The organism is Symbioplanes lichenis (assembly GCF_030709675.1).
Classification (GTDB): Bacteria; Actinomycetota; Actinomycetes; order Mycobacteriales; family Micromonosporaceae; genus Actinoplanes; species Actinoplanes lichenis.
Genome location: NZ_JAUZQD010000013.1, coordinates 1 through 55,168 on the forward strand (window position 1 = coordinate 1; position 55,168 = coordinate 55,168).

Consider the following 55,168-nt stretch of genomic DNA (forward strand, 5'->3'; position numbering starts at 1 on the left):
CATCTTCAGTGTGCGAACCCTGCGTGAGCAGCGCCGCCAGCGGATCCTTGAGGCCGAGGAGACCATCCGGTACGCCGATGAGCTGCGCGTCGCGGCCCAGCGCGCCGAGCGTGGGGCGCAGCGGTGGCTGGAGCACTGGCAGGACAGTGAGCAGAAGGTCAGCGCGACGTGGCAAGCCTGGCTCGACGCCCAAGCCCGCCTCGACCGCGCCCACACCGCCGCCGCCTTCCGCACCCCCTGGACCGCACCCACCCCCACCGAATACGCCGCCCGGGAACGCTGGCTGCACCAAACCGTCAGCGCCGCCGCCGAGCGCGGTGAACTGCCGGCGACTGCACTGGCCGACCACAATTGGGACGCCCGGCTGCACCCCGTCGAGCAAGAACTGGTCGTCCTGCGCACCTCGGCGGCGCACCTGCTGGCCGAACACCGCCGCGCCGTCGCCGCCGAACAAGCCGCCTGGCACGACGCGCAACTGGCCCGCCGTACCAGTGAGAATTTGCGCTTGGAAGCCGCAGCCGCAACCCTGCGCGCAATCCCGGCCCGCAAAACAGTCGCCGCTCGCCCCGAGCGTCGCACTGCCCGCGCTGCTGTCGCCGTCCGCACCGCCTGACTGCTATAGCCTGAAGTCCTCGCAGGCCGTCCGCCGGACGGAGGGTGGGCCCATGGGCGGAGTCGCCATCGTGACCGGTGCGTCGTCGGGGATCGGCGCCGTCACCAGCCGGCTGCTGCACGAGCGGGGGTTCCGCGTCTACGCGGTGAGTCGCCGGATGGACCGGATGGCACCGCTCGCCGCGCTCGGCGTCGTGACGGTCAGAGCCGACGTCACCGAGGAGGCCGACCTGGTGGCGCTGGTCGATCGGGTGACCAGGGAGTCGCACCGGATCGATGTGCTGGTCAACAACGCCGGGTACGGGTCCTTCGGCGCGCTGGAGGATGTGCCGCCGGCCGAGGCGAGGCGGCAGTTCGAGGTCAATGTGTTCGGCGCGGCTCGGCTGTGTCAGCTGGTCCTGCCTCACCTGCGCGCGCAGGGCGGCGGGCGCATCATCAATGTCTCCTCGATCGGCGCGCGGATGTATCAGCCGCTGGGGGCCTGGTACCACGCGACCAAGTACGCCTTGGAGGGGCTCAGCGACTGCCTGCGCATCGAAGTCGCCCCGCTGGGCATCGACGTCGTGATCATCGAGCCCGGCGGCGTCGACACCGAGTTCCCCCAGCGGGCCGGCGAGCAGCTGCTGCGCGTCTCCGGCCACGGCGCCTACGCCGGCTACGCCCGCCGGTACGCGGCGACGCTGACCTCGGAGGCCCGGGGCATCTCGGCGCCGTCGGTCGTGGCGCGCGCGATCGTGCGGGCGGCGACCGTGCGGCGGCCCAAGCCACGGTACGCCGTCGGGCGCGGCGCGAGAGCCGTGACAGTGGCGCGTTGGCTGTTGCCCGACCGTGCGTACGACCGGCTGCTGGTGGGCGTGTTCTCGGCGTTGGCCGGCGCTTCCGCCCGTACCGGAAAAGGGTGATTTCTCTTACCGGACGCTTACACAAGCTTCCTAGGGTCGTCGGCATGACTGACCGTCGTCAGATGTCGCATCTGCTTCGCCGGCTGACGTTCGGGCCCACGGCGGCCGAAGTGGACGCCGCGGTACGCGCCGGGTTCGACGCCACGCTGGCCTCCCTGCTGCGTCCGGCCGCCGCGGTGACCGGCCCGGACCTGGGCGCCGACCCCGTGACCGAACTCGCCGCCGGCGCGACCCGCGAGCAACGGCAGCAGGCCCGCAAACAGCAACGCGACCAGGTCGCCGTGGCGGTCCGCTGGTGGATGGCGCGGCTGGCCGAAGGCGGTGCGGCGGAGAAGCTGACGTTCTTCTGGCACGGGCACTGGGCCACCAGCGTCCGCAAGGTGCGCTCGGCGCAGCTGATGCTGGGCCAGCTGGCGACGGTGCGGCGCTACGGGGCCGGGGACACCGGGCCGCTGGTGCGGGCGATGCTGCGCGATCCGGCGCTGATCATCTGGCTGGACGGGCAAAAGAACACGCGCAAGGCGCCCAACGAGAACCTCGCCCGGGAGGTTATGGAGCTGTTCACGCTCGGCCTCGGCGCCTACTCCGAGGCCGACGTGAAGGCCGCGGCCCGGGTGCTGACCGGCTGGCAGGTCGACCGGGCCACCGGCACTGCCCGCCTGATGCCGAAGCGGCACGACGACCAGCCGGTCACGCTGCTGGGCCGCACCACGACGTTCGACATCGACTCGTACGCCGATGCTCTGGTCCAGCACCCGGCGCACGTGCCGTTCCTGGCGGGGCGGCTGTGGGCCCGCTACGCCTCGGACACGGCGCCGGTGCCGTCGTCGGTCGCCGCGGCGGGGCGGAACACGACCACGCTGATCGAGGCGATGAGCCGGGCGCCGGAGTTCACGGCCACCGCCGGAACGCTGGTCAAACAGCCGGTCGAGTGGCTGCTCGGCGCGACCCGCCAGCTCGGCGTCCGCATCGGCGACCTGGAGACGGCTCAGCAGCAGCGCCTGGTGGGCACGCTGCGGGCACTCGGGCAGGTGCCGCTCTCACCGCCGTCGGTCGGCGGCTGGCCGGCGGGCACCGCCTGGCTCACCACCGCCTCGACGCTGACCCGGCTCAAGGCGGGCCGGCAGCTCGCCGCGCTCGCCCCGGCCGCCACCGACCGTCTCACCGGCGCCGACCGCGTCGACGCCCTGGCCGAGATGCTGATCGTGGACGCCTGGACCGATCGGACGCGCAAGGCGCTCAGCGGGGTCGAGGACCCGCGCCGGCTGCTCGCCCTGGGCCTGGCCAGCCCCGAATACGCGGTTCACTGAGAGGGGTACGACATGGACGCGATCACCCGGCGCAAGTTCCTCGTCACCAGCGGCGTCACCGGCGCTGCCGCCCTCGCCGCGGGGGCCACCGCCTTCGGGCTGCGGGACATCCTCGCCACCGCCGGCGAGCGCGATCCCGGGGCGAAGACCCTGGTGCTGGTCACCCTCTACGGGGGCAACGACGGGCTCAACACCCTGATCCCGTACGGGGACCCGGCCTACGCGGCGGCGCGGCCCGGCATGACGTACGAGCCGGAGGCGCTGCTGCCGCTCGACGACGGCTTCGCGCTGAATCCGGGTCTGCCCGGGTTGCACAAGCTCTACCACGCCGGCGGGCTCGCGGTCGTCCGTGGCGTCGGCTACCCGAAGCCCAACCGCAGCCACTTCCAGTCGATGGACATCTGGCAGAGCGCCCAGCCGGATCGTCCCGGCACCACGGGCTGGCTCGGCCGCTGGCTGGACACCGCGGGCGGGGACCCGCGCCTGGCCGTGTCGTTCGAGCCGGTGCTGCCGCCGCTGCTGGCCGGCGCCACCTCGGCCGGGGCGACCGTCCCCGGCGGCACATTGTCCCTGCCGGGCGGGGTGGACCCGGCCGTGGTCGCCGGGCTCGGCACCGCTGCCCCCGGAGAGTCACCGGCCCAGGCCCGGGCCGCCACCTGTTTCGCCGACCTGATGCGCATCCAGGACCTCATGAAGGAGATCCGCGAGGGTGCGCCCGACGACGACACCGACGACGGCGAGGCCCCGGCCACGGCCACCGGCGGTGCCGCACCGCCTCTGGACCGGCAACTCGCACTCGTGGCCCGGTCCATCGAGGCCGGCGCGGCGACCCGCGTCTATTCCGTGTCGATGGGCGGCTTCGACCTGCACGCCGACGGCAAGGAGGCACAGCAAGCCCAGCTGGAACGGCTCGACAAGCCCCTCGCGGCCTTCGCCGAGCGGATGGCGGGCCAGGGCGTCGTGGTCGCGGTCTACTCCGAGTTCGGTCGCCGCGTGCACGCCAACGCCTCCGACGGCACCGACCACGGCACCGCCTCCGACGTCCTCCTGCTCGGCGACGGCGTCCACGGCGGCCTGCACGGCGAGGCACCGAGCCTGACCGACCTCGACGACGGCGACCTCAAGTACACAGTCGACTTCCGTGACGTCTATGCCGCTCTGCTGGCCGACGTGCTCGGCGCCGACCCGCAACGCACTCTCGACGGCTGGAAGGGGCGCCTCACCGGCGTGCTGACCTGACTCCCCGCGCGCACTTTGTCCCGGCCGGTGTCGTCAGTCGCGCTGATAGACGTCCGGCACGCCGTCGGCGTCCGCGTCGACGCTCTCCTGCTCGCACAACCGCCGGTAGTGCCGGTTGCGCGCCCGCAGCACGACCGCGGCCAGCAGCGCGGCGATCACCGAGCCGGCCAGCACACCGATCTTGGCCTGGCCGTCGCCGGTCGAGCCCACGCCGTACGCGAGCTCACCGATCAGCAGCGACACGGTGAAGCCGATCCCGCCGAGCAGCGCCAGGCCGACCACGTCCCACCAGCTCAGCCCCTCGGCGAGCCGGGCCCGGGTGAAGCGCTGCACGAGCCAGGTGGAGCCGGTGATCCCGATCGCCTTGCCCAGCACCAGCCCGGCGATGACGCCCAGCGACACGGCGCTGGTCAGCCCGGCGCCGAGCCCGCCGGTGTCAGCGACCGTGACGCCGGCGGCGAAGAACGCGAACACCGGCACGGCGAATCCGGCGGAGATCGGCCGCAGCCGGTGCTCGAAGTGCTCGGCCGGGCCGTGCTCACCGGCGCCGGCGCGGACCGGGACGGTGAAGGCCAGCAGGACTCCGGCGACCGTGGCGTGGATGCCGGAGGCGTGCACCAGCGCCCAGGCAGCGAAGGCCAGCGGCAGCAACAGCCACCAGCGCGAGATGCCGCGCTGCACGAGGAACCCGAAGGCGGCGACGGCAACCAGGGCCAGCACCAACGGGAGCAGGTGCAGCGAGGAGGAGTAGAAGATCGCGATGACGGTGATGGCCAGCAGATCGTCGACCACGGCCAGAGTCAGCAGGAACGTGCGCAGCGCGGCGGGCAGATGGGTGCTGATGATGCCCAGCACGGCCAGGGCGAAGGCGATGTCGGTGGCGGTGGGAATCGCCCAGCCGGCCAGGGCGCCGGCGTCCGACCGCGACGCGATCAGGGCGAAGATGACCGCCGGGACGGCCATGCCGCCGACCGCCGCCGCCACCGGAAGCGCGGCGTTCACGAACGCGGCGGCGAGGTTCCGGGCTCCTCCTCGTCGCCGGGTTCGATCGGGTACGCGCCCCCGCCGCCCGACCCCACGCGGTGCTCACGCTGCTTCGTGGTCTTCTCGGGGTCGGCCGCGTCGGTCCGGGTGTCGCCCCGGGTCCGGCCGGACGGTGCGTTTCGGCCATGTTCCACGTCATCTGTGCTCATCGGGGTCGCATACCCGGTATGGGACCCGTCAAGCCGGGCTGAATGCGCGCTGGGAGCCCCGAGTGCGAGCTCCCAGCGCGCCGCCGGGCGTCACCGGCAGGACGTGGCTCCCTTCGCGTACGCCAGGCCGAAGCCGGCCGCCGAGGAATCCATGAACGCCACCTCGCGGCCGGACGCTGCTGTGGCGTACATCTGGGCGCCCGGGCTGCACGACGCCGGGCCGAGGTACTTGCCCGTGAAGGTGTACTGCTTCAGTTTCGGGTTGAGCGAGTTGTCGGGGTAGCCGCCGGTGGCGAGCCAGGCCTCCACCGGCGCCTCCTCGGTGATGGTGAGGGTGGTGTCGGACAGGGCGACGGTGTCCGCGCGGACCGCCTGCGGCGAGTTCTCCTCGAAGAGCAGATGACTGGTACGCGTCGCGAAGTCGAAGAGGCGTACGGAATCGTGGTAGGCGCCCTGGCTCCACTCGCCGTCGACGATCGTGCCGTAGTCGCGGTCGGTCATCCAGGCGACGCCGGTGCGGGACAGGTCGGGGTAGCTCATTCGCTCGGCGCCCTTGTCGCCGCCGGCATAGGTCGTGTGGCCGGTGGCGACGTCGTGCACCTCGGCGCCCAGCGACCACCACGTGCCGTCGGCGTCGGGCTGCTGGTAGATCTCGTAGCGGACGTAGGAGATCTTGCCGTTCTCAACGCTCGGGGCCGTCGCGCTGCCGAACCAGTCCGGGTGGGTCAGGGTCCGTACGGCCGGGGAATTGCCGCGCAGGTAGTGGATGACGTCGAGGTAGCCCTGCGCCGCGTCGTACTGGCTCCACGCGACGATGTCGCCGTCGAAGCCGAGGCCGTCGATGCGGTCGGGGGAGCGGTAGAGCTCCTTGACCTTGCCGCCGCCGATCGGGGCGGAGAGGATGCGGTTGGTCTCGTAGGTCGGCGACGCCGGGTCCAGCGCGATCGACAGCCACACGACCCGTTTGCCGTCGGTGTGCGCGAAACTGTGGACGCTGCCGTCCTGCGGCGAGATCCGGTACGGGGTGCCCGTGCCGTTGGTGCGGCCGACCCAGATCGACGTCGGCTCGGTGCGGTTGGCGTCCGAGCGGGGCACGGCGAACCAGCCGCCGGCCACGCTCGCCTTCATGTCGGCGTATATGCCGGTGTTGAGCCGGTCGATGAGCACGTCGGTGCCCTGGCCGTACAGGGTGGCCTTCCATTTGGCGGTGATGCCGCGCGAGTCGAATGCCGTGCGTACCACCGTCAGGTCCTTGGTGGTGAGGTGGAAGGACTTGGCGGCGGCGAGCACCGCTTCGCGCGCGTCGACGAAGTCCGACATGGGCGTGAGGTAGTCGGTGAGGGCGCGGTAGACGATCTTGTCGGCGGTCGTCTTGCCGAGCTTCTGGCGCAGGTCCCAGAGGGCCCCGGACACGATCGTCGAATTCAGGTGTACGCCGCCGTCGTCCATCGCCGGGGTGTCCATGAGGTGCTGGAAGTCCGCCGTGGTGGCGCCGTCGTCGAGGTCGCGCAGCGCGCAGTCGGCCGGGGCCAGCGTGCGGCACAGGTCGCCGCCGAGCAGACTGGCCCGCGGGTCGGACATCGGTGTGCCGGACGCGTCGACGTCGATGGCGTTGCCGAAGTAGTCGGCGAGGGCCTCGTTGAGCGCGCCCGACTGTCCGGCGTAGACGAGGTTGGCGGTGTGTTCCACCACGCCGTGTGTCATCTCGTGACCCACGACGTCCGGGTCGGCGGACAGCGGCAGGTATTCGTCGTCGCCGCTGCCGTAGACCATGCGGGTGCCGTCCCAGTAGGCGTTGACCCACGGGTTGCCGCCGTAGGTGATGCCCACGACCGAGTCGATCGGCATGCCGGCGTCGTCGAGGCTGTTGCGCTTGAAGTTCTTCTTGTACCAGTCGACGACCTGCGCGGCGTCCCAGGCGGCGTCCACCGCGCCGGCGGCGGTCAGGTCGGCGCCGAGCGTGGTCGTCGGCGACGCGAAGGGGGCCAGGCCCTCGGGCCAGTCGGTGCCCATCAGGTCGTAGTAGTCCCAGCCCCGGGCATCCCAGGTCGTGACCGGCACCGTCCGGGTCTGGTCCTTCATCAGGTACGAGCCGGTGTCCGACTGCACGAGCGGGAGCGACACGGTGGCGCCGTGCAGCGTGGTGCCCTTGCCGGTGATCGTCGTCGTACCGGTGCCGGGCTTCGTGCCGGACCGGGCGCCGGAGGCAGTGCCGGCGGCGGTCCGCTGCCCGGCGGCGAAGGACTTGATCCGGCTCACGCTCAGCAGGGTCACCCCGGTCGTCGCGCCCACGTACACGTCGCGGAGCACGGGCTGGCCCGAGAGGACGTCCTTGCCCTGGACGAGTACGCGCCGCGCGAGCACACCGGTGCCGGTCGGCATGACCACGAGCCCCTGGTCGGTGCCGGCGAGGTCGGGTTTGCGGGCGACGACCGCCGCGCCGGGGTGCAGGCTCCTGCGTACCTCGTCGACCGCCCGGGAAACGGCGACGGACGTGGGGATCGGGGTGGCGGTCGTGTCGACGTCCAGGTTGGTGAAGTAGGTGCCGGACGTGCCGGTCACCGTACGCTTGCCGGCCGCCTTTTCCGTCCGTACGACGTACTGGGCGCCGAACACCGGCAGTCCCTTGTACTTCTGATCGAGCCGGACCGTCTCCCGCTCGCCAAGGGTCTCGACGCTCGCCGTGGTGAGCGTGCCGACCGGGTCGCCGATCTTGTAGCGGTCCTGGTGACCCGAGAGGTGCGCCTTGGCCGCCTTGTCCGGGGCGAGCGTGGCGTCGACCGGGTCGGCCACGTCGTCCACGAGCGCGGGCGTGTCCGTCGCCGGGGCCACAGTGGCCGGAAGGGGTTCCTCCGACGGGGGCGCCGCGGTCGCGACCCGGGCGGTGGCGCCCAGGACGGCGGCCGTCGCCAGCACGGCGATCGCGGGTAGGGCCTTGGTTCTGCGCACAGGCTGCTCCTGCCAGGTGGGGTTACCGAACCGGTTCACCAACCTCACCCCGGCGCCGCTCGCCGCCACAAGGACGACTCTGTGCACTTGCACAAGTGCGCATCCGGGCTTCTTACAGAGCCGTAATCATCGATTCATCGAAGCGGGCGATGCTCGGACCGAAGGCGGGCAGGAGCGTATGGACGACATCGCGATACCCTGGTCGGCAACCGGGCTCGATCCGCTGGCCGGCCGCGTGCTGGAACACCTCGTGACCGTACGGTCGGCCGGCCGCGACGAAGTGGCGGCCGCGGCCGGGGTGTCACCGGCGGAGGCCGGGCGGGCGCTGCGGCGCCTCACGGACTCGGCCCTGGCCTCGCGGATCGGCGGCGCGGTGCCGCGGTGGGCGGCCGCACCGCCGCGCCCGTCGCTCGGCGCCCTGCTCGCCCGGCGCCGCGCCGAACTGGCCCAGGTCGAGGATCTCGTGGAACGGCTCTACGAGACCCACGAGGCGATGTCCGGGCCGCGCGCCGGCGACATGGTGGAGGTGCTCACGAGCGAGGACGAGGTGCCCGCGCGCTACCGCCAACTGCTGGCCGACAGTACGTACGAAGTGTTGCACCTCGCGAAACCGCCCTACGTGACCGGTGCTCCGGCGTCCGGCCCGGCGGTCACGGTCACGCCCGGCGTGCACATGCGATCGGTGTACGAGACGGGCGGCTTCACCGACGCGGTGTCCCTCACGACGGCGCTGCGCGGGGCGGGCCAGGGCGGAGAACTGCGACTGACGTCACAAATCCCGGTGAAGCTGGTGATCGTCGACCGGGCGGCCGCCCTGCTGCCCCTCCGGGGCGACCGCCCGTCCTCCGGCTCCCTGGTGGTGCACTCGCCCGCGCTGGTGACGGCCCTGGTCGCCCTGTTCGAGAGCGTGTGGGAGCGCGCCGAGCCGGTGGCGCTGACCCGGCGGCACGACCTGGCGGACGCCGACCGCACCCTGTCCGCCTCGGGACGCGACCTGCGGATGCGCGAGATCCTGCGCATGATGGCGGTCGGGATGAAGGACGAGACGATCGCCCGGATCCTGGACGTCAGCCGCCGTACGGTGCAGCAGCACATCAGCGACGCGGGTGCGCTGCTCGGGGCCCGGACGCGTTTCCAGATCGCCGTGCTGGTCACGAAACGGGGGTGGCTGAGCGGCGAGGACGACAGTGCGCTGCCGCCGTCGCTTCAGCTGAACAGGGCGGCGGGAATGTCGGCGTAGAACAGGGCGGGATCGCGGGACAGCGAGGCCTTGACGTTGGCGGTGGGGGAGTCGGCGATCACCTCGAGCCGGCCGGCTTCCAGCCCGTCCAGGGCCTGGGCCACCACCTCGTGCGGCGGCAGCTTGGGGATGTCGTACGCGGCCATCATGTCCGTGTCGGCGATGGCCAGGGCCAGGGCGGTCACCTGGGTCTTCTGCTCGGCCAGCTCCAGCCGGATGCCGTTGGTCAGCGACCACTCGGCGGCCTTCGACGCGGCGTAGCCGTTGCTCGAAGGGGCGAACGCGTACCAGCTCAGCGCCGAGATCACGTTGAGGATCGCGCCGCCGGCCAGCCGGGGCGCGAAGGCGCGGGTGACGTTGAGCGTGCCCCAGAAGTTGGTCTCGAACTCGCGGCGGATGTTCTCCGTGGACGGGCCGAGCAGCGGCGCGTCGGTGGAGATGCCGGCATTGTTGACGAGGATGTCGAGGTCGCCCACCTCGGCCGCCGCGGCGTCGATGGACGCCTGGTCGGTGAGGTCCAGCGGCAGCGCGACCACGCCGGGAATGTCGATGAGTTCGGGGCGCCGGGCGGTGGCGTAGACGGTCGCGGCGCCCCGGGCGACGAGGGCCTCCGCGAAGGCCTTGCCGAGACCGCGGTTGGCGCCGGTTACGAGGGCTTTTGCTCCATTGATCAGCATGCCCCCAACGGTAAGACCTGACGTTGACGTCAAAGGCAAGGGCTGTGAGCCGGATCATCCCCTCACGCCGGCTTGCGTCCCCACGCCGTGACCATCGCCGAGGTGGCGAACTGCCCGGGGTCGGTGCCGACGTAGCGTCCTCCAGCCCGGCCGCGCGCAGCCGCCGGGGCAGAGTCCGGCCGTACGCCACGTCGGCCCCGCGACGAGCCCGCCTACACGCTCAGCGGGACGGGGAAGGTCACTCCGGTCAGGGATTCGGAGACGGTCCACAGGCGTTGCTGGAGGGTCACGTCGTACGACTGCGGGCTGGACGTGACGAGGCGGGGGTGGCCCTTGACCTCGTTGCGGCCGCCGGGGCCGTAGTACTGACCGCCGAGGGCGGCGGGGTCGGTGGCGGCGCGCAGGGTCGGGAGGGCGCCCATCGCCGGGGTCTGGGTGAGCAGGGGTGCGAGCCAGGTGATCGGCAGCCGCAGGGCCGCGGGGGTGTTGCGGGCGAGCTCGGTGCTGGAGACGCCGGGGTGCGCGGCCAGCGCGACGGTGGTGCCGTGCGAGGCGAGCCGGCGCTGCAGCTCGTAGGTGAACATCAGGTTGGCCAGCTTGGACTGACCGTAGGCGCCGACCCGGCTGTACGAGCGCTGCCACTGCAGGTCGTCGAAGTGGATCGCGGCCCGGATGCGGTGGCCGGTGCTGCTGACCGTCACCACGCGCGAGCCGGGAAGGGGCAGCATCCGGTCGAGCAGCAGGCCGGTGAGCGCGAAGTGGCCGAGGTGGTTGGTGCCGAACTGCATCTCGAAGCCGTCGGCGGTGGCCTGCCGCGGGGTGTACATGACGCCGGCGTTGTTGATCAGCAGGTCGATCCGGTCGAAGCGGGACCGCAGCGCCGCCGCCGCGGTGCGGACGGAGTCGAGGGAGGTCAGGTCGAGGGCCTGCACGGTGACGTCGCCGGTCATGCGGGCCGCGGCTTGCTCGCCCTTGGCGACGTTGCGCACGGCGAGCACCACGGCGGCGCCGCGCTTGGCGAGGGCTCTGGCGGTCTCGTAGCCCAGCCCGGTGTTGGCCCCGGTCACCACGGCCACGCGGCCGCTCTGGTCGGGGATGTCGGCCGTCGTCCATTGCGCGGTCATGCCGGTCTCCTCTGGTTAACGTACCGAAGGTATCTTCTGCCGTCGACGATAAAGTACCTCCGGTACGCTGTCAACGTACCGGGGGTACTTAAGTTAGGCTGATGATCGTGACCTTCAAGCGTGCGCGAACCGAAGAGCAGCGGGAAGTCCGGCGCCGGGCGATCCTCGACGTGGCGTCGGCGATGCTCGACGAGATGCCCGTGGCTGCGGTCACCCTCAACGAGCTCAGCCGCCGGGTCGGCCTGGCCAAGCCGAACGTGCTGCGCTACTTCGAGTCGCGGGAAGCGGTGCTGCTGGAGCTACTGGACCACTTCCTCGGCGAGTGGCTGGCGGAGCTGGGCGACGCGCTGGTCTCCGGCGTCGACGCGGACCTGCCCATGGCCGGGCGGGCGGCGGCGGTGGCCGACATCCTCGGGCGCTCTCTCGCCGGCCGGACGACCATGTGCGACCTCTTCGGTGCGCAGGGCAGCGTGCTGGAACACAATGTGTCCGTCGAGGTCGTGGCCCGTTACAAGCGCGCCTCGCTCGGCCACTTGACCACCATGACCACGCTGATCAGCAACTATCTGCCGGAGCTGGGCGCGAACGCGACACTGTTCAGCCTGCAGACCATGGTCCTGGCCGGGGCACTGTCGGCGTACAGCACGCCGCCGCCCAGCCTGGCGGCGGCGTACCGGGCGGAGCCGGATCTGGCGCTCTTCCACCTGGAGCTGAGCGACGCCCTGAAGCTGTCACTGACCGCCACCCTGCTGGGTGTCCTTCCCCGCTCCTGACCGCGACCCGTCGCAACGCGCGGCGGGCCGGGTCAGCTCCTGACCGCGACCCGTCGCAACGCGCGGCGGGCCGGGTCAGCTCGTGAGCGCGATCTGTCGCAGCGCGCGGCGGGCCGGATCAGGCGGCCGACAGCTCGCGGACCACGGCGACGGTGGTGGGGCTGAACCGCAGCAGGTGCTGACTCACCGAGCCGAGCAGCATGCCCCGGAACGCACCCCGGCTGCGGCTGCCGGCCACCAGCAACTGCGCCCCCTGAGCGGCCCGCACCAGCACCTCCGCCGGATGCCCGGCGGCCGTCTCGCCGGTGATGCGCAGGCCGGGGCGCTTCCGGCGCCAGCTGTCCACCAGCTCGTCGAGATACCGGCTGTCGGGCCGGGCGTCGGGTGGCCGGGCGGCTATCAGGTGCAGCGGCACATCGCGCCGGGCGGCCTGCTCGACCGCGAACTCGAGAGCCACTTCGGCGCCGTCCGAGCCGTCCACCCCGGCGACGACCGGTCCTCGGGGATCCTGGTCGGCCCGCACGACGACGACCGGGCAGTGGGCGTGGGCGCTGACCGCGACGCTCACCGAGCCGAGCAGATTGACGACGGGCGCGTGGCCGCGGCTGCCGAGCACGACGAGCCCGGCGGTCCGCGACAGCCGGATCAGGGTCGCCGCCGCGCCGGCCGTGACGGTCGTGAGGGTGACGTCCACGCCGGGGTGGCTGTCGCGGGCGGCGTCGACGACCTCGGTCAGCATCGCGGCGATCCGGCCTTCCGTCTCGCTGTCGGGCCAGACGACGCCGCCGGGGGCCAGGGACGCGGCGGGGGTCCAGGCCGGCCACTCGTAGGCGTACAGGAACTCCACCGGAGTGGCGCCGCGGCCCGCGGCCTCGTCGAGAGCCCAGCGCGCGGCGGCCCGGGCCTCGGCGGAGCCGTCGTAGCCGACGATGATTCTTCTGGTGGTCATGGTGCAACCTCCTTGCATCGATCCCCCGCGGGACAGGGTCGTGGTTCCGGCCGGGACCCGGGGTTCCGGCCGGAGATCGGTGGAGGGAGCCGGCCCACGGGCGCTACATGAGCCAGGGGTTGCGCTGGACGAGAGGCAGGCGGGACCACCACCGGCCGAAGCCCCAGGTGTGCCCGGCGTAGGTCAGCGCCGTGACGATCGCGCCGGCGGCGTACATGTAGTGGTAGTCGGTGATCGGGTTGGTGGAGCCGCTGGGCTCGCCGGTGCTGGTGTGCTGGGCGAGCGGGTATTCGGCGAACCACATCAGCGCCATCATCACGGTGGCGGCGACCGCCGCGACGCGCAGGCCGATGCCGAGGATCAGGGCGACGCCGATGCCGAGCAGGCCGAGCATGAACAGCCAGTCGGCGAGGGCGTTGCCGGCGATGTCGTGGAAGGTGCCCTGGAAGGGTCCGATGTCGACGTGCGACAGGAAGCCCTCGGTGGGGGAGCCGCCGTTGATCCAGGAGCGCTCGCCGGGGGTCGAGTAGTGCCAGCCGAAGGTCTTGTCGAGGAACGCCCAGAGGAACACGAAGCCGAGCGAGACGCGGAACACGGCCAGCGCCTTGGCGGCGGTCGTGGTGAGCATGCGGCCCGGGGCCTCGGCCTGCTCAAGGTGTGCCGCGTGGCCGCGGCCGATGGTCGTCATGATGTCCTCCTCGATCGATGTCCTGTCCTGACGATCCCTCCTCGTGCGTCATGGTCACCCGGGCTGGAACACCCGAGCCGGTAGGCCGAAAGTCCCGGGACTTCGGATTCGGTGCCCATTTCCCGGGCCGGCCGCTGCCTTCGTCAGGCGAAGACGGGGGCGCGGCCGGCGTCGATCCACTGGCGCCAGGCGGCCAGGCCGAGCGCGCGGTCCGCGCCGATGCCGCGGATCTGCAGCGGTGTCCCGTCGCGGCGGACCACGTACGCCGTGCGGCGCAGGGATGCCGGATCGAGCTGGACGCCGACGAAGTCCGCCGCCGTCAGGATGCCGCACTCCCGCAGGTGCTGGACGGACAGCGGCTCGACGCCCGACGGCCGGCTGATCGCGATCACCGCGCGGGCCAGGCGCCCGTCGCGGTCGTAGGACAGCAGCCGGTCCTGGTCGAGCCGCCGGATCAGGGCGAACTTGAGCCGGCCGGCGCCGAGGTGGGCGAGCAGGGTGGCGCGGGCGCGGCTCACGTCCCGGCCCTCGTGCAGCCCGTCGCGCCAGACCAGCCCGACCGTGGTCAGGTCGATGTCGGTGGCCAGGGCGGCCGCGGCCACGGCGGCGTCGCCGGGCCACGCGGCGGCGTCGTGCGGGGAGGTCTTCGCCCAGTCGCCGGCCCCGCGCAGCGTGAAGCCCAGCGCCGCGCAGACCTCCGGGTCCGGCGCGCCGATCACGACCACTTCGTCGAGGCCGTCGCGGTGCACCTGGGCCAGCACCACGCACCGGGCGCCCGGGCTGGTCAGGGCGATCATCGTGCCGCCGCGGGCGCGGGCGCCGGCCAGCGCCTCGGTGACCGTGCGCTCGGCGTCGGCCGTACTCGTCGCGAAGCCGCGCCGCACCTCGACCAGATCCACGCCCATACCCGCATCATCGGCCGGAACGGGCCGGTCGTGAGGCGGGATGGTCAGGGGGTGACGCGGAGTCCGTCCAGCAGCAGGTCGAGCAGGCGAGCGGCCCGCGCCGCGTGCTCGTGCGGGTGGGCCACGGTGAAGATGCCGATCAGGGCGGCCGCGATGTCCTCGGCCGTGATGTCGGTCCGCAGCTCGCCCGTCGCGCGGCCGGCGTCGAGGAAGCCGGTGATCGCCGCGAGCAGCTCGGTGCGGGTGTCGGCGTGGGCGATCTCGCCCGACTCGACCATCGCGAGCAGCGTGTCGAGCATGCCGTTCTTGGTGGCGATCCAGGTCCCGAACAGGTCCGCCCAGCGGCGCAGCGCGGCGGGCGGGGGCAGCTCGGCGAGCAACTCCCGGGCACCGGCGGTCAGACGGGTGACCTGGTCCTGGTAGACCGCGTCGACCAGCGACTCGCGGGTGGGGAAGTGCCGGTAGAGGGTGGCGATGCCGACGCCGGCCGCGTGGGCGATCGCGCGCATCGACGGCTCGCCGCCGGTCTCGGCGAACAGCCGGGTCGCCACGCCCAGCAACTGGTCACGGTTGCGGGCCGCGTCCGCCCTGGGCCGGCGGCCTGCTGCGGAAGTCAAAACGGATCACGCTCCGTTTTGTGCTACGGTCGGGTCCATGAAACGGAGCATAGTCCGTTTCGATGCTCGAAGGAGAGAACGCATGAGCCGAGCCGTGCAGTTCGTGGAGTCGTTCGGCGGCCCCGAGAAGCTGGTCGTACGGGAGGTGCCCGAGCCGCAGGCCGGCCCGGGGCAGCTCCGCGTCCGCGTCACCGCGGCCGGGCTGAACCCCATGGACTGGTTCATGACCTCGGACGCGGAGACCGCCGCCCGCTTCGGGCTGAGCCTGCCGTGCGGGTTCGGCACCGACTACGCCGGCGTCGTGGACCGGATCGGCGCCGGCGTGACCGGGTTCGCGCCCGGCGACCGGGTGTTCGGGGGCGCCGTGTCCCGGGCGGTCGCCGACCACGTGATCGTCGACGGGGCGGGGTCCATCGCGGCGGGCGGGGCTGTGCACCGTACCCCCGAAGGTGTCCCGGACCGCATCGCCGCCACCCTGACGATCGCCGGGAGCACCGCCGCGGCCGCCGTCGCCGTTGTCCTGCCCGGTCCGGGCGACACCGTGCTGGTCGGTGGAGCGGGAGGGGGAGTCGGCGTCTTCGCCGTGCAGCTCGCCCGGCTCGCCGGCGCGCGGGTGATCGGCACCGGCTCGGCGGCGTCGGCCGACGCCCTGCGCGCCTTGGGGGCCGACCCGGTCACCTACGGCGACGGCCTCGCCGACCGGGTCCGGGCGCTGGCGCCGGAGGGTGTCACGGCCGCCCTGGACCTGCATGGGACAGACACGGTCCAGGTGGCCCGCGAGCTGGGCGTGCCGGACAAGCGCATCTCCACCATCGCCGCCCAGGTCGAGGGCATCACCGCGGCCAACGGCGCCCAGGCCGCGCCCGGCGCCCTCGACGAGATCGCCGCCCTGATCGCGGCGGGCCGGCTCCGGGTGCCCGTCGCGGCGACCTACCCGGTCGAGCAGATCCGCGCCGCGGCCGAGCGGCAGGCCGGACGGCACGTGCACGGCAAGATCGTCATTGATCTCTAGGGCCGGGCCGCGGCGGTGCACGCTGTCGCGCCCTGGCAAGCCTCCATCCGCTCGAGGGTGGCCCGCAGGGCCTGGACGCGCTCGGCCGGCAGAGCGGTGGCGATGTTGTGCATCTCGTCCGGGTCGCTCGTGCGGTCGTAGTACTCCATGGTCCCGTCGAGGTACTGCACGAAGGTCGAGTCCGCCGCCCGTACAGCGGTGTAGGCCGGCGGCGTGCCGTCCTTGGCGCTCTGCTGGTCGGGGTCCGTCGCGGCGGTGGCCGGGCCGTGGTGCTCGATCAAGGCGAGCTGCCGCCAGTCGCCCGCCGGCCGGCCGGTCCGGAGCAGCGGCACGAGGCTGGACCCGTCGGCCGTGCCCGATCCGGTGACGCCGGCGAGTTCCTCGAAGGTGGGGCGCAGATCGATGTTCTCCGCGAGCTGGGCGACTCGGGCACCCTGGCGGACGCCCGGGCCCGCGACCACCAGCGGTACGTGCACATCGGTGCTGAAGGCGGTCTGCTTGCCGGCGTTCAGCCCGTGGTCCCCGAGGTGGAAGCCGTTGTCCGAACTGAACACGACGACGGTGTCGCCGGCGAGCCCGGTCTTCGTCAGCGTGTCGCGCAGAGTGCCGATCATGCGGTCGATGGACTGCACCGACTGGGCCCGCTTGCGATAGATGCCGTCGAGGTTGTTGATTTCCGCGGGCGTCAGCGGATCGTTGGCGGCCAGGTAGGGCGGTGCGTTCTCGGGATGCTGGTTGAAGGCCGTTGTCCGGGGCACCGTCAGGCCGGGGAAGAGGTCCTTGTCCTGCGGCGCCGGGGTGAACGGTCCTGCGTCCGGCGGAAGAGGTGGAAGCCGCCGTCCCGGCCGGAGTTGGTGAAGACGCCGGTGTTGTGCGGGTACCGCCCGGTGAAGATCGACGAGCGCGACGGGCAGCACAGCGAGTCGGTCACCGTGTAATTGGTGAACGTGGTGCCGTCCTGGGCGAGTGCCCGCACGTTCGGCATGTGCGGCAGCAGGTTCATCGACAGGTCGTCGGCGAGCACGAAGACGACGTTCACCGGGCGGGTCGGGGGTGAGCACGCGGCCAGAGAGGCGAGAAGCGTCGCCGCCACTGGGATCACCCATGCTCTGCGTAGCCTGAGATTCCGCATGACGGTGGACGCTAGGTGGCCCGGATGTGCCGTCGGTCAGGGCTTCGTGCGAATCACGTAAGCGTGACAGCGCCGGCCGGACGTTCGCGAAGAAAGTCCGGGGGCACAGACATTCACCACGCTCGCTCCGGTTCCTACCGTGGCTTGCGTGGATCTTGGGACACACATCAGCATCGGGTTCGAGAACAGTACGTCCGTCGACCTCTACTACGAGGATCACGGCCACGGGCAGCCAGTAGTGCTCCTGCACGGCTATCCGCTCGACGGCAGCTCGTGGGAGCGGCAGAGCGCCGCCCTCCTCCAAGCGGGCTATCGCGTCATCACCTATGACCGGCGCGGGTTCGGGCGGTCGAGCAAGCCGGCGGCCGGCTACTACTACGACACGTTCGCCGCGGATCTGGACGCGGTGCTGCGGGCCTTGGACCTGTCGGACGTGGTGCTGGCCGGCTTCAGCATGGGCACCGGCGAGATTCCGCGTTACCTGAGCCGCTACGGTTCGGGGCGGATCGCCAAGGTGGCCTTCCTCGCCTCGCAAGAACCCTTTCTGCTGCGTACGGACGACAACCCCGGCGGGGTCCCGCAAGAGGTGTGGGACGGCCTCGTCGCCGCGGTCACCACCGACCGGTACTCCCGTACGTGTTCGACCGCTTCTGGCGCGCGGACAAGTCGCGTACCCGGACCACCGGCGGCAGCGGGCTGGGTCTCGCCATCGTCCGCAAGCTCGCCGAGGCCCACGGCGGCACCGTCACCGCGACCAGCCGGCTCGGTCACGGCAGCACCTTCACCCTGCGCCTGCCCGTCTGACACCCCCTGTTCCCCCACCGTGAGCGGCCCGGCCACTCGCGGCGATGACCCCTGCCAAGGAGGCGGTCACCCATGGCTGCGACGACGAATCGCCTGCCCGCTCTGGACGGATTGCGGCTGCTCTGCGCTGGGACCGCAGCCCGCGCGAGTTCGCCGCCGCCCGGGTCGCCCGGCTCTTCCCCGCCTTCTGGGTGTGCGTGCTGATCACGACGGCCGTCATGACCCTCTTCCCGCTCACCGAGGGCATCCCGTTGCCGCACGGGCTGACCGGCGCCGACATCGCCGTCAACCTCACCATGCTGGCGGAACCACTGAAGGTGCCGTACGTCGACACCGTCTACTGGACTCTCTGGTACGAACTCCGCTTCTACGCCCTGTTCGCCGTCCTGGTGCTGGCCGGGCTCACCCGCCGCCGCGTCGTCGTCCTGAGCGCCGGCTGGCTGGCCGCCGCCGTCGCCGTCCCGGCCGGCACGCCGCTCGCCGAGCTGGTCATGCCCCAGTTCGCGCCGTACTTCGTCGCCGGCCTGACGCTGCATCTCATGCGCCGCCACGGGCCGTCCCCGGCGTTGTGGGCGTTGCTCGCCGCGTCCTGGGGACTCGGCCTGGTCCGCGTCCGGGAGCGGGTGCTCTTCGCCAACCCGGGCTTCCCGGTGCCGGTCTGGCCCGCCTGGCTGATCATCACGCTCGCCTTCCTCGGGCTGCTGGCCATCGCGCTCGGCCGCACCGACCGCTGGACCGGGCGGTGGCTCGTCGTCGCCGGCGCCGTCTCCTACCCGTTCTATCTCCTGCATCCCCGCATCGGCTTCACCCTGATCCGGTACGCCTACGATCGCACCGGGCTGCCGGTGCCCGTCCTGGTCGTGGCCGCGATCGTGGTCCTGCTGGCCGTGGCCTGGCTGGTCCATCGGGTGGTCGAACGGCCGGTCGCCCCCGCGTTGCGCCGCTGGATCGCCACGGGCTCGCCCCGAGCCCAGAGTGACGTGGGTCACTACGTAGGACTGCGACGGGTCGTGGCGGGCGGCAACAAGGGGATGTGATGTCCGAACCAGGCGCGCCACCCGCCGCCGACCAGACACCGTCCGACGCGGCGCTGCGCGACGCGATCCTCGCGGGTGACCGGGTCGCCTTCACCGAGCTGTACGAGCAGCACGGCGAGAAGGTGTGGAACTACGCCTACCGGCTGACCGGCTCGTGGACCGAGGCCGACGAGCTGCTCTCCGTCGTCTTCCTCACCGCGTGGCGGCGACGGCAGGACCTGCGGCTGGTGCACGGCAGTGCCCTGCCCTGGCTCTATGTCGTGACCGGCAACGTCTGCCGCAGCGAGCGGCGCCGGGCGGCCCGGCTCTTCAAGGCCCTGCCCCGGCTGCTCACCCGGGAAGCCCCCGACCACGCCGAGCGGGTGGTGGAACGCGACGCCGCCTCCCTCCGCCTGACCCGGGTGCTGGCCGCCGTCGACCAGCTGCCCCATGCCCTGCGCGAGGCCGTCCAGCTGTGCCTGCTCGGCGGCACCCCGGCCGAGGACGCCGCCCAGATCCTCGGCATCACCGTCCACAGCGTCCAGTCCCGGCTCAGCCGGGCCCGGGCGCGCCTGCAGCGAAGCGTTCCGGAGGAATGACGATGTTCGATCTCAACGACCTGCCCCCGCCGCGCGACCTGCCCCCGGGCGTCCGGGCCGAGGCCCGCCGGCGGCTGGCCGAGGGCATCCACGACCGGCCCGCGCGCCCCGCCCGGACGGGCCTGGTCATCGCCGTGGCGGCCGCCGCGGTCGCCGGCACGGCCGTGGGCATCCCGATGCTGACCAGCGGCGGCTCGCCGAGCGCCGGTCCCGGCGGCGTCCCGGTGCCCAGCAGCCCCGTGATCGAGGAGGACGCGCCCGAGGCGCCCTCCGTGACCCTGCCGCTCTACGACCTGCGCGACGTCGTGACCCCCACGGACACCCAGCGCTGCGCGGCGGACGGCTGGAAGCCGATGTTCACCGCCTCGGCCGGCGGCGTCACCCTCGTCACCCTGCGCTCCGGCGACAAGCGGCGCTTCTGCGAGCTGACCCCGGAGACGGTGGCGCTGTCCGCCCCGGCCGCCCGGCCCGCGTCCGGCGTGAAGATCACCTATGTGTCGGCCACCGGCACCGTCGCGGGCGTCGTCGCCGACGGCGAGAAGAGCCTGTCCGTCAGGGACCCGAACCTGGCCGAAGCGTACGGCTCCGAGGCCCCGGCGGAGATCCGCGACGGCGTGTTCGTCGTGCCCAACGGGGTCACGGCCCGCCCGGACGACCTGACGTTGCTGCTCGGCGCCGACCTCACTCCCGTCGAGCCCGGCGCACTGCCCGCTGCCGTGACGCCGCGCAAGGATCGCCCGCAGCCCACGCGTACGGGCCTGGCCTCCTGCACCTCCCCGGCCGGCGGCCCGCCGCTGGTCGACGCGCACGCCTGGCAGGCCGCCGCCCCCGTCACGCTCACCGCCACCGAGTTGGTGCAGACCGCCCGCTACGCCGGACTGCTCGCCTTCTGCCTGATCGACGACGCGCAAGGCACCGCCCGGCTGATGGTGACCGACGGGCGCGCCCCGGCGACCCCGCTGGCGCTGGAGGCCGGCGCCAACCCGTACGTGATCACCTACGGCGCCTTCTACGACTTCCGGACCGACGCGCAGGGCCAGCGGGGGAGCGGCACGCAGCTGGTCGCCGGCCTGGCCACCGACGACCGCGTCGCCCGGGTCATCCTCAAGGGCGGCGACCAGCCGATCACCGCCCCGGTCACCGACGGCATGTTCGTCCTGCCGGGAGTCGCCGGCCCGCATCAGTACACCCTCACCCTGAACGCCGCGGACGGCACCACCGTGGCCACCGTGCCGATCGGAGGCTGAGCTCCCCGGGCCGGCCTGGAAGGTGGGCCAGGCCGGCCCAGGATAAGCGCGCCGGATCCTGCGAGATTGGTTGACGTCACCGACGGAGCAGGAAGAGGTTCCACCATGAAGGCAGTGCGTTTCCACGAGTTCGGCGGTCCCGAGGTCCTGCGGTACGAGGACGTCGAGCAGCCCGCACCGGGCGCCGGCGAGGTTCGGATCCGGGTCGCGGCGACCTCGTTCAACGGTGTCGACGCGAACATCCGGGCGGGGTTCATGCAGGGGCCGATCCCGGTCGAGCTGCCGCACACCCCCGGCATCGACGTCGCCGGCACGGTCGACGCGCTCGGCGAGGGCGTGAGCGACGTCGCGGTCGGCGACCGGGTCATCGGTTTCCTGCCGATGACCGGGACCGGGGCGGCGGCGGAGTATGTGATCGCGCCGGCGGACATCCTGACCGGGGCGCCCAAGAACATCGCGCTGGCCGACGCGGCGGCGCTGCCGCTGGTGGGTCTGACCGCGTGGCAGGCGTTGTTCGAGCACGGCAAGCTGACCGAGGGCCAGCGAGTGTTGATCAACGGGGCCGGCGGGGCGGTCGGCGGCTATGCGGTGCAGCTGGCCAAGGAGGTCCGGGCGCACGTGATCGCCACGGCCAGCCCGCGCAGTGCCGAGCGGGCCAAGGCGGCGGGCGCCGACGAGGTGGTCGACCCGGCCGCCGGTGACGTGGAACCGGTCGATCTGGTGCTCAACCTCGCGCCGGTCACCCCGGAGCAGCTGGCCGCGCTGGTCCCGCTGATCCGTGACGGCGGGACCCTGGTGAACACCACGGTGTGGATGCCCGCGCCGTCGGACGAGGCGCGGGGCGTACGCGGCATCAATCTTTTTGTCCGCAGTGACGCCGACCAGCTCGCCGACCTGGCCGCGCGGGTCGGCACCGGCGAGTTGCGGGTCGAGGTCGCCGAGCGGGTGGCCCTGGCCGACCTGCCGGCCCTGCACGCCCGGGCCGCCGCGGGTGAGCTGCCCAGCGGCAAGACCGTCATCACCCTCTGATCCCGTCTCTCCCGAAGGACCCGCAGCGATGATTCCCGACGACGACCCGAACCGCTCGCTCACCGTGGCGAACCCCGACGACCCGGAGACGACGTACGTCTCGCTGGTCGGCAACACGTACGCCATGCTCGTCACCGGCGAGCAGACCAACGGGCGGTACTGCCTGATCGACATGCGCGTGCCCGACGGCGGCGGCCCGCCCCCGCACCGCCACGACTTCGAGGAGATGTTCACGATCCTCGAGGGCGAGATCGAGTTCATGTTCCGCGGCGAGAAGCACACCGTGCGGGCCGGCTCGACCGTCAACATCCCGGCCAACGCCCCGCACAACTTCCGCAACGTCTCCGGGGCGCCGGCCCGCATGCTGTGCATGTGCACGCCCGCCGGGCAGGACGAGTACTTCCTGCGCATCGGCGACGTGATCGCCGGCCCGGACGCGCCGCCGCCCGCGCTGACCCCGGACGAGCTCGGCGAGCGCCGCCGCCGCGCGGCCGAGCTGGCCGACACGTACCGCAGCGAGTTCCTGTAGAACGGGCCGCGCCGAGGACGTCGTCCGGCAGGGCGTCAGCGGCGGCGGGGGGCCACCGGGGCGGACAGGCCGGCGCTGAACAGGCGGTGGTCCACGTCGTTGAGAGAGAGTTTGAGCGCGCCGAGAGCCACCGAGTCCGCGCCCAGGGTGGAGGCTCGCACTTCCGGCATGCGCAGGCAGAGGCGCTCGAGTTCGCGGCGGAGCGGGTCGAGGACCAGGTCGGCCGAGCGGGAGAACCCGCCTCCGAAGACGACGACCTGCGGATCGAGGGTCAGGACCAGGGCGGCGGTGCCGACGGCGAGATCCTTGACATAGCGGCTGACCGCTTGGCGGGCGGCCTTGTGTCCCTCCCGGGCGGCGTTGAAGACCCAGGCGGCGGCGTCGCCGGGGCCGACGCTGTCCGGGACGCCGGGGCAGTTCTGCAGGTGGGCCGGGGCGTTGAGCCAGCGGACGTTCTTCAGCGCGCCGATCTCACCGGCGGCACCGCCGAAGCCGCGGCGCAGGACCCCGTCGATGATGAGACCGGCGCCGGTGCGCATGCCGCCGAGCACATAGACGATGTCGTCGGCGTCGCTGGCCGCGCCCTTCCAGCGCTCGGCCAGGGCGGCCAGCTTGCAGTCGTTCTCGACGACGACGGGGCAGGCGAAGCGCCGGTCGAGATGGGCGACCAGGTCGACGGTGCCCCAGCCCGGCAGCGGGGTGAAGAAGCTGGTCCGCCCGGTGGCGTCGACGGCGCCGGTGACGGCGAGCTCCGCCGCCGACGAGCTGGAGCCGGCCCTGCGCGCGGTCGCGGCGGGCGAGATGTTCCTCTCCCCGCCGGTGACCCGCCGGGCGGTCACCGAGCTGCGCCGGCTGCGCCCCGACCCGCCCGGCGGGGACACCGAGGCCCGGCTGGAGCAGCTCAGCGACCGTGAGCGGGACGTGCTGCGGCTGCTGGCCCAGGGCCTGTCCAACACCGGCATCAGCGAGCGCCTGGTCCTCTCGGAGAGCACCGTGAAGACCCATGTCAGCCGCATCCTGCTCAAGCTCTCCTGCGAGAACAGGGTGCAGGCCGCGCTGTTCGCCCACCAGGCGGGGCTGCTCGGCTGAATCGCGTCGCTTTCAGCGGCCCGAGCGGGCCGCGGCCAGGGTGTCGCGGAGGGTGTAGTAGGCGGGCTTGCGCTCGAAGTTGTCGCCCATCACCGTCGCGGCGCCCTCGGCGGGGAAGAACACCGGCACCCACGAGTACTTGTCGGTGAAGCCCCAGATCGTGAAGGAGTGGCAGCCCTCGACGGCCAGGCAGGCGTCCAGGACGGTCTTGTAGTACGCGGCCTGCGTCCGCAGCTGCTCGGCGGTCGGCACCCCGCCCTCGGGCAGATCCATGCGGACGTCCAGCTCGGTGATCGCGGTTTGCAGGCCAAGGTCGTCGAACCGCTGGAGTACGGACCCGAGCTGGTCAGGCGCCCCGTACCGCAGGCTCAGGTGCGCCTGGGACGCGAAGCCGTGCAGCGGCACTCCGTCGGCGAGCAGTTGCCGGGCCAGAGCCTCGTACGCGTCGACCTTGACGCCGGGCCAGTCCACCCCGTAGTCGTTGAGGAACAGCAGCGCCTTGGGGTCGGCCCGGTGGGCCCAGCGGAAGGCGTCGGCCACGATGCCGGGGCCGAGCTCCCGGATGAAAATGTTCTCCTGGCGGTAGTCGCCGGTCTCGGTGAAGATCTCGTTGGCCACGTCCCACTGCTGGATCCGGCCGCGGTAGTGGCCGACCACGGTGGTGATGTGGTCCTTGAGGATCGCCCGCAGCTGCTCCTTGGTGAAATTCCCCTGTTCGAGCCAAGCCGGGTTCTGGCTGTGCCACAGCAGCGTGTGGCCGCGGACGACCTGACCGTGCTGCCGTGCGAACCGGACGATCGCGTCGGCCGGTCCAAAGTTGTACTTGCCGCGCTCGGGATGGATGAACTCCCACTTCATCTGGTTCTCCGGGGAGACCGAGCTGAATTCACGAGCCAGGATCTTCCGGTACGGCCGGTCGTACGTGAACGGGTCGGGATAGTCCTGCTCGAGGTGGTGACCGCCGCCCGCCGCCGCCGACCCGATGCGCAGGTCACGCGGCGCCGCCCAGCGCAGCGGCAGTCCCGCCCGGCCGGGATGACGGTCCACGGCGGACAGGCCTCCGGAGGTCTTCGGACCGGCCTGGGCCGGCTGGATGCCCGGGCCGATCAGCGCCGAGGCGGCGAGGACGGCCACGGTGACCCGATATGCCTTGCGCACGATCACTCCTTCGAGGGCGCCGGACCCCGCCGAAAGTTTCGGACAGTGACCGGAATTTCTCGTACGGTAGGCACGTCGAGCGGCCATCGTCAATGCGTCGAGGCGTCCGTCGTTCCGGAAGTTTCGGTCCTCCTCCTGTCCGATCACGGTGCCGACGTCGAAGAAATGCGGGCGGAAGCCGGCCGGGGCGCAGATGCCGGGCGTGACGCCCTGCGTGTCCTCGAACCAGGACTTCTACCGCTCAGAGCACGAAGCCCGCGACGAGCTCCCGCAGCTCCCGGCCGGTCCGGGCGAGGCCGTCGGCGCTGCTGCGGGCCTCGGACACCGCGGTCGCGGTGGCTCCGGCGGCCGACGCCACCCCGGCGATGTTCGCGGCGATGTCCGAGCTGCTGATGGCCACCTCGGCCACGTTGCGGCCCATCTCACTGGTGGTCGCGGTCTGCTCCTCGACCGCGGCCGCGATCAGAGTCTGCAGGTGGCTGATCCGGCCCACCACGCCGCCGATCCGATCGATCGCGTCCACCGCCTCGCCGGTGTCGCCCTGGATCTGGCCGACGAGCCGGGCGATCTCGGTGGTGGCCTTCGCGGTCTCCTGGGCGAGATCCTTCACCTCGCCGGCGACCACGGCGAAGCCCTTGCCCATCTCGCCCGCCCGGGCCGCCTCGATCGTCGCGTTCAGGGCCAGCAGGTTGGTCTGCTCGGCGATCGAGGTGATCAGGGCCACCACCTTGCTGATCTCGCCGGAGGACTCACCGAGCTTGCCCACCGTACGGTTGGTCTGCTCGACGGCCGCGACCGCCTCGCCGGACACCCGGGCGGCCTCGCCGGCGCTCCGCGCGATCTCGTCGATGGCCTGCTTCATCTCGGCGCTGCCGGCCTCCAGCGTGCGTACGTTGCCGGAGACGTGCCCGGCGGACTCGGAGACCGCCCCGGCCCGGACGTCCGTGTCGGCGCTGGACGAGGCCATCTGCGCGGAGACGGCCGACAAGCCGGTCGCGGCGTCCGACAACACGCCGGCGTGCCCGGCGATCGCCGAGACGGTGTCCCGCAACGACGCCGCGGTCATGTCCAGCGCGTCGCCGAGCGTGCCCAGCTCGTCGCGGCGGCGCAGCCCGGCCCGCACGGTGAGGTCCCGCCCGGCCAGCCGGTTCAGCCCGGTCACCACGACCGCCAGCGGGCGCACCACCGACCGGGTCACGAGCGTGCCCATCAGCACGGCCAGCACCACCGCCACGAGCAGGGCGCCCAGCAGGATCCGCACCACGTTGTCGCGTACCCCCTCGACCTCGGCACCGAGCGCCGCCACCCGGGCGTCGACGGACTTCACAAGCGCGTCCGTGATCTCCAGTACCGTGCTGTACGCGTCGGCCGCGTCACCGCCGTTGACGCTGTCCATCACCTTGGCGCGGGCAGCGGGAGTGTCCGCCGCCAGCCAGCCCATCAACGTGTCGTCCCACGTGAAGAAGTCGTCCCAGGCGGGCGCGAGCCGGTCGAACTGGCTCTTCTCCGCGGCGGTCATCACGTCGGTGCGGGTGGTCGCCAGGTTCGCGTAGACGCGAGTCCTGGCTTTCAGCTCGCCCTCGCGGTTGTAACCGTCCGCGCCGGTGGCTTTCGCGGCCCCGTAGGCGCCGGCATCCGCGATCACCAGCCCCTGCCAGCCGGAGACGTCCGCGGCGTCGTAGGCCGTGGTCTGAATGTCGTCCCGCAGCTCCTGCAGGGCGCTGAGCCGCTGCTGGGCGCCCGACTGTTCCCGCAGGCCCCACCAGCCCACGCCGGCCGAGGTGACGATCAACGTGGTGAGAACGAGGTACGAAACGCCGAGCCTCCGGCCGACGCTCATATCGCCGATACGCAAAACAACACTCCCGGGGAAAAGGCATGCCCGACGGCATCCGGGGCTCTCTTCGGCGACGTTTCCGGATCGGTAAGACGTATTCGCACCGCGGCCGCGTGACCTGCGTCGCGTCGGCGGGCTGACCCGGCTCGTGGTCGACGACGCGCCGGCTGCACATGGGTGACGGCCCGCGAGAAATGCCCCGCCAGGGCGCCGGTGCGCTGGACGGCTTGGGGCTGGGTCGAGCGAATCTTCGACCGTTCCCCGTTCGCGGTGGCGACCAACGTCGCGGGCGGTCATCTTCGCCTACGACACCGGGCTGGTCCGGCCGCGGCACTGAAGACATCGAGTTGAGTCAATTGACGGGCCGTAATCCATTGGTAACAATGAATCCTTCTGGGAGCGCTCCCAAGCCTTGGAGGATCCTCCGTGAGTCCACATCTGGGTAGGCGGGTGACAGTGCTGACCGCAGCCGCCGCGACGGCCACGCTGGCACTGACGTCCTTGACGGTTCAGCCGGCGTCGGCCGAGCCGGTGCAGCACATCACCAACGGCGACTTCGCCGACGGGACGTCGGGCTGGTACTCCTACGGCACCACGGCGACCGGGGTGGACGACGGGCAGCTGTGCGCCACCGTGCCGGCGGGGCTGCCGAACCCCTGGGACGCCGGTATCGGGCAGAACGACGTCGCGTTGCAGGCCGGCGCCGCGTACACGCTCGCCTTCGACGCCACCGCCGCCCCGGGCGCCACCGTGCGGGCCGCCGTCCAGCTCGGGGCCGAGCCGTACACGTCGTACCTCAGTCGTGATGTCGCTTTGACCCCCGCCACGCAGCACCTGGAGTACACGTTCACCGCCCCCGAGGACACCACGGCGGGCCAGGTCGCCTTCCAGGTCGGCGGGGGCGCCGCGGAGTACCGGCTGTGCCTGGACAACGTGTCGCTGGTCGGCGGCGATCCGGAGCCGCCGTACGTGCCGGACACCGGCCCCCGGGTCCGGGTCAACCAGGTCGGTTATCTGCCGGACGGGCCGAAGAACGCGACCCTGGTCACCGCGGCCACCGAGGCGCTGGACTGGCGGCTCGAGAACGCCGCGGGGGCCGTGGTCGCCTCGGGCCGCACCACGCCGCGCGGGGTCGACGCCGCCTCGGGCCAGAACGTGCACACCATCGCCTTCTCCGGCTTCACCATCGCGGGCAGCGGTTACACGCTCGTCGCCGACGGGCAGACCAGCCACCCGTTCGACATCTCCCGCACCGTCTACGAGCGGCTGCGGCCGGACGCGCTGCAGTTCTTCTATATCCAGCGCAGCGGCGTCGCGATCGACGGAAACCTGGTCGGCGAGGAGTACGCCCGGCCGGCCGGTCACCTCGGCGTGGCCCCGAACAAGGGCGACACCAGTGTGCCGTGCCGGGCCGCCTCCTGCGACTACCGGCTCGACGTGCGCGGCGGCTGGTACGACGCCGGGGACCAGGGCAAGTACGTGGTCAACGGCGGCATCGCGGTGCAGCAGCTGATGAGCAGCTTCGAGCGTACGAAGACCGCGGTCACCGCCGCGCACGGGGCCGGGCTGGCCGACGGCACGCTCCGGGTGCCCGAGCGGGGCAACGCTGTTCCCGACATCCTCGACGAGGCGCGCTGGGAGCTCGAGTTCCTGATGCGCATGCAGGTGCCGGCGGGCCGGCCGCTGGCCGGGATGGCCCACCACAAGATGCACGACGCCAACTGGACCGCCCTGCCGACGCAGCCCGAGGACGACGCCGAGCAGCGCGAGCTGCAGCCGCCCTCGACGGCGGCCACGCTCAACCTCGCGGCCACGACCGCCCAGTGCGCGCGGCTGTTCGCCCCGTACGACGCGGCGTTCTCGGCCACGTGCCTCACGGCGGCCCGGACCGCGTACGCCGCGGCCAAGGCCAATCCCGCGAAGCTCGCGCAGGATCTGGGCGGCGGCGGTGGCGCCTACGGCGACGACGACGTCTCCGACGAGTTCTACTGGGCCGCGGCCGAGCTCTACCTGACCACCGGTGAGGCGGCCTATCTGACGGACGTGACCGCCTCCCGGCACCACACCGGCGACGTGTTCGCGGCCACCGGGTTCAGCTGGGGCAGCACCGCGGCGCTGGGCCGCCTCGACCTGGCCACGGTGCCGAGCGCGCTGCCGGCCGCCGACCGGCAGCGGGTACGCCAGTCGGTGCTCACCGCCGCGGACAGCTATCTCGCGACCATCGAGGCTCAGGCGTACGGGCTGCCGATGCCGGGCACCGCGGCCGCCTACTTCTGGGGTGCCAACAGCAACATCCTCAACAACATCCAGGTCCTCGCGACCGCGTTCGACCTGACGGGGGCCGCGAAGTACCGCGACGGCGCGGTGCAGGGCGCGGACCACATCTTCGGCCGCAACGCGCTGAACCAGTCCTATGTCACCGGCTGGGGCGAGAAGGCGTCGCAGAACCAGCACACCCGGATCTATGCGCACCAGAAGGACGCTTCGCTGCCGCACCCACCGGCCGGATCGCTGGCCGGCGGCGCCAACGCCGGGCTGGACGACCCGTTCGCCAAGGCGCTGCTCACCGGCTGCAAGCCGATGTTCTGCTACGTCGACGACATCGAGTCGTACGCGACCAACGAGGTCGCGATCAACTGGAATTCCGCCCTCGCCTGGGTGGCGTCCTTCCTCGCCGACCAGGGACGGGCCGAGCCGGCCCCGGCCGTCTCCTGCCGAGTGAGCTACACGAACTACGGCGACTGGGCTGATGGCAAGGGATTCACCGCGCAGCTGGCCGTCACCAACACCGGCACCACGGTCGTCGACGGCTGGGCCGTGCGCTTCGCCTTCACCGGCGGCCAGCGCCTGCGCGAGGCGTGGTCGGCCGAGGCGGCGCAGTCCGGCGCCACGGTGACGGCCCGCAACACCACCACCAACCGTCGCCTGCAGCCCGGGGCGACGGCGTACCTGGGCTTCAACGCCACCACACCGGGCGGGCCGAACCCGGCACCGGAGTTGATCACCCTCAACGGGGCTGCCTGCGGCTTCCCCTGACGGCGAAAGCCGGCCGGAGCGCGGCGGGTCAGGCGCAGAGCACCTCGGTCAGCCCGGTCACGTCGAGCACCTGCTGCACGATGCCGCGTCCGTTGACGACGGTCAGGCGGCGACCGGCGGAGGCGGCGGCCTCGTAGCCGGCGACCAGGGCGGCCACGACGTGCGAGTCGATGAAGGTGGTCCGCTCGAGGTCGACGACGATCCGCTCGACGCCGGGCCGGTGGGCGGCGTCGAGCAGCGTGCGGGACAGGGTGTCGCCGATGCTCATGTCGAGGTCACCGGTCAGGACCACCCGCAGGAGCCCGGGTGGATCCTGGCGCTGGGTGATGGTGAAAGCGGATTCGGCCACAGGCAGTGTCTAGCACAGGGGTGAGACATCGGGCTCACGGCTGGGGGAAGGCGGCCCAGACATGCTTGGTGTCGCCGTCGACGTGCCAGCACACCTCCTTGGCGAGGGAAAGGGCTATCCGCAGTCCGCGGCCGCCGGCCCGGATGTCGGGCTGCGGCTCCGGTGCCATCGGTACGTCCCGCGGGGCGCGATCGCTCACGTCGAGGATGTAGCAGTCGTCGGCCTGCAGCAGGCGGACCCGGATGGGCGGCAGTCCGTGGCGCAGGGCGTTGCCGGCCAGCTCGGTCATGACCAGGCCCATGATCTCGGCCTGATCGCGCGACGAGCCGAAGTGCCGCAGCAACCCGTCGCGGATCAGTCGCAGATCGTGGTCGGACGCGAGGTCCCAGGCGAGCAGCTCCCGGGGGTGCCCGGGAGGCGCAAGCATCCGCAGGGGCCCCATGGGGCCTCTTGTTGCCCGGCGCGCCCGGGCGGAAACCTGCCCTGTGGATGAACATGACAGCAATTCATGTAAGCAGAGAGTCACTCTCCGGAAGGAGCAGGGAGAGTGGTGCCGAGCCGGACCGGCGTACCGAAGTTCGGGCTGCCGTCGGCGTTCCAGGTGAACTTCTGCGCCCGGGTGGACCGGTTCATGTCGCAGCCGCCGCTCGCCGAGCTGTTGGCGTGATAGACCAGCCAGTCCTCCGTGCCGTCGGGGGACTTGAAGAACCCGTTGTGGCCCGGGGCGTAGACGCTGTTCGCGTCGCTGCGCTGGAACACCGGGGTCGCCCGCTTGGTCCAGTGCGCCGGGTTCATCGGGTCGCTGCCGGTGAGGGTGAGCAGCCCGAGCTTGTAGTCCGGACCCCAGCAGGCCGACGCCGAGTAGACGACCATGACCTTGCCGTCGTGGTAGAGCGGCTCGGGTCCCTCGTTGACCGGGGCGGTCTGGCGTTCCCAGGCGTACGTCGGGGAGCTGAGCCGCACCCGGGAGCCGGTCAGGGTCCAGGGGTTGGTCAGCCGCTGGATGAAGTTGGACTGCCCCGCGCCGTCGCCGCCGTAGGTGCCCATCAGGTACAGGCGGCCGCCCACGGTCAGGACACTGGCGTCGAGCTGCCAGTCGGTGCCGAGGTCGGCCTTGAAGCTGTACGGGCCCATCGGGTCGGTGCCGGCCGACTCGAGCACGTGCAGCCGCTGCGTGGGGTTGTAGTCGGCGACGTTCTGCCCGGCCACGTAGTAGAGGTACCAGCGCCGGCCGTTGGGGCCGTCGAGCAGATGGAACTCCGGCGCCCACATGTTGCAGCAGCCGTTGGCCCGCCCGGCCAGGTTGAACACCACGGTGTCCGCGGCCGCGTCCAGCCCCGCGAGGGTGGGGGAGCGGCGCATCGTGATGGTCGAGTTCCACGTCGTGGTGGCCAGGTAGTAGGCGCCGTTGTGGTACTGCAGCCACGGGTCGGGCCCGTTGCGTTTGATCGGGTTGGTGAAGGTGCCGGCGGCGCTCGTCGTCATGCCCAGCAGGGCGACCACGCCGGCGGCCAGCAAGCTGCGAAGTCTCATCCCGGCACCCCCGTCAGAAGTCTCATCCCGGCACCCCCGTCAGTAGACGAACGGCCAGCCGGCCGAGTCGTAGCCGAGCAGGTTGATGCCGAGGTACGACGCCCCGCTGTCGGCGTAGTAGTGGTAGACCAGCACCTCCGCGTCGGTGTCGGCGAACGCCGCCTGGTGTCCCGGCCCGTGGATGCTGCCGTGCCCGGCCAGCACCTGGGTGCCCCCGCCGGAGGTCAGGGCCGTGCCGTTGCGGTCGACGAACGGCCCGGTCGGGCTGGTGGAACGGCCCACCATGATCCGGTACGTACTGGAGGCGCCCCGGCAGCACAGGTCGAACGAGACCCACAGGTAGTAGTAGCTGCCGTGCTTGACCATGTACGGCGCCTCGATCGCCCCGCCGTTGCGCCCGGCGATCAGGCGGATCGACGAGTCCGAGCGCAGCCCGGTCGACGGGTTGAGCGCGATCTGCTGGATCCCCGACCAGAAGGAGCCGAAGGTGAGCCACCAGCGGCCGCTCGTGTCCACGATCAGGTTCGGGTCGATCGCGTTGTAGTTGCTGGCCGAGCTCGACTCGATGACCAGCCCGCGATGGGTCCAGCTGCCGGAGGCGCCGGTCGGGCTGGTGGCCAGGAAGATCGCCGAGCGGTTGACCCCGAACGTCGAGGCCGAGTAATACATGAAGTACTGCCCGTTGCGGTACGAGATGTCCGGCGCCCACAGACTCGCGCTGCCGCCGGTGTAAGGAGTCGTCCACGACGCCCCGTTGGGGAAGGCCACGCCCGCCGCTCGGAAGGCGGTGCGGTCGGTGGACGTACTCAAGGGAATGTTGTTGCCGGTCTGGGCCACGATGTAGGTGCCGGCCGGAGTCTTGACCACCGAGGGGTCGTGGGTGCCGGTGGCGCCCGTGACGACGCCCGGGCCGGGATAGGACGCCGGGGGCACGGTCGGGGTGGCCGCGGCGGCCGGAAGGGCGGCCGGCGACTCGGCGGCCTGGGCGGTGAACGTCACGGCGGAAGCCGCCAGGACGACGCCGATGACCGGCAGGGCAAGGATCGCCCGCCGGGTGAGCCGATGCTGGGACACGATGCTCCTCACTTCTCCGCCGGAGGGGGCGGCAGGCCCGTGGTGTGTTAACGCTCACAACGTCGCTGCGTTCCCCACCATGACCCGTCGGGCCGCGTCCTGTCAATTGATGAGCATAAATATGTTGCCGCCCGCCCGGCACTCCCGGACGGGGGCTCGGGAATGCCGGGCGAGGCTCAACCGCCCGCCCGCGGACCTCATGGCCAAGGGCCGGCCGCTCGCACGGCGGAGCGACCGATTCGCGATGAGCCGGCGCGATCGTGTGGGTTCCGTCAGGCGGTGCCGGACCGGCGCCAGGCGACGACCAGGAAGGCGACCAGGGCCACGAGGGGGATCACGCAGACCGCCCAGCTCAACCCCAGCGGCGGCCCCGGTTGCGTGAGGACTTGGACCGGCTGCGTCCGCCCCTCGCCCGTACCCTGCGGACCGTCGACCCGGAAGCCGAACGTGTAGCTGCCCGGCTCATCCAGGGCCACCACGTCGAGGCCCCACACGTCGAGCTTGCGGGGATGCCGGGCCAGCACCCCGTCGGCGAGGTCGTCGTCCAGCCCGGGGCCGGTCATCAGCAGCCGGCCCGACTTCCCGGCGATGCCGCCGTCCGGGATGAACGTGACGTCCATCGACTGCATCGCCCGCAGCGGCCAGGCCGAGAAGCCGACGGTCACCTCGTACGGGCCGGCCTGCACCCGCTCGGTGTGCACGACGTTCACCGGTTCGTACGCCAGGGCCGGGGCCGCCGGGAGCAGGACGAGCGCACCGGCGGCCACGGCGGCGGCGAGCTTGCGGCGGATCGGCATCACGCCACCCTTCGTACGACGGAGGAGTTGAGCATTCCGGCGAAGCGCCACGCGACGAAGCCGGCGGCCGCGCCGAGAGTCAGCCCGGCGAGCGCATCGGCGAGCAGGGCGCCGGGGGCGGTCACCGGGCCGTTGCCGACCAGGGGCACCTGGAGGTCGAGGCTGACGGCCGTGATCAAGCCACCGGCCGCCCCGGCCAGTGGGGCTGCCCAGCGCCGAGCGCCGATCAGGACACCGGCGACGGCCAGCGCGGCGACCAGCAGGAACATCGGGACGACGCTCGGCATCTCCGGCGGCAGGCCCTCGAGGCCGTCGCGCAACGGCAGGCGGCTGCTCTCGGCGTAGGCGTGCGAGGCCCAGGGTGCCCAGAACCACAGGATGATCTGCAGGACACCGAGGACGCCCGCGGCCACCACCGCGAAGAGCGGCCGGACCACCCCGGCGGCGAGCACCAGGCTCAGCGTGCAGCAGAAGGCAGCCAGGGCGACACCGGCGTTGAACGGCAGCGGGGCGTCCTCGAGCGCGTCGAACATCAGCGGGCTGAAGGTGATCAGAATCGGCAGGGCGAGGGCGAGCCCGATCCGGCCCCAGCGCCGGGCGTGGGCGTGTCCGAAGACGATGATCGAGCCGACCATCGTGACGGTGATCGAGCTGAAGAGCGCCATGTGCGGCGGGGAGCCGAGCGTGGCGTCGAAGCCGTAGACGGTGTGCCACCACAGGTCCATGAGCCCGTAGAGCAGGAACATCGCGGCGCCGGCCCCGGCGATCAGGTATCCCAGCGGGGCGTCGAAGCCCAGCACGCGTACGGTGCGGCCGCCCTCCCCGGGATCGACGGCGCGACCGGCGCGCTGGGCGGCGGTGGCGCGCAGCACCATCGTCAGCGCGGCCACGCCGGCGATGGCACTGCCCGCGTAGAGCATCAGGTGCGACAGGGTGAAGAACGTGTCGGGACCGACGTCGACGTGCCACTGCACGTCCCAGACGATGCCGAAGAGCGACGTCGTCGTGCCCAGGAGCACGGCCGACGCGCCGAGCACGCCGGCGGATGGACGGGGCATGGTGGTTCCCTTCAATCGGTGACGGTGATCGGGACAGTCACGGTTTCGGTGCCGGGTGCGCTGATGCGCAGCTGCCAGCCGCCCGCGGCCATCAGCGGGACGCCGGGCAGCAGGAACCGGCCGCCGCCCTGTGGCACGCCGGTGAGCACCGGCGACGCGTGGCCCATCGTGGGCAGCACGGCTTGGGCCTGCAGGGACGAGTGGCCCGGGGCGGTCACGATGAGGTCCCGCAGGCCGACCCGGGCGGAGTCCGGCGTGACCTCGACAGGGCGTTCGACCAGTGGGGCCGGGCTTGCCGGCCGGACGTCGACGGCCAGCGGCACGGTGACGATCCGGTAGTCCTTCTCGGCCTGCAGCCACATCAGGTAGCGCCCGGGCAGCGGAAACGCGAAGGTGAAGCCGATCCCGGGCCCGTAGGCGGCGACCGTCTCGTCCGGCAGTGTCAGCCCGAGCGCGCCCGGCATCGGGACCATCCCCGCGTGATCCATCCCGGTCATGCCGGGCATGGGGAACATCACGCTGCCGTCGTCCATGGCGTGCGCGTGCATCCACACCGGAGCGCCGGGCGCGCCGCTCTCGCTTAGCGGACCGACCACCACGAGGTGGCCGAGCATGCCGAGCCAGGGCTGCAGGTCGGCCTCATCGCCGATGCGCGCTCGCAGCGTCACGGGACTGGCCGCCACGGGGTCGGCCATCGCCAGCTGGACGCCGACGCCGTCGATGGCGGCGCTTCCGCGTACAGGCAGGGGGTCAAGGGTTGGGGCTTTGGATCCTGTCGCGGTGAAGCCGCCGAGCGCGCGTAGCATCTGCACCCCGCCGCCGCGCCGGGCCACCTCGGCGGTCACCGCGTAGCGGCCGGGGTTGTCCGGCGTGATCGTCAGCTGGAAGCGGCCGGGCGCGGTGCGGATCGGATGCGCGTGCCACAGGCGCCCCGACGGCGACACGACCATGAGGTGCAGGAACGCGCTGTCGTGCACCACCATGTCGTCGGCCGGCAGCCCGGTCGCGGCGTCCGACAGTTCAAGATCCACCTCCGCCCGTACGCCCACAGCGAGGCGTTCCTGCCGCACGGTCAGCATCAGCGGGGGCCGCGAGAAGTCCTGAACCCGGGGCAGGCGCGCATAGGGATCGGTGGCGTTGGCGACCGTGGGATCCAGATCGTCCCCGGCCCTCGGCGGCGCCGGCAGTGACGCCGACAGCAACGCGGCCACGACAGCGACCGCGACGCCTCCGACCGCGGCGCCGCCCGGCACCACAGCCCACCAGGTGTGCCGGGCCGTCAGCGCCACGACCAGTGCCACCGCCAGGAAGACGCCGGCCGTGACGAATCCGCCGTAGACGGTTCGCTCGATCGGGCTCAGGGCGACGGCGTGCACCACGAACGGGATGCGGGCCACTTGGTGCCCGTCGTCGAGGGCCAGCTCCCAGGGGCCCGGCCCGTCGACGTGCAGGGCGGCGCTGACCGGGCCGGGCGCGGCGGGCAAGGTGAGTGTGGCCGTGCTGTCGCCGCCCCCGGCGACCGGTGTGGCGCGCAGGCGCAGCTGCCCGGCCGGCTCGCCGGCGTGCGTGATCACGTCGACGTGCAGCGGGCCGGGCACGCTGGTCACCCGGCGCAGCGTCACGGTGAGCTCCCGGTCGCCCAGGCTCTGCGCCACCGTCACGTCGGCGCCGGCTGTCGCCCCGTCGGCGTACGCGGGGGTGGCGGCGCCCAGCACCACCACCAGAGCGGCGAGGAGGAGCCGGATCAATCTCATGCCCGGCAAGGTAGAAATCGGGCCTCGCCGCTGTCGTCACTCCCGCGAGGGATGCGCCGTAGCTCCCTCGAGCGATCCGACGCCGTCACCCGTTGCCGCCGGTCCGGCTGCCCCACCCGTCGACGCGTGCGCCGTGCCCAGCAGGCTCACCCGGGCCTTGTGCACCGGGCTGGTCATCGCGCCGTGATGCCGCTCAGCGGGCCTTCCGGCCGGGGAACCCACGTGTGGCCGGTCGGCGGCCGGCGCGACCGGTCACCGCCCGCGTCGGTACGTTCTCCCTCGCCGGCGCGTTCTCCCGCGTCGGCGCGGTCTGCCTCGCCGGGCCGGGCCGGTAGCCTCGGGCCGCCTGGGCGACCTGCTCGTCGGCGTCGCGGGTGAGCGCCTCCCGAATCTCCGGCGGGGTGCGATCGGAGGTGGCCAGCGCGAGGCGCACCTCGGCCGAGCGGTCCTCCAGCAGCGCGCGCAGGTCGGGCTCGTCGAGCTCGACCGCGCGCACCAGCGTGGCCCGCACCTCGGGCGCGTAGTCGGTGGCGAGGCGATGCCGCTGCTCGGGGCTGGTCCACTCGTTGCGGGCGAGGCCCTTGCGCACGCGTACGGTGCGGTCCTCCAGCAGCGCCTCGATGATCTCGGGGTGGGCCGTGCGGGCCGCCAGCCGCTCGCGCACCTCCGGCGAGGCGTCGCTGACCAGCTCCGTGGCGTAATCGGCTTCCAGGGAAGGCAGCTCGGCGAGCAGGCCACGCAGCTCCTTGTCCTGGGCCTTGAGCATCACGCCGCGAACGCGGTTGTCGCAGGCCGGGTTCGTGGCGACCGCCCAGCGCACGTGCCGGTCGGTATCACCCAGCAGCCGCAACAGCGTGCCCTGCGAGGCGTCCGGGTTGCGCGCGACGGCCTGCCGGACCTCCCGGTTCCGGTCGCGCGCGAGCGCCCGCAGCACCTGCGCCGACGCCCCGGACCGGGCGGCCAGCGCGGCCCGCACCTCGGCCGACGGGTCGGTGACCAGGTCGAAGAGCGTCTCGTGCGGGGTCCTGCGAGCGCGCGCGAGGGCGACCCGCTGCTCGATACTGCCGGTCACGCTCTGAGCTGCCATGGCGAGAAGTCTCCCACGGACCGTGACGGCCCCTCCCGGCGCCGGGAGGGGCCGTCACGGCGGGCGGGGTCGTCACTGCCGGTGGGGCCCCTCCCGGAATGGGCGGGGAGCGGCCACCATGCCGGCGGCCGCTCCCCGCGTCGGTGCGGTCAGCGGTGGGCCTTGAGCCAGCCCTCGATCTCGGTGACGACCCGCTGGTCCGGCTCGGCGAAGGCCGGCTGGTACTTCGTGGTGATGTTCATGGTGTGGGCCATCCCCGGGTAGATGACGAGCTTGTGGTCCTTGTTGCCGGCCGCGGCGAGGGCGGCGTCGGCGACGATGGCGGCGCGGGCCGGGGTCTGGATGTCGTTCTCGCCGTTGAGCAGCAGCGCGGGGCCCCGGAACTTCGGCAGGGCCTGGGACACGGTCGGGAAGCGGGCGATGTCCTTCGCGTAGCTGATCGTGTAGTCGTCGAGGTCCGGCAGGTCCGGGTAGGCGTCGATGTGCGTGATGGCGCGCAGCACCGGCCCGGCCTCGGCGTCGATCGCGATGCGCCCGTCGGAGTTGCGATCGGTGGCGGCGCGCACCTTTCGGCCGTCGAGCAGCACCGGGCGGAACTGCGCGGCCACCTCCTTCGGCTGCCCGAGCAGGCCGTGCGTCGCCTCACTGGCCGTCAGCTGCCCGTCACCGTTCACGTCGAACTCGTCGTGCAGCTGCACCAGCAGCCGGCCGTAGATCTGGAACGTCAGCAGCTCCTCGATCGGCAGGCCGACGACGCCCATCTCGATCACGCCGGCGGGCTTCGGGATGCCGAACGCCCGCGGATCGGCGGCGAGATTGGCGGCCACGTTGGTGCCCTCGCTGTGCCCGAGCAGGAAGATCTTCGACGGGTCGACACGGGCGTCGGCGGCCCCGAAGCGCACGGCCGCGGCGGCGTCCTGCTGAATCCGCGCGTACGGATTCTTGGGCAGCAGTTGCGCCGGATCGGTGCTCTCCACCGGGCCGATGCCGGTCACCCCGCGCTTGTTGAAGCGCAGCGTGGCGAACCCTTGCCGGCTGGCGGCCTGCGCGAGCGGGACGAACGTGGACCCCGCGCCGCCGGGCAGCGTCTGGTCCATGTCGTTGTGCCCGCTGCCGTGCAGGAAGACGACCAGCGGCAGCCGCCCCCGGGCGCTGCTCGGATAGGTCAGCTCGGCGTCGGTGACCCAGCCCCGGCCGAAGTCGATGCGCACCGGCTCGCGGGTGATGCCCGCCCAGCCGGACTGCGCGGCGGCCGCGGCCGCCGGGGCGCCGCCCTCCTGGAACGTGCCGGCGTGGGCGACTCCGACGCCCGCGGCGAGGACGGCGGCGGTCGCGAGCGCGGTCGTCGCGGTGCGGAACTTCTTCGTCTTGGTCATGCCGGAAACGCTATGGCGCGGGCCGCTCATGATCGATCCCGCCAGCGGCACTCTTCAGGTACAGCTAGCTGTACCGCCTGTCCCGCCCCGGCTGGACCTCACCTCGGCGACTCCATGATCGGCAGGACAGATCTAACCTGCGGCGGGCCGGCGCTGGCCGTGGATGCGGACCAGGCCCTCGATGCCGCGCAGGAAGGTGTCGGCCACCAGGGCGGGGTCGTGTAGGCAGCCGGCGGCCATGGCGCCGTCGCGGAGCATGACGAAGTGGCGGGCGGCGTCGGCGGAGGTGTCCTCGGCGACCTGGGCCATCAGGGTCGTCAGCGTGTCGAGGAACCACTGGCGGTGGGCGATGATCTGCTGGTGGACGGGGTGGCCGGGGTCGGGGAACTCCGCGGCGGCGTTGAGGAAGGCGCAGCCTCGGAAGCCCGGCGACTGGATGTTCGCGGCGATGGCGTCGGCGATGGCCAGCAGTGAGTCGGCCGCTGTGGCGTGGGCCGCGATGGCCGCGGTGAAGGCGACGCGCTCCATCTGGTGCACTTCCTGCAGGTACGTGACGACGAGGTCGTCCTTGCTCGGGAAGTGCCGGTAGAACGTGGCCCGGGTCACCTTGGCCTCGGCGATGATCCGGTCGACGCCGATGGCGTGGATGCCGTCGGCGTAGAAGATCTGGGTCGCGGTGGTGAGGAGCCGTTGCCGGGCCTCGGAGGGCCTGGTCTCGGAGGCGGCGCGGGTCATGCGCCCATCCTAGCGGGCAGAACGTTCGGTCTGCCAGTGCTGACCGTCACGCCCGGCCGCCGCCCGCGTGTGGAACGGCGCCGGTCCCCAAGCCGTTCCTCCGGCCGGCTGAGTCGTGACTCACGGGGCGGCTGCGTCCGCTCCGCCATAGGTTGGGGACATGAACGCCCTGGAGCTGACCGACTACCGTGCCGCCGTCGCCAAAATGTACCTGGCCGACACCGATCTGAAGGAGTTCCGAGCCCAGCGCGACGACCTCTTCGCCACGCACCCGCAGTCGGCCATCCCGTCCTCCGAGCGGGCCGCCTTCACCGGCCTGCGCTACCTGCCGCCCAACGACGACGCGATCGTCGAGGCGACGCTGCGCCCGGCCGACGGCGAGATCGACATCGACACCGGCGGCGCGGACGGTGTGGTCCACTACCGGCGCGCCGGCATCCTCGAGACCCCGCTCGGGGAGCTCTCCCTCTGGTGGATCGCCGCCTACGGCGGAGGGCTCTTCCTCCCCGTCCGCGACGGTCTCTGCGGCCACGGCGCCTACGGCGGCGGTCGCTATCTCACCGACACCGTCAAGGGCACGTTCGGCCGGGGCCTGCGGATCCTCTCCGACACGCGGGTGCGGCTCGACTTCAACTATCTCTACAACCCGTCCTGCGCCTACGACGACGCCTGGCAGTGCCCCCTGGCCCCGCCGGAGAACCGCCTCGACGCCACCATCGAGGCGGGCGAGCTCGTCTATCACGACTGACGGCAACCGGCCCCGCCGCCCGGAAAGGCGCGACCGCGGCGGCAGATGCCCGGCGCCCGCTTGTTCACCGTCCGGCTCGATCACTGCGGCGTGTCGGTGGAGCGGGACAGCTTCTCCCAGTTGTCGATGTCCCGGTCGACGGCTTCCCGGCCGGCTCGGACGGCCTTGAGGGCGTCCGAGCCGAGAACGAGGTGGCTCGGCGGTTCCGGGACGTCGAGGATGTGCAGGACGGCGGCGGCCCCGCGGACGGGGTCGCCGAGCTGGCGGCCGCTGACCTCCTGGCGGGCCTGGCGGATGGGGTCGAACAGCTCGTCGTAATCGGCGATGGTGCGCGGGGCCCGGGCCATCGAGCGGCCGGCCCAGTCGGTGCGGAACGATCCGGGCGCGATCGCGGTGACATGGATGCCGAAGCCGCTGACCTCCTTGGCCAGGGACGCGAGGAGGCCCTCCAGAGCGAACTTGCTGCCGCAGTAACCCGAGACCCCGGCGAAGCCGGCGAGGCCCCCCATCGAGGTGACGGCCAGGATATGCCCGCGGCGGCGTTCGCGCAGGTACGGCAGGACGGCCTGGATGGTGGCGGCCGCGCCGAAGACGTTGACGTCGAACTGGGCGCGCAGGGCGGCGAGCGGCGTCTCCTCGAAGGTGCCCTCCAAGCCGTACCCGGCGTTGGCGATCAGCACGTCGATCGGGCCGACGGTCCGCTCGGCGTCGGCCACCGTGGCGAACACGGCGGTGTCGTCGGTGACGTCGAGGACGCGGGCGTGGGCGCGCCCGGGCCGCACGGCGGTGAAGGCCTCGGCGTCGGACTCCTTGCGGACGGTGCCCACGACGGTGTGGCCGGCCTCGAGCGCGGCGACCGCGAAGGCGCGGCCGAGGCCGGTGCTGACTCCGGTGATCAGAAAGGTCTTGTCGGTCATGGCTCGATCCTGCGAGCCGCCGCCGGCCGCAACCAGGACGAGCTGTACCCAGGCTGACGGCCGGGCCCCGGCCTAGCCTGGAACGGTGACAGAGAACAACCTCGGCGAGTTCCTGCGCGCCCGTCGTTCCCTTCTCGGTCCCGGCGATGTGGGTCTGCCCTCGTACGGTCCGCGGCGGGTGGCGGGGCTGCGCCGGGAGGAGGTCGCCGCGCTCGCCGGCATGAACAGTGACTATTACGCCCGGCTGGAGCAGGGTCGCGAGCGCAGCCCGTCCGGGCAGGTCCTCGAAGCGATGGCGAATGCGCTGCGCCTGGACACCCCGGCGCGCGACCATTTGTACCGGCTGGCCGGGGCGGTGCCCGGCACCCGCCAGGCCCCCCGGGAGACGATCAGCGAGCAGCTGCGCTTTCTCCTCGACGGCTACGCGAGTGTCCCGGCCTTCGTGCTGAATCCGGCCAAGGACGTCATGGCGGTCAACGCTCTGGCCGGGGCGCTCTTCTCACCGTTCCGGGCGGTGGACAACCTGGCTCGGATGACATTTGCAGACCCGGCGGCCCGGCACTTCTTCGCCGACTGGGACCGTTTCGCCGAGTCGATCGTGGCGGGTCTGCGGCACGCGGCCGGTGTCGATCCGGACTATCACCGCCTCCGGGAGGTGGTGGGCGCGCTCGAAGAAGAGAGCGGTACGTTCGCCGCGCTCTGGTCGGCCCAGACCGTCTACGGCAAGAGCCTGGACCCCATCGAGCTCGTGCACCCCGACGTGGGGCCGCTGTCACTGATGTCGCAGTCGTTCGACGTGCGCGGAGCCACGGGTCAGCTCCTGGTCATCTATCAACCCGAGCCCGGCGGCCCCAGCGCACGGGCCCTCACGTTGCTGGGGACGCTCGACGCCACTCGACGTCGTCAGCCGGTCGCCGGGCGCGGAACGGGGTCGTAGCAACCCGGCGCCGCGTCCTGCCCGCGGCTCGGAAAAGACAGAACGATCGGTATTGACGAGCCGAACACCCCGGCGCTATCGTCGTGAGCGACAGAACGTTCGTTCCACCAAAGGACCGGTCATGCCCACCAAGATCACGCTTGTCATCGGCAACCCCGCGAACCCCGGCGAGTTCGAGAAGGTCTACGCCGACGTGCGCGCCGCCGCCGAGACGTTCCCTAAGCTGCAGCGCCTCGAGTCGGCGAAGGTGTGGCCCAAGGAGGACGGCACCCCGACCCCCGCGTACCGCACGCTCGACCTCTACTTCGCCAGCTACGAGGACGCCTCGGCCGCGGTCGCCACGCCGGCCGCCGGTGCCGTCTTCGGCGGGCTGCAGGGCGCGCAGGTCGAGATCACCGGTCTGTTCTCCGACATCGAGTAGTTCGGCCGCCGCCGGAGCCGCCAAGGAACCGGAGCCGCCGAGGAACCAGAACCGCGGGAAGTGAAGCACTGCGCCGACCGGCTCGGTCGCCGTCGACGGGTGACCGGGCCGGCCCTTCCCGCCGATGTCTCGCTGAGCGAATTCTTACCAACAAGGAGCTTGAGATGAACAGCAGCACGTACGACGTCGTCGTCATCGGCGCCGGCCCGGTCGGGGAGAACGTGGCTGACCGCGCTGTGCAGGGTGGCCTGAGCGTCGCCATCGTCGAGCGGGAGCTGGTCGGCGGTGAGTGCTCGTACTGGGCGTGCATGCCGACCAAGGCTTTGTTGCGTAGCTCGGCGGCGTTGCGGGCGGCGCGGCAGGTGGCCGGCTCGCGTGAGGCGGTCACGGGGAACTTGGACACTGCGGCCGTGCTGGCCCGGCGCGACTCGTTCGCTTCGCACTGGAAGGACGACGGTCAGGTGTCGTGGCTGGAGTCGGCCGGCATCGCGCTGGTTCGGGGCCAGGGCCGGATCGGCGGTGAGCGCACTGTTGAGGTGGTCAGCGCTGACGGGACGGCGACCACGCTTTCCGCGCGGCACGCCGTGGTGGTCGCGACCGGTACCAGCGCGCTGATCCCGGACATCGAGGGGCTGCGGGCGGCCAGCCCGTGGACGAGCCGGGAAGCGGCGGCGGCGAAGTCTGTTCCGCAGCGGCTGGCCATCATCGGCGGCGGGGTCGTGGCTTCGGAGATGGCAACCGCGTACGCGAACCTCGGCGCCCGGGTCACGATGCTGGCCCGTGACGGCGTGCTGCACCTGGCCGAGCCTTTTGTGGGGGAGCGGGTGACCGCGGCGCTGCGCGAGTCGGGTGTGGATGTGCGTCTCGGGGCTGAGGCGGCGTCGGTGTCGCGCGACGAGGCCGGGACGGTGCACATCACACTGGCCGACGGCGGGCTGGTGCAGGCCGACGAGCTGTTGGTCGCCATCGGGCGTACGCCGAACACGCAGGACATCGGATTGGGCGGACTGGGCCTCAAGCCGGGCTCGTGGCTGACCGTCGATGACGCGTTGCATGTCGAGGGCGCGGGGGAGTGGCTGTTCGCCGCCGGCGATGTCAACAAGCGAGCACTGCTGACGCACCAGGGCAAGTATCAGGCGCGGGTGCTCGGCGACGCGATCGCGGCCCGGGCCAAGGGCGAGCCGGTCGACACGGGGGCGTGGGGCCGGCACGCGGTCACGGCTGATGTGAAGGCGGTGCCGCAGGTTGTCTTCACCGAGCCCGAGGTGGCCTCGGTCGGCTTGACTGCTGCGGCTGCGGAGGCGGCCGGGGTGCGTACCCGGGTCATTGATCATGACCTTGGTGCGGTGTCGGGGTCAGTGCTGCACGCCGAGGGTTATCAGGGTCAGGCCCGGATGGTGGTCGACGAGGACCGCAAGGTGATCGTCGGGTTCACGCTGGTCGGCCCGGATGTGGCGGAGCTGGTCCACGCCGCGACCATCGCGGTGGCCGGTGAGGTGCCGATCGACCGGCTGTGGCACGCGGTACCCGCGTTTCCGACGGTCAGCGAGGTCTGGCTGCGGCTGCTGGAGACCTACGGCCGCTGATCGTGCAGACACAGTTACACGAAGGTTCAGTGATGACCCGGAAACAGATCCGGGAGTCGCTCACCTGTTGCAGTAGCGCAGTCGTCGCACAGTATATAGAACGTTCCGTCTTGACTTTCTGATCCGTCGCTTGCCATGCTGTCGCGGAACAGAACGTTCGATCTCCTTATTTCTCCTCGCCCCGAAGGATCTCCCGTGAGCACTGTTGCTGTTTCTCCCGGCATCTCGCAGACCGCGTCCGCGCTGCGGCGGCTGTACTTCATCCGGTTCGCGTTCGCCATCGTCTGGGCCGGCGTGACCATCGCCACCGCCAAAGAGGTCAACGCTCTCTCGGTGACGCTGTTCGTGCTCTACCCGCTGTTCGACGTGGGCGCCGCCATCTATGACATGCGCTCGTCGCGGTCGACCGGCTCGCCGGCGCTGCTCTACGTCAACATGGCCGTCAGCCTGCTCGCCGCCATCGGGCTGGGCGTCGGCGCCGCCTCGGGCATTCCGGCCATGCTGCGGGTGTGGGGCCTCTGGGCCATCGTGGCCGGCGCGGTGCAGCTGGCCGTCGGCATCCGCCGCCGCGCGATGGGCGGGCAGTGGCCGATGATCATCAGCGGTGGCATCTCGGTCCTGGCCGGCGCCAACTTCGTCAGCAGCGCCTCCGCCGCCGACCCGGTGCTGAACCAGGCGGCCGCCTATGCCATCCCGGGCGCCATCTTCTTCCTCATCGCGGCGATCCGCCTCGGCCGCGCGGCCAAGGCCAACTGACGCGACGCGACCCGGATCCCGGTGATCCGCTCCCGGCCGCGCGGCCAGCTCAACTGGCGCGATGCGGCCGGGATCGCGGTGATCCGTTCCCGGCCGCGCGGCCAGCTCAACTGGCGCGGCGCGGCCGGGACCGCGGCGTTCCCTGGGGCCGATGCCGCTTCGCGACCACCACGCCGTTCTCATCGGTCGAAGACGACGGCATGCACGCGTTCGCGCAGCTTGAGCTTGTTCAGCGCCCGGCGTCGTGCGTCTTGGTGGTCTGCTCGGCGATGAACAGGGAGGCGGCGATCTCGGCGTTGGAGTGTCCGGTGGCCAGGAGGCGCAGCACTTCCTGTTCCCGTGTGGTCAGCGCGGCCTCGTGATGCCTGGTCCACGGCAGGGAGAGCCGGGCCCTCATCGAGCCGCGGGCCCGGGGTGGCCGGGGCCGGCGGAGATCTCCAGCAGGCGATCCACGCCGTGCAGGAAGGTCTCGCCGATCAGGGCCGGATCGAAGAGGCAGCCGGCGGCCATGGCGCCGTCGCGGATCATCACGAAGTGCCGGGCGGCCGGTGCGGCCGACGTGCCCCGGATCCGGGTCAGCAGGGCCGTGACGGTGTCGAGAAACCACTGCCGGTGGCCGAGGGCGGCCTGGTGCACCGGCGACGCGGGGTCGGGGTACTCGGCCACGGCATTGAGGAAGGCGCAGCCCCGGAAGCCCGGGGACTGGATGCCGGCGGCGATCGACCGGCTCAGGGCGCGCAGGGCCTCGTCGGCCGGCTGTCCGCCCGCGACGGCCTGCGCGGCCTGGCTGCGGATCGCCCGGTCGGCCTGGCCGAGGTAGGCCAGCACGAGATCTTCTTTGCTGGGGAAGTGCCGATAGAGGGTGGCCCGGGTCACCTGTGCCTCGGCGACGATGCGGTCGACGCCGACCTTGTGGATGCCTTCGGTGTAGAAGACCCGGGCGGCCGTGCCGAGTAACCGGGATCGAGCCTCGGACGGCCGGCCCGCGGGCGTGTCGCTGTGCATTCGGCCACTATATCGGATAGAACGTTCGGTCTCTACAGCCTGGCAGCCGCAGGAGGGCCAGCGGGACGTGATGCTGGCCGGCGTGGATGTCGCGATCACGCGGGCTGCCCTGGGGCACCGGCCGCGGAAACGAGATCTTGACGACGTTGAGCGCGGCGATCCGATACATCCGCACGGTGTCGGCGTCGACCCCGTACAGCCGCGCAACGACCGTCTCGTTCAAGAAGGACGGGTCGGCGACGACGGCGTACCCCGTGGTGTCGCGCAGGAAGACCTCCATCGTGACCCAGAACGGGCCGGCGTTCTTGGACCGGACCTCCAGGGCGAGATCGGCGACGGTCGTGGGCTCAGGCATCGCGGGCCTCCGGGACATTGATGCGGAACAGGGCGGTCGGGGAGTCGACGTCCACGACGTGGTTGAGGACGAACTCGTACGCGGCCCCCCGCTCGGTCTCGGCCGGCGACGTCGCGAAGGCGAGACTGGGCAGATACGTCATGTCCGGGGTGGGCAGATGCAGCATCAGCGGGTTGGCGACCTTGGCGATGGCCGTGGCGGTCGCCTGGTCGGCCGCGTTGACCAGCAGCATCACGCCCACCTCGCGCGGCGGCCCGGTGGCCGGGTCGATGGCGCCGAGCACGGCGTCGTATCCGTACAGGCGGATGTCGAGGGCGTAGTCGCCGGGGCCGAGACCCAGGGTGCCGGCCACCCACTCGCCGATCATCCGGCGCAGCAGCGCGGCCCAGGTGGTGATCTGCCCGAGGATGTGCGGGTCGCGGATGGCGGTGAACGACATCGTCTCGAAGCCGGTGATCCGGGCGCCCTCGAGCTTGACGGTGTACTGGCCGGCCGGGTCGAACCGGGAGCCCTCCACCCGGACGCGCCGGTCGTCGAGGGCGCGATAGGTGGCGCCGGACACGTCGATGGTGCCGCCGGGCTCCCGCATGGAGAACGGGTCGACCGTCTCGTAGAGCATGTGCGCGGCCACGGACGTCGGCGTGCAGGCGACGACCGGGTCCAGCGGCTCGATGGTGAAACCCGACGCGTCGATGGTGGCCAGCACCCCGCCGGCGCGCGGATCGGTGGTGCACTGACCGCCGCACTCGACGATCTTGGCGGCGTGCCAGGCCGGGCCCGCGGGCAGACCAGCCATCAAGGGGTACGCGGCCGCGAGCGCCGTGTCGGTGGCCCGCCCGGCCAGGACGACGTCGGCCCCGGCGGCGAGCGCTTCGGCGATCGGCTCGTGACCCATCATCGCGACGATGTGGGCGCAGCTCTCCAGCGTCGCCGCGTCGAGGTCGCCGGCCGGGGGCAACGGGTGCACGCGGTCCAGGTGCTCCTTGAGGGCGGCGGCCTGTTGCTCGCTGTAGATGGTCGCCACCCGCAGGTCCAGCCCCTCGGCGGCCAGGATCTCGCGGGTGATCCCGGCGACCCAGTCGACACCCGCGTCGGTGCCGCTGGTGCCGCAGGAGCCGACGATCAGCGGGATGCCGGCGGTGGCGGCCGCCCGGAGCAGCAGCCGCAGGTCCCGGGTCACGGCGGCGGCGGCCGTCTTGGCGGTGCCGGAGCCGAGATAGTACGGGCCGGAGTCCGTCGAGCCGCTGTCCACGGCGATGACGTCGGCGCCGAGCGCCAGGCCGCGGGTGAGCGTCTCGGGCGGGAAGCCGGCGCCCAGCATGCCGGTCGGCGCCAGGACGCGTACGGCGTCGGGTGGTGTGGTCATCGAACTCCTCGGATCGGGCCGGTCGGGATCAGGAGAGGATCGGTGTCGCTTGCCGCCGCTGCAGGCGGCCGAGCTGGGCCAGGACGACGACGGCGAGCGTGGCCAGCACGGCGATGTCGAGCAGCATCGCGGTCCAGCCGGTGAGGTCGACCGCGGCGCCGACCAGGGCCGGGCCGCCGAAGCCGCCGAGGTACCAGGCGACCGTGTAGAGGCCGGTGTAGGTGCCCAGCACGCGGCTGGACGGCGCGAGGTTCCACAGCACGACCGCCGCGTTGATGGTGAAGGCGGCGGCGCCGGCCGCGGCGACGCAGAACACGACGACCGTGCCGGTGGGGGAGTGCAGCAAGGCCCCGGCCACCATCGCCCCGGCGAACAGGATCATCCCGGCGCCGATCGTGCGCAGCCGGCCGAAACGCTCGGCGCACAACGCGGCCGGATAGGCGGCGAGCAGGTACGCGACCCCGCTGGGCAGGGTCAGTCCGCCCGCGTCGCCGCGGCTCAGACCCAGGACCTCCATGCCGTACGGGGTGATCAGTGAGCGGGACGCGAACCACGCGCCGCCGAAGAGCAGGATGCTCACCAGCAGCAGGAGCCGTCGCCGGTCGGGGCTGGTGACGAGCTCGGCGACGACCCGCCGGAACGGCACCCGGGCGTCGCCGGCGCCGGCCGTGCCGTCCTCGGCCAGCGCTTGCCGATAGGCCGCCGACCGGCTGTCGCGTACCCGCAGCACCAGCACGACCGTGACGATCAGCAGGATCGCCGAGGGGATCGCGAACGCGCCGCGCGGATGCTCGTCGACGACGAGCAGGCTGATCAGCGACGCGACGATGATGGTGAGCGAGGTGGCGATCTTGACGACGGCGTTCGTCCGGCTGCGCCGCTCGGGCGGGACGAAGTCGGGCACCATCGCCTCGGAGAGCGGACGGATGGTGTTGGCGACCAGCGCGTACAGGAACATGACCGTGACCAGCGCGATCAGCGACGTGGTCCCGGGCAGGAGCGCGAAGAGCAGCGCGGCCAGGGGCATGCCGATCGCGAGGTACGGCACGCGGCGCCCCCAGCGGGTGCGCGTGTTGTCGGAGCGGTTGCCCATCCACGGCTGCACGACGATGCCGAGCAGGTTGTCCAGGCCCATGAGCAGCCCGACGACGGCGGCGCTGGAGACGTGCTCACGGAGCAGGACGGGCACCTGGTTGTCGTAGAAGTTCCAGGCCGATTCCTGCGCGAAGAGCACGAGCGCGATGAGGAACGTGACTTTCCGGTGAGACACCATGCCGGCCTCCCTGTGTCCCGCGTCACGTTAGTTTGCTATAGCAAAAACAGCAATGGTTGCCTAAGTGTTGGCTAGAGTGCCGTCATGAAGGGCACCGAGACGCTCGCCGACCTGGCCTACCGGCACGTGAGCGCGGCGATCGCCGCCGGCGAGCTCGCCCCGGGGGAGAAGGTCACCGAGCGCGGCATGGCCGAGCGGCTGGCCATCAGCCCGACCCCCGTCCGCGAGGCGCTGCGCCGGCTCGAGCTCGACGGCCTCATCGAGCGCATCGGCCCGCGCACGGTTTTGGTCGCCGCGATCCGCGACGGCGCCGCCGACGACCTCGCCGAGGTGGAGGTCGGCCTGCGCGGGCTGGTCGCCCGGTTCGCCGCCCGTCACGCCACCCCCGGCCAGCTCGACGCCCTCGACGCGATCCTCGACCGGGCCGACGACCTGCTGATCCTGCTCAAGGAGCGCCGCCGCCGGGAGCAGCCGGTCGAGCGGCACCTCGCCGAGCTGCTCGACACCATGCAGGAGTTCAACGACACCGTGAACGCCTGCGCCCACAACCCGGTCCTCGTCCGCATGCTCGACCAGAGCCGCGTCTTCTCCCGCGCCCGGCGCCGCGAGCTGCTGCTGCGGCGGGTGGCCGAGGACGAGACGTTCGGGCTCGAGCGCTACACCAGCCACCGCGCCCTGGTCCGCGCCCTGCGCGCCGGCGACTCCGCCGAGGCCGAGCGCCTCGCGCTGCAGGACGCACAAGGCGGCCTGGAGGCTCTGCGCCGGACGTCGTAACCGGCTCCCCGGTGCTGGAACCGGTGGTTGCGCCCCAGGTCCTGAGCGCGAAGGAGACGGCGGTCCAGCGGGCCGCCGTCGCGGGCGTGTCGAGGAAGAAGCGCGTGAGCCAGGCCCACCATGTCCTGCGCATCGCGCTCGGCTTCGCGCCCGGCGTCCTGGAGGCGGCGGCCCGCCCGGACCACGGACCTGCTGGAGCGGGACCTGGGGCGGACGTGGGCGGGCGCGGAGAGCATCGAGCTGGAGCTGCGCCCCTTCGAGATCGTCACCCTGCGCGTCAGCCCGGCCGGCGGCGCCGAGGCGTGATCGGCCTTCCGGCGAGCGACATAGGTTGGGGGTGTGGATCTCATCGCGAGTTGCGCGGCGTTCGTCGCGGTCAGCCGGCACGAGAGCTTTACGCAGGGTGCGGCGGCCGTGGGGATTCCGCAGCCGGTGGCCAGCCGGCGGATCGCCGGGCTTGAGCAGCATCTCGGCGCCGCCGTGCTGGAGCGGTCGTCGCGGACCGTGGCGCTCACGCCGTTCGGGCGGGACATGCTGGCCGTCGCGCAGCGGCTCGTCGACCTGGCGGAGGCGTTCGACGATCACGCGGACCGGGCGCGGCACCGGGCCTTCGATCTCGCCGTGCCGGCCTCCGGTCCGCCGCTCGCCCTCGCGCGGCTGATCGCCGAGGGGCGGCGGCACGGGCTGTACTTCGATGTCGTGCCGGCCGGGCCGGGGGAGCGGGCCGATCTCGTACGGACGCGGGAGGTGCACGCCGCGATCACGGCCGTGCCGCCGGACGGGAGTGAGTGGGTGGTGCCGCTCGGCCTGGCGGGCGTGGCGCTCGACGAGGGCCGCCGGCTTCATCTCGAGCAGTTGCGGCCGGGCCGGGAGCCGGAGGAGGAGCCGCGCCGGGTGTGGGTGCAGCCCGAGGACGACGTGCCGCACGTCCTCGACCGCGTCATCCGGCTGGGTCACGCCGTCGGCCTGCAGGCGGGCCAGATCGTGAAGGCGCGGTCCGTGCCCGGTGCCGTCGCACGGGCGCTCGGCGGGGCTGATCTGGTCCTGTGCTCCCGGGCGGAGGCCGAAGTCTTCGGGCTGGACTGGCGGCCGGTCGGGGAGGAGGCCTTCGCGCGGGGCTACGACGTGGTGTCCGCCTCGCCCGGCGACGGCAGAAGACTGCGCACCGCCTTGCCGGCCGCCATCGCCGCCTGTGTCGGTGCGGCATGAGAGCGATCCGCGACGCGCGGGAGGCTCTGCGGGCGGCCGGGCTGCGCGGCTCGTTCCTGGTGCGCGACCTCGGCTCAGGCGCCGAGATCGACGTCGACGCGGACGTCGTCTTCCCGGTGGCGTCGCTGGTCAAGGTGCCGCTGGCGGTCGCCACCCTGGAACGTGTGGCGCGCGGCGAGCTGGACGGCGCCCGGCGCGTCGAGGTCGAGCCCGGGCGGGTGACGACCCCGGGACCGACCGGGCTCAGCAAGTTCCGGCACCCGGCGCTGGTCGCGCTCGACGACCTGGTCTATCTGGCCGTGGCGATCAGCGACAACGTGGCCGCCGACGCGCTGTTCGAGCTCACCCCGCCCGCGGCGGTCGAGGCGGAGCTGCGCCGGCTGGGGATCGAGGGCATCGCCGTACGCCACCCGGCCGGGCAGCTGATGGACACCCCGTCGGAGCGGTTCCGGCCGGGCGAGGTGCACCTGGCCCACGAGCTGGCCGTGAACGCGGGGCCCGCCGTCGCCCAGCTCGACGTGACGCGGGCGAACACCGGGACGGCCCGGTCGTACGCCGACCTGCTCACCGCCCTCTGGCGGCCGGACACCATCTCGGCGCCGGTCGCGGCGCGCGTGCGGGAGCTGCTGGCGGCCAATGTCGTACGGCATCGGCTGGCTCCTGATCTCAGCTCGGACGCGTCGCTCTGGTCCTCCAAGACAGGCACCCTGCTCAACCTGCGGCATGAGGCCGGCGTGGTCGAGCACGCCGACGGCCGGGCGTTCGTGGTGGTGGCGATGACCGAGTCGCGGGTTCCCGCAGCGGTGCAGACGGCGGTCGAGACGCTGATGGGTCGCGTTGCGCGGAACCTGCGGGACGCGCTGCGGCGAGCCGGGTGAGCGCCCGCGGGAGCCACCGCAGCTATTGATGTCGGACGATGGAAGGCGATAATCGGCGGGTGCGGATCGTGATCGTGGGCGCGGGACCGGTCGGGCTGTTCGCCGCGATCGCCCTGGGGCGGCGCGGACATCGGGTGGACGTGGTGGAACGCGATCCCGGGCCGGGGGCCGGGCGGAGGGAGCGCCGGGGCGTGCCGCAGTTCGGCCATCCGCACTGGTTCCGGCGGCCCGTCGCCGACGCCTTCGCCGAGGAGATGCCGGATGTCGACGCGGCCTTGGCGCGGGCCGGCGCACATCATGTCCGGAGCCGCGAACGCGACGAGATCGCGGGCATCCGGTGCCGCCGGAGCACTTTGGAGCGGGTCCTGCGGCAAGTCGCGGCCGGAGAGAAGACACTGACTCTCCGGCATGGAACCGCTGTCCGTGTTCTGCACCACGGGGGCCGCGCGACGGGCGTCCAGCTGAGAGACGGCGTGGCCGAGGCCGATCTGGTCATCAACGCCGCCGGCGCGTCCGGGCGCTACGCCGACGAGTTCCGTGCCCCGGCGGAGCGGGTGGACAGCGGCATGTCCTATCTGTCGAGGCACTACCGGATCCGGCCGGGAGCCGGCAGCGGCCCGATCAACTCGCCGCTGGGCTTCTTCCAGTTCTTCGACGGCTTCGCCGCTGCCGTCTTCCTCCAGGACGGTGACACGATCGGTGTTGTCGTCATCCGGCCGACGGCCGACGAGCGCCTGGCGGCGTTGCGGTCACCGCGGGTGTTCGACGCCGCCGCCCGCGCGATCCCCGGTCTCGACCGGTGGACGAGCCCGGCGTGCAGCCGGCCGCTGACCTCCGTGTTGTCCGGTGGCACCATGCGAAGCCTGTACCGGGGCCAGCTCGACGATCAGGGCGCCGTCGGGCTCCCGGGCCTGCTCCACCTCGGCGACGCGGTGTGCGTCACCAATCCGATCTCCGGCCGGGGCGTCGCCACCGGTCTTCTGCAGGCGCGGCAGCTTGTCGGCAGTCTCGACGGGGTGCGGGGGATCGGCGATGCCACCCTCGCCTTCGACGCCTGGTGCGTCCGGAACATCCGGCCCTGGTACGACGATCATGTCGCCTGGGACGCCGATCTGCTCGGGCAATGGACCGGCGACACCGGTGGTCTCCCGGCCGGACCGTTGACCTCCGGGCGCATCTTCCTCGCCGCCTTCGCCGACCGGGACCTCAAGAAGGTCGTCAGCGACTACAGCGAGATGAGAATTCTGCCGACGGCGCTCGCGGCGGTCGAACCGCGCGCGCGGGAGATCCTGACCAGCGGCTGGCAGCCACCGCGCTACGAAGGACCGACCCGGGACGAGCTCGCGCGGCTCGTCACCTGATCGCCGGGTCGTCCGGCCGGCCCGCGGCGCCGGGCTGTCCCACGTCCTTGGCCGCGAGGTGCGAGGACTCCTGCCAGCGGGCCAGGATCCAGAGCAGATCGGAGAGCCGGTTCAGGTAGGGCAGCGCGAGCGAGCCGGGCCGGGCCGCCGCGATGCTCTCGCGTTCCGCCCGCCGCGTGACCGTGCGAGCCACGTCCAGGGCCGCCGAGACGCGGTTCTGGCCGGGAATGAGGAATTCCTTCGGCTGGACGAAGCGGGCGCCGATGTCGTCGATGAGATCTTCCAGCCGGGACACCATCTCGTCGGACACCAGGGTCTCGCCGGGCCGCCCCTTGCCGGCCCGGTCCGGGTTGAGCGCGAGCTCGGCCATGAGCACCCACAGGGCCCGGGCGATCTCGACCAGGATGTCGTCGAGCTCGCCCGGCTCGATCTCGGCCCGGACCAGCCCGATGAACGCCTGCGCCTCGTCGACCGCGCCGTAGGCGCGGGGCTGGGGGGCGTCCTTGGCGACACGGCCGCCGTAGAAGAGTCCGGTCGTCCCGTCGTCCCCGCGTTTTGTATAGATTTTCACCGCCTCATGCTAACAATCGGGCGAGGGGCCGGAGCCGGTCGCGGATCGCACCAGCGGGATGACGCGCTTCCCGAAGACCTCGGTGTCCAGGGCCGGGTCCAGGCCGTTGATCCGGAAGCCGGTGATGCCCAGCCGCACATAGTCCAGAATTGCCTCGGCGACGGTTCGCGGGCTGCCGACGAGTGCTCCGAGGGTGGCACCCCAGGACGCCGCACGCGCTGTCCACATCGCTCGGTCGTGGTGCCGGCCTCGCGCATGGGCTGCCCGGAGCCGGTTCTCGCCGGCGGTGAAGTCAGGCTGCGGCACGCTGTCCGACTCCCCGCCGGATCGCGCCAGGAGGGCTTCCGCCCGTTCCCGGGCCGCGTCGTCGGTGTCACCGAGGATCACCGAGAGCCGGACGACGAAGCCGGGCGCGCCGGCTCGCCCGGCGTCGCGTGCCGTCCGCCGGACCGAGGACACCATCTCGGCGCAGCCGGCGAGTGGCTCGCCGAAGAAGGCGTGGTGGTCCGCGTGCCGGGCGGCGACGGTGCGGGCCGCCTCGGACGAGCCGGCCAGGTAGAGCGGGATACGTGGTTGCTGAAGCGGCCGGACGCGGGGCGCGAAGTCCTCGAAGCGGTAGTACGTGCCCGCGTGCGAGAACGGCTCCTCCGCGGTCCAGGCCGCCGTGAGCACCTCGATGTACTCGGCGGCCCGCGCGTACCGCTCGTCCTTCTCGGAGTAGTCACCCTCACGCCGTGCGTCGCCCTCCCGGGCGCCACCGCACACCAGGTTCACGCTCACCCGCCCGCCGGTGATGTGGTCGAGCGTGGCGAAGGTGCGGGCGGCGAGGGTGGGAAAGACGATGCCCGGCCGGTGAGCGACGAGCATCCGGATCCGATCGGTCCGGGCGGCGGCGTACGCGGCGATCTGCACGGGGTCGGGACTCTCCGGGCCGTAGCCGACCAGGATGCTGTCGAACCCGAGCTGCTCCTGGAAGACGGCCATCTCCCGGATGTGCCCGAGATCGATGACGGCGGCCGGGTCCCGGCGCCAGTCGGCCGACTCGGTGTAGCCGATGAACTCGATCGCCACCGGTCGCTCCCTCACACTCGCGAATCTGACGGGCCATCGGTCAGGACAACAGGTCGGCCACGGCGGCGAAGTCGATGTGGTCACGCACCCCGTCCGCCATCCGGTCGAGCACGTCGTCCAGGGGGCGCTGCCGCGCCTGCGGGCCGACGAGGTTGCGTACCACTTCCGGATCCTCGAGCAGGCCGTGGACGTACAGAGCAAGGATGTTGCCGTGCTGATAGCCGGCGCCGCCGGGCAGAGCGGGCCGGACGCCGGTCCCGGCCCGCACACTCCGGCCGTGCCGGATCTCGTAGCCGCTGAACCGGAGACCGGTCAGCCAGGCCCACCAGCCCCGCAGAGGGCCGAACCGGAACTCGCCGGCGCGCTGTGCCTTGTCGGCCCGGAACATCGTGTCGACCGGCAGGAGGCCGAGCCCGGCGGTGCTGCCTCGCCGCTCGACGCCCGCCGGATCCTCGATCCGCCGCCCGAGCATCTGGAGCCCGCCGCAGATCGCGAGGATCGGCCGGCCGTC

At 72.2% G+C, this 55,168-nt stretch carries 56 protein-coding genes and 3 pseudogenes (1 of these 59 cut by a window edge); 26 read left to right on the top strand and 33 right to left on the bottom strand.

Going from position 1 to position 55,168, the window contains the following annotated elements:
• The 4 genes from RAN62_RS28510 to RAN62_RS28525 all read left to right on the top strand — a co-directional run.
• Positions 1–613: hypothetical protein (locus RAN62_RS28510; RefSeq protein WP_305787877.1), on the top strand; the 613-nt coding region annotated here is incomplete at its 5' end.
• Between the two features lie 52 nt (positions 614–665).
• On the top strand, positions 666–1,514 hold the full coding sequence (locus tag RAN62_RS28515; RefSeq protein WP_305787878.1) for an oxidoreductase: 849 nt from the start codon (positions 666–668) through the stop codon (positions 1,512–1,514).
• 44 nt (positions 1,515–1,558) lie between these two features.
• Positions 1,559–2,824: a DUF1800 domain-containing protein gene (locus RAN62_RS28520; RefSeq protein WP_305787879.1), complete on the top strand. Its 1,266-nt coding sequence runs from the start codon at positions 1,559–1,561 to the stop codon at positions 2,822–2,824.
• Positions 2,825–2,836: 12 nt separating this feature from the next.
• Entirely contained in the window at positions 2,837–4,063 is a 1,227-nt protein-coding gene (locus RAN62_RS28525) for a DUF1501 domain-containing protein (protein WP_305787880.1), read from the top strand.
• A gap of 33 nt (positions 4,064–4,096) precedes the next feature.
• Here the strand turns inward: RAN62_RS28525 and RAN62_RS28530 are convergent.
• From RAN62_RS28530 to RAN62_RS28540, 3 genes and pseudogenes are all read right to left on the bottom strand, one after another.
• Positions 4,097–5,059 (bottom strand): annotated as a pseudogene (locus tag RAN62_RS28530) (Na+/H+ antiporter NhaA); the annotation flags it as partial.
• Positions 5,060–5,061: 2 nt separating this feature from the next.
• Positions 5,062–5,241 carry a hypothetical protein gene (locus tag RAN62_RS28535; protein WP_305787881.1) on the bottom strand — a complete coding sequence of 60 codons (180 nt, stop codon included), beginning with the start codon at positions 5,239–5,241 and terminating at the stop codon, positions 5,062–5,064.
• A gap of 105 nt (positions 5,242–5,346) precedes the next feature.
• Positions 5,347–8,205: a M4 family metallopeptidase gene (locus RAN62_RS28540; RefSeq protein WP_305787882.1), complete on the bottom strand. Its 2,859-nt coding sequence runs from the start codon at positions 8,203–8,205 to the stop codon at positions 5,347–5,349.
• Positions 8,206–8,383: 178 nt separating this feature from the next.
• On the opposite strand from RAN62_RS28540, the gene RAN62_RS28545 reads away from it, so the two are divergent.
• Entirely contained in the window at positions 8,384–9,445 is a 1,062-nt protein-coding gene (locus RAN62_RS28545) for a helix-turn-helix domain-containing protein (protein WP_305787883.1), read from the top strand.
• Here the strand turns inward: RAN62_RS28545 and RAN62_RS28550 are convergent.
• Entirely contained in the window at positions 9,412–10,122 is a 711-nt protein-coding gene (locus RAN62_RS28550) for an SDR family oxidoreductase (protein WP_305787884.1), read from the bottom strand. The two genes, RAN62_RS28545 and RAN62_RS28550, sit on opposite strands and share 34 nt — an antisense overlap.
• A gap of 212 nt (positions 10,123–10,334) precedes the next feature.
• Complete coding sequence (locus RAN62_RS28555) at positions 10,335–11,246, bottom strand: SDR family NAD(P)-dependent oxidoreductase (RefSeq protein WP_305787885.1); 912 nt, start codon at positions 11,244–11,246, stop codon at positions 10,335–10,337.
• 101 nt (positions 11,247–11,347) lie between these two features.
• On the opposite strand from RAN62_RS28555, the gene RAN62_RS28560 reads away from it, so the two are divergent.
• Positions 11,348–12,019, top strand: a complete 672-nt coding sequence (locus RAN62_RS28560; RefSeq protein ID WP_305787886.1) for a TetR/AcrR family transcriptional regulator — start codon at positions 11,348–11,350, stop codon at positions 12,017–12,019.
• Positions 12,020–12,137: 118 nt separating this feature from the next.
• Here RAN62_RS28560 and RAN62_RS28565 read toward each other — a convergent pair whose 3' ends face one another.
• From RAN62_RS28565 to RAN62_RS28580, 4 genes are all read right to left on the bottom strand, one after another.
• Positions 12,138–12,968 (bottom strand): universal stress protein, encoded by an 831-nt coding sequence (locus RAN62_RS28565; RefSeq protein ID WP_305787887.1) that lies wholly within the window; start codon positions 12,966–12,968, stop codon positions 12,138–12,140.
• Positions 12,969–13,071: 103 nt separating this feature from the next.
• A complete protein-coding gene (locus RAN62_RS28570; protein WP_438874566.1) occupies positions 13,072–13,656 on the bottom strand; it encodes a DoxX family membrane protein in 585 nt (194 codons plus the stop codon).
• 143 nt (positions 13,657–13,799) lie between these two features.
• The gene (locus tag RAN62_RS28575; RefSeq protein WP_305787888.1) at positions 13,800–14,561 is read right to left on the bottom strand and encodes a hypothetical protein; all 762 of its coding nucleotides are present in this window, start codon (positions 14,559–14,561) and stop codon (positions 13,800–13,802) included.
• Positions 14,562–14,605: 44 nt separating this feature from the next.
• The gene (locus RAN62_RS28580; RefSeq protein WP_305787889.1) at positions 14,606–15,178 is read right to left on the bottom strand and encodes a TetR/AcrR family transcriptional regulator; all 573 of its coding nucleotides are present in this window, start codon (positions 15,176–15,178) and stop codon (positions 14,606–14,608) included.
• Positions 15,179–15,260: 82 nt separating this feature from the next.
• On the opposite strand from RAN62_RS28580, the gene RAN62_RS28585 reads away from it, so the two are divergent.
• Positions 15,261–16,190, top strand: a complete 930-nt coding sequence (locus tag RAN62_RS28585; protein WP_305787890.1) for an NADP-dependent oxidoreductase — start codon at positions 15,261–15,263, stop codon at positions 16,188–16,190.
• Here the strand turns inward: RAN62_RS28585 and RAN62_RS28590 are convergent.
• Together RAN62_RS28590 and RAN62_RS28595 are read right to left on the bottom strand one after the other, a co-directional pair.
• Positions 16,187–16,948, bottom strand: a complete 762-nt coding sequence (locus RAN62_RS28590; protein WP_305787891.1) for a sulfatase-like hydrolase/transferase — start codon at positions 16,946–16,948, stop codon at positions 16,187–16,189. The genes RAN62_RS28585 and RAN62_RS28590 overlap by 4 nt on opposite strands.
• Positions 16,949–16,950: 2 nt before the next feature.
• Positions 16,951–17,283, bottom strand: coding sequence for a sulfatase-like hydrolase/transferase (locus RAN62_RS28595; RefSeq protein WP_305787892.1), 333 nt, complete (start codon positions 17,281–17,283; stop codon positions 16,951–16,953).
• 187 nt (positions 17,284–17,470) lie between these two features.
• Between RAN62_RS28595 and RAN62_RS41255 the strand changes: the two are divergent.
• From RAN62_RS41255 to RAN62_RS28630, 7 genes and pseudogenes are all read left to right on the top strand, one after another.
• Positions 17,471–17,953, top strand: a pseudogene (locus RAN62_RS41255) (alpha/beta fold hydrolase); the annotation flags it as partial.
• Positions 17,950–18,126: pseudogene (locus RAN62_RS28605) on the top strand (sensor histidine kinase); the annotation flags it as partial. The pseudogenes RAN62_RS41255 and RAN62_RS28605, both read left to right, overlap by 4 nt.
• 44 nt (positions 18,127–18,170) lie before the next feature.
• Positions 18,171–19,163, top strand: a complete 993-nt coding sequence (locus RAN62_RS28610; RefSeq protein ID WP_305787893.1) for an acyltransferase family protein — start codon at positions 18,171–18,173, stop codon at positions 19,161–19,163.
• Positions 19,163–19,741, top strand: a complete 579-nt coding sequence (locus RAN62_RS28615; protein WP_305787894.1) for an RNA polymerase sigma factor — start codon at positions 19,163–19,165, stop codon at positions 19,739–19,741. Before RAN62_RS28610 ends, RAN62_RS28615 begins: the two co-directional genes overlap by 1 nt.
• Positions 19,742–19,743: 2 nt before the next feature.
• On the top strand, positions 19,744–20,988 hold the full coding sequence (locus tag RAN62_RS28620; RefSeq protein WP_305787895.1) for a hypothetical protein: 1,245 nt from the start codon (positions 19,744–19,746) through the stop codon (positions 20,986–20,988).
• 105 nt (positions 20,989–21,093) lie between these two features.
• Positions 21,094–22,017, top strand: a complete 924-nt coding sequence (locus RAN62_RS28625) for an NADP-dependent oxidoreductase (RefSeq protein ID WP_305787896.1) — start codon at positions 21,094–21,096, stop codon at positions 22,015–22,017.
• A 28-nt stretch (positions 22,018–22,045) separates the two neighbouring features.
• On the top strand, positions 22,046–22,546 hold the full coding sequence (locus tag RAN62_RS28630; RefSeq protein WP_305787897.1) for a cupin domain-containing protein: 501 nt from the start codon (positions 22,046–22,048) through the stop codon (positions 22,544–22,546).
• Between the two features lie 35 nt (positions 22,547–22,581).
• Here RAN62_RS28630 and RAN62_RS28635 read toward each other — a convergent pair whose 3' ends face one another.
• Positions 22,582–23,385, bottom strand: a complete 804-nt coding sequence (locus RAN62_RS28635; RefSeq protein ID WP_305787898.1) for an ROK family protein — start codon at positions 23,383–23,385, stop codon at positions 22,582–22,584.
• Here RAN62_RS28635 and RAN62_RS28640 point away from each other — a divergent pair.
• Complete coding sequence (locus RAN62_RS28640) at positions 23,366–23,635, top strand: response regulator transcription factor (protein WP_305787899.1); 270 nt, start codon at positions 23,366–23,368, stop codon at positions 23,633–23,635. The genes RAN62_RS28635 and RAN62_RS28640 overlap by 20 nt on opposite strands.
• Positions 23,636–23,647: 12 nt before the next feature.
• Here the strand turns inward: RAN62_RS28640 and RAN62_RS28645 are convergent, their stop codons facing one another.
• Both RAN62_RS28645 and RAN62_RS28650 read right to left on the bottom strand, forming a co-directional pair.
• Entirely contained in the window at positions 23,648–24,793 is a 1,146-nt protein-coding gene (locus tag RAN62_RS28645; protein WP_305787900.1) for an endo-1,4-beta-xylanase, read from the bottom strand.
• Between the two features lie 241 nt (positions 24,794–25,034).
• Positions 25,035–26,648: a methyl-accepting chemotaxis protein gene (locus RAN62_RS28650; protein WP_305787901.1), complete on the bottom strand. Its 1,614-nt coding sequence runs from the start codon at positions 26,646–26,648 to the stop codon at positions 25,035–25,037.
• Positions 26,649–27,080: 432 nt separating this feature from the next.
• Here RAN62_RS28650 and RAN62_RS28655 point away from each other — a divergent pair, with 432 nt between their 5' ends.
• Positions 27,081–29,666, top strand: coding sequence for a glycoside hydrolase family 9 protein (locus RAN62_RS28655; protein WP_305787902.1), 2,586 nt, complete (start codon positions 27,081–27,083; stop codon positions 29,664–29,666).
• Positions 29,667–29,694: 28 nt separating this feature from the next.
• Here RAN62_RS28655 and RAN62_RS28660 read toward each other — a convergent pair whose 3' ends face one another.
• From RAN62_RS28660 to RAN62_RS28705, 10 genes are all read right to left on the bottom strand, one after another.
• Positions 29,695–30,015, bottom strand: a complete 321-nt coding sequence (locus tag RAN62_RS28660) for an STAS domain-containing protein (RefSeq protein ID WP_305787903.1) — start codon at positions 30,013–30,015, stop codon at positions 29,695–29,697.
• Positions 30,016–30,049: 34 nt separating this feature from the next.
• A complete protein-coding gene (locus RAN62_RS28665; protein ID WP_305787904.1) occupies positions 30,050–30,442 on the bottom strand; it encodes an ATP-binding protein in 393 nt (130 codons plus the stop codon).
• Positions 30,443–30,537: 95 nt separating this feature from the next.
• Positions 30,538–31,548, bottom strand: a complete 1,011-nt coding sequence (locus RAN62_RS28670) for a glycoside hydrolase family 43 protein (RefSeq protein WP_305787905.1) — start codon at positions 31,546–31,548, stop codon at positions 30,538–30,540.
• Between the two features lie 39 nt (positions 31,549–31,587).
• Positions 31,588–32,622: an arabinan endo-1,5-alpha-L-arabinosidase gene (locus tag RAN62_RS28675; RefSeq protein ID WP_305787906.1), complete on the bottom strand. Its 1,035-nt coding sequence runs from the start codon at positions 32,620–32,622 to the stop codon at positions 31,588–31,590.
• Positions 32,623–32,894: 272 nt separating this feature from the next.
• Positions 32,895–33,419 (bottom strand): hypothetical protein, encoded by a 525-nt coding sequence (locus RAN62_RS28680; RefSeq protein ID WP_305787907.1) that lies wholly within the window; start codon positions 33,417–33,419, stop codon positions 32,895–32,897.
• Complete coding sequence (locus RAN62_RS28685) at positions 33,419–34,477, bottom strand: hypothetical protein (protein WP_305787908.1); 1,059 nt, start codon at positions 34,475–34,477, stop codon at positions 33,419–33,421. Before RAN62_RS28685 ends, RAN62_RS28680 begins: the two co-directional genes overlap by 1 nt.
• Positions 34,478–34,488: 11 nt before the next feature.
• Positions 34,489–36,231, bottom strand: a complete 1,743-nt coding sequence (locus tag RAN62_RS28690) for a DUF8832 domain-containing protein (protein WP_305787909.1) — start codon at positions 36,229–36,231, stop codon at positions 34,489–34,491.
• A 193-nt stretch (positions 36,232–36,424) separates the two neighbouring features.
• A complete protein-coding gene (locus RAN62_RS28695) occupies positions 36,425–37,318 on the bottom strand; it encodes a hypothetical protein (RefSeq protein ID WP_305787910.1) in 894 nt (297 codons plus the stop codon).
• Between the two features lie 149 nt (positions 37,319–37,467).
• Entirely contained in the window at positions 37,468–38,694 is a 1,227-nt protein-coding gene (locus RAN62_RS28700) for an alpha/beta hydrolase (RefSeq protein ID WP_305787911.1), read from the bottom strand.
• Between the two features lie 132 nt (positions 38,695–38,826).
• Complete coding sequence (locus RAN62_RS28705) at positions 38,827–39,429, bottom strand: TetR/AcrR family transcriptional regulator (RefSeq protein WP_305787912.1); 603 nt, start codon at positions 39,427–39,429, stop codon at positions 38,827–38,829.
• Positions 39,430–39,589: 160 nt separating this feature from the next.
• Between RAN62_RS28705 and RAN62_RS28710 the strand changes: the two genes are divergently transcribed.
• Positions 39,590–40,177, top strand: coding sequence for a DUF1684 domain-containing protein (locus tag RAN62_RS28710; RefSeq protein WP_305787913.1), 588 nt, complete (start codon positions 39,590–39,592; stop codon positions 40,175–40,177).
• 80 nt (positions 40,178–40,257) lie between these two features.
• Here the strand turns inward: RAN62_RS28710 and RAN62_RS28715 are convergent, their stop codons facing one another.
• Positions 40,258–41,094 (bottom strand): oxidoreductase, encoded by an 837-nt coding sequence (locus tag RAN62_RS28715; protein WP_305787914.1) that lies wholly within the window; start codon positions 41,092–41,094, stop codon positions 40,258–40,260.
• 85 nt (positions 41,095–41,179) lie between these two features.
• Between RAN62_RS28715 and RAN62_RS28720 the strand changes: the two genes are divergently transcribed.
• From RAN62_RS28720 to RAN62_RS28735, 4 genes are all read left to right on the top strand, one after another.
• Positions 41,180–42,031, top strand: coding sequence for a helix-turn-helix transcriptional regulator (locus RAN62_RS28720; protein ID WP_305787915.1), 852 nt, complete (start codon positions 41,180–41,182; stop codon positions 42,029–42,031).
• Positions 42,032–42,152: 121 nt separating this feature from the next.
• Positions 42,153–42,452, top strand: coding sequence for a hypothetical protein (locus RAN62_RS28725; RefSeq protein ID WP_305787916.1), 300 nt, complete (start codon positions 42,153–42,155; stop codon positions 42,450–42,452).
• Positions 42,453–42,616: 164 nt separating this feature from the next.
• Positions 42,617–44,038, top strand: coding sequence for a dihydrolipoyl dehydrogenase family protein (locus RAN62_RS28730; RefSeq protein WP_305787917.1), 1,422 nt, complete (start codon positions 42,617–42,619; stop codon positions 44,036–44,038).
• Positions 44,039–44,233: 195 nt separating this feature from the next.
• Positions 44,234–44,794, top strand: a complete 561-nt coding sequence (locus tag RAN62_RS28735; RefSeq protein ID WP_305787918.1) for a hypothetical protein — start codon at positions 44,234–44,236, stop codon at positions 44,792–44,794.
• A 229-nt stretch (positions 44,795–45,023) separates the two neighbouring features.
• On the opposite strand, the gene RAN62_RS28740 is transcribed toward RAN62_RS28735, so the two are convergent.
• From RAN62_RS28740 to RAN62_RS28760, 5 genes are read right to left on the bottom strand one after another with little or no spacing between them, the layout of a single operon-like run.
• On the bottom strand, positions 45,024–45,191 hold the full coding sequence (locus tag RAN62_RS28740) for a LuxR C-terminal-related transcriptional regulator (RefSeq protein WP_369077211.1): 168 nt from the start codon (positions 45,189–45,191) through the stop codon (positions 45,024–45,026).
• A complete protein-coding gene (locus RAN62_RS28745) occupies positions 45,188–45,799 on the bottom strand; it encodes a TetR/AcrR family transcriptional regulator (protein ID WP_305787919.1) in 612 nt (203 codons plus the stop codon). Before RAN62_RS28745 ends, RAN62_RS28740 begins: the two co-directional genes overlap by 4 nt.
• 7 nt (positions 45,800–45,806) lie before the next feature.
• Positions 45,807–46,154 carry a DUF4387 domain-containing protein gene (locus RAN62_RS28750; RefSeq protein WP_305787920.1) on the bottom strand — a complete coding sequence of 116 codons (348 nt, stop codon included), beginning with the start codon at positions 46,152–46,154 and terminating at the stop codon, positions 45,807–45,809.
• Entirely contained in the window at positions 46,147–47,520 is a 1,374-nt protein-coding gene (locus RAN62_RS28755) for an acyclic terpene utilization AtuA family protein (protein ID WP_305787921.1), read from the bottom strand. The genes RAN62_RS28750 and RAN62_RS28755 overlap by 8 nt, the downstream gene beginning before the upstream one ends.
• A gap of 28 nt (positions 47,521–47,548) precedes the next feature.
• Positions 47,549–48,793 (bottom strand): MFS transporter, encoded by a 1,245-nt coding sequence (locus RAN62_RS28760; protein ID WP_305787922.1) that lies wholly within the window; start codon positions 48,791–48,793, stop codon positions 47,549–47,551.
• An 84-nt stretch (positions 48,794–48,877) separates the two neighbouring features.
• Here RAN62_RS28760 and RAN62_RS28765 point away from each other — a divergent pair, with 84 nt between their 5' ends.
• The 5 genes from RAN62_RS28765 (at position 48,878) to RAN62_RS28785 (ending at position 53,015) form a co-directional block, all read left to right on the top strand.
• Entirely contained in the window at positions 48,878–49,567 is a 690-nt protein-coding gene (locus RAN62_RS28765) for a GntR family transcriptional regulator (RefSeq protein WP_305787923.1), read from the top strand.
• 120 nt (positions 49,568–49,687) lie between these two features.
• Positions 49,688–49,873, top strand: coding sequence for a glycosyl hydrolase-related protein (locus RAN62_RS28770; RefSeq protein ID WP_305787924.1), 186 nt, complete (start codon positions 49,688–49,690; stop codon positions 49,871–49,873).
• A gap of 33 nt (positions 49,874–49,906) precedes the next feature.
• Entirely contained in the window at positions 49,907–50,776 is an 870-nt protein-coding gene (locus RAN62_RS28775) for a LysR family transcriptional regulator (RefSeq protein ID WP_305787925.1), read from the top strand.
• Entirely contained in the window at positions 50,773–51,654 is an 882-nt protein-coding gene (locus tag RAN62_RS28780; RefSeq protein WP_438874567.1) for a serine hydrolase, read from the top strand. The genes RAN62_RS28775 and RAN62_RS28780 overlap by 4 nt, the downstream gene beginning before the upstream one ends.
• A 59-nt stretch (positions 51,655–51,713) precedes the next feature.
• Positions 51,714–53,015 carry an FAD-dependent oxidoreductase gene (locus RAN62_RS28785; protein ID WP_305787927.1) on the top strand — a complete coding sequence of 434 codons (1,302 nt, stop codon included), beginning with the start codon at positions 51,714–51,716 and terminating at the stop codon, positions 53,013–53,015.
• Here the strand turns inward: RAN62_RS28785 and RAN62_RS28790 are convergent.
• The 3 genes in view from RAN62_RS28790 to RAN62_RS28800 are tightly spaced (at most 40 nt apart) and all read right to left on the bottom strand, a layout consistent with a single transcriptional unit that may run on beyond the window.
• The gene (locus tag RAN62_RS28790; RefSeq protein ID WP_305787928.1) at positions 53,008–53,586 is read right to left on the bottom strand and encodes a cob(I)yrinic acid a,c-diamide adenosyltransferase; all 579 of its coding nucleotides are present in this window, start codon (positions 53,584–53,586) and stop codon (positions 53,008–53,010) included. The two genes, RAN62_RS28785 and RAN62_RS28790, sit on opposite strands and share 8 nt — an antisense overlap.
• A 9-nt stretch (positions 53,587–53,595) precedes the next feature.
• Entirely contained in the window at positions 53,596–54,657 is a 1,062-nt protein-coding gene (locus tag RAN62_RS28795; RefSeq protein ID WP_305787929.1) for an LLM class flavin-dependent oxidoreductase, read from the bottom strand.
• Between the two features lie 40 nt (positions 54,658–54,697).
• Positions 54,698–55,168, bottom strand: partial view of a cobyric acid synthase gene (locus tag RAN62_RS28800; RefSeq protein ID WP_305787930.1) — the 3' portion only. It continues 1,494 nt past the right edge of the window; the window shows 471 of its 1,965 coding nt (coding positions 1,495–1,965); its start codon lies beyond the right edge, outside the window; its stop codon occupies positions 54,698–54,700.

Excerpts from the sequence above, each read along its gene's own strand:
- RAN62_RS28515 (WP_305787878.1), top strand. The coding sequence starts at position 666 with ATGGGCGGAGTCGCCATCGTGACCGGTGCGTCGTCGGGGATCGGCGCC.
- RAN62_RS28520 (WP_305787879.1), top strand. The coding sequence starts at position 1,559 with ATGACTGACCGTCGTCAGATGTCGCATCTGCTTCGCCGGCTGACGTTC.
- RAN62_RS28525 (WP_305787880.1), top strand. The coding sequence starts at position 2,837 with ATGGACGCGATCACCCGGCGCAAGTTCCTCGTCACCAGCGGCGTCACC.
- RAN62_RS28545 (WP_305787883.1), top strand. The coding sequence starts at position 8,384 with ATGGACGACATCGCGATACCCTGGTCGGCAACCGGGCTCGATCCGCTG.
- RAN62_RS28550 (WP_305787884.1), bottom strand. The coding sequence starts at position 10,122 with ATGCTGATCAATGGAGCAAAAGCCCTCGTAACCGGCGCCAACCGCGGT.
- RAN62_RS28555 (WP_305787885.1), bottom strand. The coding sequence starts at position 11,246 with ATGACCGCGCAATGGACGACGGCCGACATCCCCGACCAGAGCGGCCGC.
- RAN62_RS28560 (WP_305787886.1), top strand. The coding sequence starts at position 11,348 with ATGATCGTGACCTTCAAGCGTGCGCGAACCGAAGAGCAGCGGGAAGTC.
- RAN62_RS28565 (WP_305787887.1), bottom strand. The coding sequence starts at position 12,968 with ATGACCACCAGAAGAATCATCGTCGGCTACGACGGCTCCGCCGAGGCC.
- RAN62_RS28570 (WP_438874566.1), bottom strand. The coding sequence starts at position 13,656 with ATGACGACCATCGGCCGCGGCCACGCGGCACACCTTGAGCAGGCCGAG.
- RAN62_RS28575 (WP_305787888.1), bottom strand. The coding sequence starts at position 14,561 with ATGGGCGTGGATCTGGTCGAGGTGCGGCGCGGCTTCGCGACGAGTACG.
- RAN62_RS28585 (WP_305787890.1), top strand. The coding sequence starts at position 15,261 with ATGAGCCGAGCCGTGCAGTTCGTGGAGTCGTTCGGCGGCCCCGAGAAG.
- RAN62_RS28610 (WP_305787893.1), top strand. The coding sequence starts at position 18,171 with ATGACCCCTGCCAAGGAGGCGGTCACCCATGGCTGCGACGACGAATCG.
- RAN62_RS28615 (WP_305787894.1), top strand. The coding sequence starts at position 19,163 with ATGTCCGAACCAGGCGCGCCACCCGCCGCCGACCAGACACCGTCCGAC.
- RAN62_RS28620 (WP_305787895.1), top strand. The coding sequence starts at position 19,744 with ATGTTCGATCTCAACGACCTGCCCCCGCCGCGCGACCTGCCCCCGGGC.
- RAN62_RS28625 (WP_305787896.1), top strand. The coding sequence starts at position 21,094 with ATGAAGGCAGTGCGTTTCCACGAGTTCGGCGGTCCCGAGGTCCTGCGG.
- RAN62_RS28630 (WP_305787897.1), top strand. The coding sequence starts at position 22,046 with ATGATTCCCGACGACGACCCGAACCGCTCGCTCACCGTGGCGAACCCC.
- RAN62_RS28665 (WP_305787904.1), bottom strand. The coding sequence starts at position 30,442 with ATGCTTGCGCCTCCCGGGCACCCCCGGGAGCTGCTCGCCTGGGACCTC.
- RAN62_RS28670 (WP_305787905.1), bottom strand. The coding sequence starts at position 31,548 with ATGAGACTTCGCAGCTTGCTGGCCGCCGGCGTGGTCGCCCTGCTGGGC.
- RAN62_RS28680 (WP_305787907.1), bottom strand. The coding sequence starts at position 33,419 with ATGCCGATCCGCCGCAAGCTCGCCGCCGCCGTGGCCGCCGGTGCGCTC.
- RAN62_RS28685 (WP_305787908.1), bottom strand. The coding sequence starts at position 34,477 with ATGCCCCGTCCATCCGCCGGCGTGCTCGGCGCGTCGGCCGTGCTCCTG.
- RAN62_RS28690 (WP_305787909.1), bottom strand. The coding sequence starts at position 36,231 with ATGAGATTGATCCGGCTCCTCCTCGCCGCTCTGGTGGTGGTGCTGGGC.
- RAN62_RS28695 (WP_305787910.1), bottom strand. The coding sequence starts at position 37,318 with ATGGCAGCTCAGAGCGTGACCGGCAGTATCGAGCAGCGGGTCGCCCTC.
- RAN62_RS28700 (WP_305787911.1), bottom strand. The coding sequence starts at position 38,694 with ATGACCAAGACGAAGAAGTTCCGCACCGCGACGACCGCGCTCGCGACC.
- RAN62_RS28705 (WP_305787912.1), bottom strand. The coding sequence starts at position 39,429 with ATGACCCGCGCCGCCTCCGAGACCAGGCCCTCCGAGGCCCGGCAACGG.
- RAN62_RS28710 (WP_305787913.1), top strand. The coding sequence starts at position 39,590 with ATGAACGCCCTGGAGCTGACCGACTACCGTGCCGCCGTCGCCAAAATG.
- RAN62_RS28715 (WP_305787914.1), bottom strand. The coding sequence starts at position 41,094 with ATGACCGACAAGACCTTTCTGATCACCGGAGTCAGCACCGGCCTCGGC.
- RAN62_RS28725 (WP_305787916.1), top strand. The coding sequence starts at position 42,153 with ATGCCCACCAAGATCACGCTTGTCATCGGCAACCCCGCGAACCCCGGC.
- RAN62_RS28730 (WP_305787917.1), top strand. The coding sequence starts at position 42,617 with ATGAACAGCAGCACGTACGACGTCGTCGTCATCGGCGCCGGCCCGGTC.
- RAN62_RS28740 (WP_369077211.1), bottom strand. The coding sequence starts at position 45,191 with ATGAGGGCCCGGCTCTCCCTGCCGTGGACCAGGCATCACGAGGCCGCG.
- RAN62_RS28745 (WP_305787919.1), bottom strand. The coding sequence starts at position 45,799 with ATGCACAGCGACACGCCCGCGGGCCGGCCGTCCGAGGCTCGATCCCGG.
- RAN62_RS28750 (WP_305787920.1), bottom strand. The coding sequence starts at position 46,154 with ATGCCTGAGCCCACGACCGTCGCCGATCTCGCCCTGGAGGTCCGGTCC.
- RAN62_RS28755 (WP_305787921.1), bottom strand. The coding sequence starts at position 47,520 with ATGACCACACCACCCGACGCCGTACGCGTCCTGGCGCCGACCGGCATG.
- RAN62_RS28760 (WP_305787922.1), bottom strand. The coding sequence starts at position 48,793 with ATGGTGTCTCACCGGAAAGTCACGTTCCTCATCGCGCTCGTGCTCTTC.
- RAN62_RS28765 (WP_305787923.1), top strand. The coding sequence starts at position 48,878 with ATGAAGGGCACCGAGACGCTCGCCGACCTGGCCTACCGGCACGTGAGC.
- RAN62_RS28770 (WP_305787924.1), top strand. The coding sequence starts at position 49,688 with ATGTCCTGCGCATCGCGCTCGGCTTCGCGCCCGGCGTCCTGGAGGCGG.
- RAN62_RS28780 (WP_438874567.1), top strand. The coding sequence starts at position 50,773 with ATGAGAGCGATCCGCGACGCGCGGGAGGCTCTGCGGGCGGCCGGGCTG.